General features: G+C 35.3%; 59 protein-coding genes and 2 other annotated features (2 of these 61 running past the window's edge). Of the genes, 42 read left to right on the forward strand and 17 right to left on the reverse strand.

All coding sequences use genetic code 11. The annotated features are described in order from the left end of the window. From ACVWNY_RS17575 to ACVWNY_RS17600, 6 genes are all read left to right on the forward strand, one after another. Nucleotides 1-599 carry the 3' end of a gluconate:proton symporter gene (locus ACVWNY_RS17575; protein WP_218325882.1) on the forward strand. It extends 673 nt beyond the left edge of the window, so only the last 599 of its 1272 coding nucleotides appear in the window; its start codon lies beyond the left edge, outside the window; the stop codon is at nt 597-599. A gap of 23 nt (nt 600-622) precedes the next feature. Continuing rightward, nucleotides 623-1576: a sugar kinase gene (locus ACVWNY_RS17580; protein WP_218325883.1), complete on the forward strand. Its 954-nt coding sequence runs from the start codon at nt 623-625 to the stop codon at nt 1574-1576. Nucleotides 1577-1588: 12 nt separating this feature from the next. After that, the gene (locus ACVWNY_RS17585) at nt 1589-2215 is read left to right on the forward strand and encodes an orotidine 5'-phosphate decarboxylase / HUMPS family protein (RefSeq protein WP_218325884.1); all 627 of its coding nucleotides are present in this window, start codon (nt 1589-1591) and stop codon (nt 2213-2215) included. Then, nucleotides 2212-2754: a 6-phospho-3-hexuloisomerase gene (gene hxlB, locus ACVWNY_RS17590; protein WP_218325885.1), complete on the forward strand. Its 543-nt coding sequence runs from the start codon at nt 2212-2214 to the stop codon at nt 2752-2754. The genes ACVWNY_RS17585 and hxlB overlap by 4 nt, the downstream gene beginning before the upstream one ends. 91 nt (nt 2755-2845) lie before the next feature. Continuing rightward, complete coding sequence (locus ACVWNY_RS17595; RefSeq protein ID WP_218325886.1) at nt 2846-3436, forward strand: ATP-dependent Clp protease proteolytic subunit; 591 nt, start codon at nt 2846-2848, stop codon at nt 3434-3436. A 92-nt stretch (nt 3437-3528) separates the two neighbouring features. Beyond that, nucleotides 3529-4383, forward strand: a complete 855-nt coding sequence (locus ACVWNY_RS17600) for an alpha/beta fold hydrolase (protein ID WP_218325887.1) — start codon at nt 3529-3531, stop codon at nt 4381-4383. Between the two features lie 22 nt (nt 4384-4405). Here the strand turns inward: ACVWNY_RS17600 and ACVWNY_RS17605 are convergent, their stop codons facing one another. From ACVWNY_RS17605 to ACVWNY_RS17620, 4 genes are all read right to left on the reverse strand, one after another. Then, nucleotides 4406-4909 carry a flavodoxin domain-containing protein gene (locus tag ACVWNY_RS17605; RefSeq protein ID WP_218325888.1) on the reverse strand — a complete coding sequence of 168 codons (504 nt, stop codon included), beginning with the start codon at nt 4907-4909 and terminating at the stop codon, nt 4406-4408. A gap of 12 nt (nt 4910-4921) precedes the next feature. Then, nucleotides 4922-5767 (reverse strand): sialate O-acetylesterase, encoded by an 846-nt coding sequence (locus ACVWNY_RS17610; RefSeq protein WP_218325889.1) that lies wholly within the window; start codon nt 5765-5767, stop codon nt 4922-4924. 126 nt (nt 5768-5893) lie between these two features. Then, entirely contained in the window at nt 5894-6457 is a 564-nt protein-coding gene (locus ACVWNY_RS17615) for a YdeI/OmpD-associated family protein (protein ID WP_218325890.1), read from the reverse strand. 15 nt (nt 6458-6472) lie between these two features. Next, entirely contained in the window at nt 6473-6835 is a 363-nt protein-coding gene (locus ACVWNY_RS17620) for a winged helix-turn-helix transcriptional regulator (protein ID WP_218325891.1), read from the reverse strand. A 75-nt stretch (nt 6836-6910) separates the two neighbouring features. On the opposite strand from ACVWNY_RS17620, the gene ACVWNY_RS17625 reads away from it, so the two are divergent. Next, nucleotides 6911-8089 carry a serine aminopeptidase domain-containing protein gene (locus tag ACVWNY_RS17625; protein ID WP_218325892.1) on the forward strand — a complete coding sequence of 393 codons (1179 nt, stop codon included), beginning with the start codon at nt 6911-6913 and terminating at the stop codon, nt 8087-8089. A gap of 20 nt (nt 8090-8109) precedes the next feature. On the opposite strand, the gene ACVWNY_RS17630 is transcribed toward ACVWNY_RS17625, so the two are convergent. From ACVWNY_RS17630 to ald, 3 genes are all read right to left on the reverse strand, one after another. Then, nucleotides 8110-8805 carry a TIGR00266 family protein gene (locus tag ACVWNY_RS17630; RefSeq protein WP_218325893.1) on the reverse strand — a complete coding sequence of 232 codons (696 nt, stop codon included), beginning with the start codon at nt 8803-8805 and terminating at the stop codon, nt 8110-8112. Between the two features lie 124 nt (nt 8806-8929). Then, nucleotides 8930-10627, reverse strand: coding sequence for a M3 family oligoendopeptidase (locus ACVWNY_RS17635; RefSeq protein WP_454072082.1), 1698 nt, complete (start codon nt 10625-10627; stop codon nt 8930-8932). 79 nt (nt 10628-10706) lie between these two features. After that, nucleotides 10707-11837 (reverse strand): alanine dehydrogenase, encoded by a 1131-nt coding sequence (gene ald, locus ACVWNY_RS17640; protein WP_454072083.1) that lies wholly within the window; start codon nt 11835-11837, stop codon nt 10707-10709. Between the two features lie 293 nt (nt 11838-12130). Here ald and ACVWNY_RS17645 point away from each other — a divergent pair, with 293 nt between their 5' ends. The 4 genes from ACVWNY_RS17645 to ACVWNY_RS17660 all read left to right on the forward strand — a co-directional run bounded on the left by ACVWNY_RS17645 (nt 12131) and on the right by ACVWNY_RS17660 (nt 15187). After that, nucleotides 12131-12553, forward strand: a complete 423-nt coding sequence (locus ACVWNY_RS17645) for a hypothetical protein (RefSeq protein WP_218325896.1) — start codon at nt 12131-12133, stop codon at nt 12551-12553. A 479-nt stretch (nt 12554-13032) separates the two neighbouring features. Further along, complete coding sequence (locus ACVWNY_RS17650; RefSeq protein ID WP_218325897.1) at nt 13033-13308, forward strand: HU family DNA-binding protein; 276 nt, start codon at nt 13033-13035, stop codon at nt 13306-13308. Nucleotides 13309-13440: 132 nt separating this feature from the next. Beyond that, nucleotides 13441-14340 (forward strand): permease, encoded by a 900-nt coding sequence (locus ACVWNY_RS17655; protein WP_218325898.1) that lies wholly within the window; start codon nt 13441-13443, stop codon nt 14338-14340. Between the two features lie 13 nt (nt 14341-14353). Beyond that, the gene (locus ACVWNY_RS17660; protein ID WP_218325899.1) at nt 14354-15187 is read left to right on the forward strand and encodes a TIGR03943 family putative permease subunit; all 834 of its coding nucleotides are present in this window, start codon (nt 14354-14356) and stop codon (nt 15185-15187) included. Between the two features lie 38 nt (nt 15188-15225). On the opposite strand, the gene ACVWNY_RS17665 is transcribed toward ACVWNY_RS17660, so the two are convergent. Continuing rightward, entirely contained in the window at nt 15226-16383 is a 1158-nt protein-coding gene (locus tag ACVWNY_RS17665) for a cation diffusion facilitator family transporter (protein ID WP_218325900.1), read from the reverse strand. A 215-nt stretch (nt 16384-16598) separates the two neighbouring features. On the opposite strand from ACVWNY_RS17665, the gene ACVWNY_RS17670 reads away from it, so the two are divergent. The 17 genes from ACVWNY_RS17670 to ACVWNY_RS17750 all read left to right on the forward strand — a co-directional run bounded on the left by ACVWNY_RS17670 (nt 16599) and on the right by ACVWNY_RS17750 (nt 36692). Further along, nucleotides 16599-16937, forward strand: a complete 339-nt coding sequence (locus ACVWNY_RS17670; protein WP_218325901.1) for a hypothetical protein — start codon at nt 16599-16601, stop codon at nt 16935-16937. Nucleotides 16938-17050: 113 nt separating this feature from the next. Beyond that, nucleotides 17051-18991: a C40 family peptidase gene (locus ACVWNY_RS17675; protein WP_454072084.1), complete on the forward strand. Its 1941-nt coding sequence runs from the start codon at nt 17051-17053 to the stop codon at nt 18989-18991. A gap of 99 nt (nt 18992-19090) precedes the next feature. Continuing rightward, complete coding sequence (gene yidA, locus ACVWNY_RS17680) at nt 19091-19912, forward strand: sugar-phosphatase (RefSeq protein WP_218325903.1); 822 nt, start codon at nt 19091-19093, stop codon at nt 19910-19912. Continuing rightward, complete coding sequence (locus ACVWNY_RS17685) at nt 19909-21012, forward strand: NADH-dependent flavin oxidoreductase (RefSeq protein ID WP_218326159.1); 1104 nt, start codon at nt 19909-19911, stop codon at nt 21010-21012. The genes yidA and ACVWNY_RS17685 overlap by 4 nt, the downstream gene beginning before the upstream one ends. 74 nt (nt 21013-21086) lie before the next feature. After that, nucleotides 21087-21316 (forward strand) — a binding site (T-box leader). A 34-nt stretch (nt 21317-21350) separates the two neighbouring features. Beyond that, nucleotides 21351-21581, forward strand: a binding site (T-box leader). Nucleotides 21582-21631: 50 nt separating this feature from the next. Further along, nucleotides 21632-22996 carry an anthranilate synthase component I gene (trpE, locus tag ACVWNY_RS17690; RefSeq protein ID WP_454072085.1) on the forward strand — a complete coding sequence of 455 codons (1365 nt, stop codon included), beginning with the start codon at nt 21632-21634 and terminating at the stop codon, nt 22994-22996. Beyond that, nucleotides 22993-23544, forward strand: a complete 552-nt coding sequence (locus ACVWNY_RS17695; RefSeq protein WP_218325905.1) for an anthranilate synthase component II — start codon at nt 22993-22995, stop codon at nt 23542-23544. The genes trpE and ACVWNY_RS17695 overlap by 4 nt, the downstream gene beginning before the upstream one ends. Further along, complete coding sequence (gene trpD, locus ACVWNY_RS17700; RefSeq protein WP_218325906.1) at nt 23528-24538, forward strand: anthranilate phosphoribosyltransferase; 1011 nt, start codon at nt 23528-23530, stop codon at nt 24536-24538. Before ACVWNY_RS17695 ends, trpD begins: the two co-directional genes overlap by 17 nt. Then, nucleotides 24538-25296 (forward strand): indole-3-glycerol phosphate synthase TrpC, encoded by a 759-nt coding sequence (gene trpC, locus ACVWNY_RS17705; RefSeq protein ID WP_218325907.1) that lies wholly within the window; start codon nt 24538-24540, stop codon nt 25294-25296. Before trpD ends, trpC begins: the two co-directional genes overlap by 1 nt. Next, nucleotides 25293-25886, forward strand: a complete 594-nt coding sequence (locus ACVWNY_RS17710; protein WP_218325908.1) for a phosphoribosylanthranilate isomerase — start codon at nt 25293-25295, stop codon at nt 25884-25886. Before trpC ends, ACVWNY_RS17710 begins: the two co-directional genes overlap by 4 nt. Before the next feature lies 1 nt (nt 25887). Beyond that, complete coding sequence (gene trpB, locus ACVWNY_RS17715; protein ID WP_218325909.1) at nt 25888-27081, forward strand: tryptophan synthase subunit beta; 1194 nt, start codon at nt 25888-25890, stop codon at nt 27079-27081. Beyond that, a complete protein-coding gene (trpA, locus tag ACVWNY_RS17720; protein ID WP_218325910.1) occupies nt 27078-27839 on the forward strand; it encodes a tryptophan synthase subunit alpha in 762 nt (253 codons plus the stop codon). The genes trpB and trpA overlap by 4 nt, the downstream gene beginning before the upstream one ends. 81 nt (nt 27840-27920) lie before the next feature. Further along, nucleotides 27921-29327: a C69 family dipeptidase gene (locus tag ACVWNY_RS17725; protein ID WP_218326160.1), complete on the forward strand. Its 1407-nt coding sequence runs from the start codon at nt 27921-27923 to the stop codon at nt 29325-29327. A gap of 247 nt (nt 29328-29574) precedes the next feature. Continuing rightward, nucleotides 29575-30990 carry a cytochrome ubiquinol oxidase subunit I gene (locus tag ACVWNY_RS17730; protein WP_218325911.1) on the forward strand — a complete coding sequence of 472 codons (1416 nt, stop codon included), beginning with the start codon at nt 29575-29577 and terminating at the stop codon, nt 30988-30990. Then, nucleotides 30983-32017, forward strand: coding sequence for a cytochrome d ubiquinol oxidase subunit II (gene cydB, locus ACVWNY_RS17735; protein WP_218325912.1), 1035 nt, complete (start codon nt 30983-30985; stop codon nt 32015-32017). The genes ACVWNY_RS17730 and cydB overlap by 8 nt, the downstream gene beginning before the upstream one ends. A 1-nt stretch (nt 32018) precedes the next feature. Continuing rightward, the gene (gene cydD / locus ACVWNY_RS17740) at nt 32019-33740 is read left to right on the forward strand and encodes a thiol reductant ABC exporter subunit CydD (protein WP_218325913.1); all 1722 of its coding nucleotides are present in this window, start codon (nt 32019-32021) and stop codon (nt 33738-33740) included. Continuing rightward, the gene (cydC, locus tag ACVWNY_RS17745) at nt 33733-35478 is read left to right on the forward strand and encodes a thiol reductant ABC exporter subunit CydC (protein WP_218325914.1); all 1746 of its coding nucleotides are present in this window, start codon (nt 33733-33735) and stop codon (nt 35476-35478) included. The genes cydD and cydC overlap by 8 nt, the downstream gene beginning before the upstream one ends. A 419-nt stretch (nt 35479-35897) precedes the next feature. Continuing rightward, nucleotides 35898-36692 carry a class F sortase gene (locus ACVWNY_RS17750; protein WP_218325915.1) on the forward strand — a complete coding sequence of 265 codons (795 nt, stop codon included), beginning with the start codon at nt 35898-35900 and terminating at the stop codon, nt 36690-36692. Between the two features lie 44 nt (nt 36693-36736). Here ACVWNY_RS17750 and ACVWNY_RS17755 read toward each other — a convergent pair whose 3' ends face one another. The 3 genes from ACVWNY_RS17755 to ACVWNY_RS17765 all read right to left on the reverse strand — a co-directional run bounded on the left by ACVWNY_RS17755 (nt 36737) and on the right by ACVWNY_RS17765 (nt 42296). Next, nucleotides 36737-38299, reverse strand: coding sequence for an AcpB/EbpR/MafR family transcriptional regulator (locus ACVWNY_RS17755; RefSeq protein ID WP_218325916.1), 1563 nt, complete (start codon nt 38297-38299; stop codon nt 36737-36739). A 903-nt stretch (nt 38300-39202) separates the two neighbouring features. After that, nucleotides 39203-40153: a zinc-binding dehydrogenase gene (locus tag ACVWNY_RS17760; protein ID WP_454072086.1), complete on the reverse strand. Its 951-nt coding sequence runs from the start codon at nt 40151-40153 to the stop codon at nt 39203-39205. Between the two features lie 640 nt (nt 40154-40793). Next, entirely contained in the window at nt 40794-42296 is a 1503-nt protein-coding gene (locus ACVWNY_RS17765; RefSeq protein WP_454072087.1) for a C40 family peptidase, read from the reverse strand. 210 nt (nt 42297-42506) lie between these two features. Here ACVWNY_RS17765 and ACVWNY_RS17770 point away from each other — a divergent pair, with 210 nt between their 5' ends. Continuing rightward, nucleotides 42507-43493: a GIY-YIG nuclease family protein gene (locus ACVWNY_RS17770; protein WP_454072088.1), complete on the forward strand. Its 987-nt coding sequence runs from the start codon at nt 42507-42509 to the stop codon at nt 43491-43493. 62 nt (nt 43494-43555) lie between these two features. Next, the gene (locus ACVWNY_RS17775; RefSeq protein WP_218325918.1) at nt 43556-44476 is read left to right on the forward strand and encodes a prenyltransferase; all 921 of its coding nucleotides are present in this window, start codon (nt 43556-43558) and stop codon (nt 44474-44476) included. 34 nt (nt 44477-44510) lie between these two features. Here ACVWNY_RS17775 and ACVWNY_RS17780 read toward each other — a convergent pair whose 3' ends face one another. Further along, on the reverse strand, nt 44511-45119 hold the full coding sequence (locus ACVWNY_RS17780; protein WP_454072089.1) for a histidine phosphatase family protein: 609 nt from the start codon (nt 45117-45119) through the stop codon (nt 44511-44513). Nucleotides 45120-45244: 125 nt separating this feature from the next. Here ACVWNY_RS17780 and ACVWNY_RS17785 point away from each other — a divergent pair, with 125 nt between their 5' ends. Next, nucleotides 45245-45934 (forward strand): YoaK family protein, encoded by a 690-nt coding sequence (locus ACVWNY_RS17785; protein WP_343214714.1) that lies wholly within the window; start codon nt 45245-45247, stop codon nt 45932-45934. 54 nt (nt 45935-45988) lie between these two features. Here the strand turns inward: ACVWNY_RS17785 and ACVWNY_RS17790 are convergent, their stop codons facing one another. Then, complete coding sequence (locus ACVWNY_RS17790; RefSeq protein WP_454072090.1) at nt 45989-46291, reverse strand: rhodanese-like domain-containing protein; 303 nt, start codon at nt 46289-46291, stop codon at nt 45989-45991. Nucleotides 46292-46361: 70 nt separating this feature from the next. Between ACVWNY_RS17790 and ACVWNY_RS17795 the strand changes: the two genes are divergently transcribed. Continuing rightward, a complete protein-coding gene (locus ACVWNY_RS17795) occupies nt 46362-47048 on the forward strand; it encodes a YdcF family protein (RefSeq protein WP_454072091.1) in 687 nt (228 codons plus the stop codon). A gap of 308 nt (nt 47049-47356) precedes the next feature. Then, nucleotides 47357-48730, forward strand: coding sequence for a cation:dicarboxylate symporter family transporter (locus ACVWNY_RS17800; protein WP_454072092.1), 1374 nt, complete (start codon nt 47357-47359; stop codon nt 48728-48730). A gap of 49 nt (nt 48731-48779) precedes the next feature. Here the strand turns inward: ACVWNY_RS17800 and ACVWNY_RS17805 are convergent, their stop codons facing one another. Next, a complete protein-coding gene (locus tag ACVWNY_RS17805) occupies nt 48780-49034 on the reverse strand; it encodes a hypothetical protein (protein WP_218325923.1) in 255 nt (84 codons plus the stop codon). 161 nt (nt 49035-49195) lie between these two features. Between ACVWNY_RS17805 and thiD the strand changes: the two genes are divergently transcribed. The 3 genes from thiD to ACVWNY_RS17820 all read left to right on the forward strand — a co-directional run bounded on the left by thiD (nt 49196) and on the right by ACVWNY_RS17820 (nt 50851). After that, a complete protein-coding gene (gene thiD, locus ACVWNY_RS17810; RefSeq protein WP_454072093.1) occupies nt 49196-50005 on the forward strand; it encodes a bifunctional hydroxymethylpyrimidine kinase/phosphomethylpyrimidine kinase in 810 nt (269 codons plus the stop codon). Continuing rightward, complete coding sequence (locus tag ACVWNY_RS17815; protein WP_438720525.1) at nt 49998-50546, forward strand: ECF transporter S component; 549 nt, start codon at nt 49998-50000, stop codon at nt 50544-50546. The genes thiD and ACVWNY_RS17815 overlap by 8 nt, the downstream gene beginning before the upstream one ends. Before the next feature lie 158 nt (nt 50547-50704). Further along, the gene (locus ACVWNY_RS17820) at nt 50705-50851 is read left to right on the forward strand and encodes a hypothetical protein (RefSeq protein ID WP_218325926.1); all 147 of its coding nucleotides are present in this window, start codon (nt 50705-50707) and stop codon (nt 50849-50851) included. A 266-nt stretch (nt 50852-51117) separates the two neighbouring features. Here ACVWNY_RS17820 and ACVWNY_RS17825 read toward each other — a convergent pair whose 3' ends face one another. Continuing rightward, nucleotides 51118-51336 carry an amphi-Trp domain-containing protein gene (locus tag ACVWNY_RS17825; protein ID WP_461211754.1) on the reverse strand — a complete coding sequence of 73 codons (219 nt, stop codon included), beginning with the start codon at nt 51334-51336 and terminating at the stop codon, nt 51118-51120. Between the two features lie 184 nt (nt 51337-51520). Between ACVWNY_RS17825 and ACVWNY_RS17830 the strand changes: the two genes are divergently transcribed. From ACVWNY_RS17830 to ACVWNY_RS17850, 5 genes are all read left to right on the forward strand, one after another. Beyond that, nucleotides 51521-53050 (forward strand): ABC-F family ATP-binding cassette domain-containing protein, encoded by a 1530-nt coding sequence (locus ACVWNY_RS17830; protein ID WP_218325927.1) that lies wholly within the window; start codon nt 51521-51523, stop codon nt 53048-53050. A gap of 12 nt (nt 53051-53062) precedes the next feature. Continuing rightward, a complete protein-coding gene (locus tag ACVWNY_RS17835; RefSeq protein ID WP_218325928.1) occupies nt 53063-53395 on the forward strand; it encodes a hypothetical protein in 333 nt (110 codons plus the stop codon). Between the two features lie 122 nt (nt 53396-53517). Continuing rightward, nucleotides 53518-55083, forward strand: coding sequence for an Nramp family divalent metal transporter (locus ACVWNY_RS17840; protein WP_218325929.1), 1566 nt, complete (start codon nt 53518-53520; stop codon nt 55081-55083). 100 nt (nt 55084-55183) lie between these two features. Beyond that, nucleotides 55184-55762, forward strand: coding sequence for a DUF1700 domain-containing protein (locus tag ACVWNY_RS17845; protein WP_218325930.1), 579 nt, complete (start codon nt 55184-55186; stop codon nt 55760-55762). After that, nucleotides 55759-55914, forward strand: a complete 156-nt coding sequence (locus tag ACVWNY_RS17850) for a hypothetical protein (RefSeq protein WP_218325931.1) — start codon at nt 55759-55761, stop codon at nt 55912-55914. The genes ACVWNY_RS17845 and ACVWNY_RS17850 overlap by 4 nt, the downstream gene beginning before the upstream one ends. A 55-nt stretch (nt 55915-55969) precedes the next feature. Here ACVWNY_RS17850 and ACVWNY_RS17855 read toward each other — a convergent pair whose 3' ends face one another. Together ACVWNY_RS17855 and ACVWNY_RS17860 are read right to left on the reverse strand one after the other, a co-directional pair. Continuing rightward, on the reverse strand, nt 55970-56755 hold the full coding sequence (locus ACVWNY_RS17855) for an alpha/beta hydrolase (RefSeq protein ID WP_218325932.1): 786 nt from the start codon (nt 56753-56755) through the stop codon (nt 55970-55972). Nucleotides 56756-56819: 64 nt separating this feature from the next. Then, the gene (locus ACVWNY_RS17860; RefSeq protein ID WP_438720522.1) at nt 56820-57245 is read right to left on the reverse strand and encodes a universal stress protein; all 426 of its coding nucleotides are present in this window, start codon (nt 57243-57245) and stop codon (nt 56820-56822) included. A gap of 182 nt (nt 57246-57427) precedes the next feature. On the opposite strand from ACVWNY_RS17860, the gene ACVWNY_RS17865 reads away from it, so the two are divergent. After that, nucleotides 57428-57671 carry the 5' end (the start) of a pentapeptide repeat-containing protein gene (locus ACVWNY_RS17865; RefSeq protein ID WP_454072095.1) on the forward strand. It continues 386 nt past the right edge of the window, so 244 of the gene's 630 nt are visible here — the first part of the coding sequence; it begins with the start codon at nt 57428-57430; its stop codon lies beyond the right edge, outside the window.

Here is a 57671-nt window from a genome sequence, read left to right on the forward strand (position 1 = left end):
CAGTTTGGACTTATATTTTACCAGTCTTACCAGTTGCATTAAGTATTTTTGCAAAATGGGATGCGGTTCCTGCCTTGTTGATTTCAATTATTATTGCTTTCCTTGCCACAGGAAATATGAAAACTTACAAAGGTTTTGTCAATATGATGAATGAAACAGCCAAACATGCGATTTCAGATATTGCTGGTTTATTAATCATGTTGTTTGTTTTAACTATGTTCCAATCAGCGGCTGTTCATGCAATGTCAGGCTTCACCTCAGTCTTCCAAAGTATCATTCCTGACAGCAAACTAGTTTTAGTCATTATTATTTTGATTATTGCACCACTAGCTTACTTCCGTGGACCATTGATGCTTTATGGTGCTGGTGCGGCAACTGCAGCAATTTTAGTTGGTACCGGGATGTTCAATCAATATTTCTTGTATGGTTTACTTGTAGTTCCTTCAATGATGGGTGTTTCAGCCGATATTACCCAATCTTGGAACTTGTGGGCGGTTCAATATTCAGAATTAGATACTAAGACATTTTTACTAACCGGATTGCCTTGGGCTTGGGTAGCTACGGCATTTAACTTAGTTGCAGCATATATTCTTTTATAAAAAATTTGAAAAGAGGTATTATTATGAGTGAGTTTTTAACGATTGGTGAACCAATTGCATTGTTTGGATCGACAGAGGTTGATAAAAGTTTGAAAGATGCCAGTAATTTCCAAAAATATTTGGCTGGCGCAGAAGTAAATGTGACTGTTGGTGTTTCCCGACTTGGTCATAGTACACAATACATTACTCGGCTTGGAAAAGATCCTTTTGGTGATTTTATTGTCGATCAGTTAGCAGAAAATAATATTGGCACAGATTATATTGATGAAACTGATGAATATTGGACGGCTTTCCAATTAAAAGACCGCGTCAGTGATGGCGATCCAAGTATTTTCTATTTTCGTAAAGGATCAGCGGCAGCGCATTTTGATAAAGCCGTTTTAGATACAATTGATTTTTCCGATGTGAAAATGGCCCATTTGTCCGGTATTTTTCCAGCAATTTCAGAAGAAGCCTTAGATGCTTTCCGCCATTTAATTACGCTATTAGAAAAAAATCATGTTCGGACTACCTTTGATCCAAATTTGCGTCCACAGCTTTGGTCAAGTCAAGAGCATATGGTGGAAACAATCAACGATTTAGCTAGTCATGCTGAAATTGTTTTACCTGGTATTAATGAAGGTGAAATTTTAGTTGGTTCAAGAGATCCTGAGACGATTGCTGATTTTTATTTGGCAAATGGTGAAGCGACTCAAACGGTGATTGTTAAATTAGGAACTGATGGCGCATATATCAAACAAAAGGATGGGACTAGTTTTACTGTGCCAGGTTTTAAAGTAGATCATGTGGTAGATACTGTGGGTGCCGGTGATGGTTTTGCGGCAGGATTAATTACGGCTTTAATTGAAGGAGAATCCTTGAAAGATGCTGTAATTCGTGCCAATGCTGTTGGTGCAATGGCTGTTCAAGCTCCTGGAGATAATGACGGTTATCCAACACCAGAAGAATTAGCAGATTTTTTAGCAAAAAATAAATAAGGTCGTGTAAGTATGAAATTACAAGCAGCAATCGATCGTGTCTCTTTAGAGGATGCGGTAGCTTTAGCGCTACAACTTGATGGAAAAACAGATATTGTGGAGATGGGTACTTCTTTAGTGAAAGATTACGGTATTGAAGCGATGACCCAATTGAGGGAAGCTTTACCTAATACAGAACTATTAGTGGATTTAAAAACCATTGATGAAGGTGCTTATGAGTTTCGTCAAGGTTTTAAATATGGTGGTGATATTTTAACAGTGATGGGTGCGGCGTCTTTAGATACTTTACGAGCAACTTATCAAGTCGCTGAAGAAACCGGTAAAACTATGATGATTGATTTATTAGAAGTCAGCGAGGAAAAAATTGCTGAAATTCTTGAATTTGAACATGCTATTTATGCGTTACATCATTCGGTAGATCGTGTGGATAAACAAGATGCAGTAGGAAATGTTGCTCATTTTCATGAGAAATTTCCAGAAATCAAACGCTTGGCAATTGCTGGGGGCATTGATTTGGCGCAAACAAAGGCTCTAGCGACACAAGGATTAATCGAAATTGTCATCGTTGGTTCTAAAATTAGTAAAGCCAGCGATCCTGCTGCAGCGGTTAAAGAATTTATGGAGGGGCTAAAAGCATGAGTACAATAAAAACAATTATGGATGAAATCAATGAAGTGATGGCGCTAGTTGATGAAAGCCAAATCGATGATGCATTAACATTATTTCAAAAAGACAAACGAATTTTTGTGATTGGTGCTGGTCGCAGTGGTTTCCAAGGAAAAGGTTTTGCGATGCGCTTGATGCACATTGGTTATACCGATTATGTAATGGGGGAAACAATTACACCTTCGATTCAAAAAGGGGATACTTGGGTGGCTATTTCTGGATCGGGTACGACGAAAAGTATCGTTGCCGATACAGAAGCTGCGAAAAAACTAGGCTTGGACATAGTTGTACTAACGTCTGAACCAGCCTCACCTTTGGCAAAATTAGCGGACAAAGTAATTATTGTTCCTGGAGCGACGAAAACTGGTTCCGGAGTGAAATCAGTCCAATTGTTGTCTTCATTATTCGATCAAACTGTCCATATTACGTTAGATGCGTTAACTTTGAAATTGGCTAAACGAGACGATACATCAAATGCTGATGCCTTGCATGAACATGTAAATGTAGAATAATTTTTTGATCACTACGGGATTCTTCGTAGTGATTTTTTTACATTTTTAAAACATTTGTTATACTTAAAGGAAAGAGAAAGAAGGTCCTAGTATGTTTTATTTAGCAGAAGAAGAAAATGAAGAAACAAAAACAGATATTTCCGAAATTTATAAAAAGAAAATGTTGGAACAACGAACAATCTTAATTTATGGAGAAATTACGCAAGACTTAGCCAAAGAAGTGACATCTCAATTACTTTTACTAAGTGCTTTAAGTGATGATCCAATTACGATTTATATTAATAGTCAAGGTGGTCATGTGGAATCTGGCGATACTATTCATGATATGATTAAATTTATCAAACCAGAAGTTAGAATGGTTGGTACTGGTTGGGTAGCCAGCGCAGGAATTACAATTTATTTAGGTGCTGAAAAGAAAAATCGTTTTAGTTTACCAAACACGCGTTACATGATTCATCAACCGATGGGCGGCGTACAAGGTCAACAGACTGAAATTGAAATTGAAGCCCGAGAAATCATCAGAACCCGTGAAAGAATCAATCATTTGATTGCTGAAGCAACTGGTCAAACTTATGAAAAAGTTGCCGAAGATACAGATCGTAATTTTTGGTTATCTGTAGATGAAGCAAAGAAATATGGGATTGTCAAAAAAGTGATTAAATCATCTGACCAAGTTAAATAAACCATCAAGTCGCGAAACTTTATTGTTTTGTGACTTTTTTTATCTTTGAATGTGATAAAATAATAAAAAAATGGAGGTTCTAATAAATACATATGACAAAGACAATTCATCCTGGGAAAATGGTTACCGTCAATCAACATCAAATGCATATCTTCACTGCAGGAGATGGAGACAAGACCTTTGTTTTTATGGCTGGTTCTGGCACGGCCGCGCCAACTATTGACTTTAAACCGCTGTGGCAAATACTAGCCAAAAAATATCGCATTGTCGTGATTGAAAAAGCTGGCTATGGTTGGAGTGAAGCGACAACTGTTTCGCGAGATTTAGCTACAATGTTAGAAGAAAGCCGCGAAGCTTTACATTTGGCAAATATTCAAGCACCATTTATTTTAGTGCCTCACTCGATGTCTGGATTGGAAGCATTGTATTGGGGACAGAAGTATCCAACGGAAGTACAAGCAATCATTGGTTTAGATCCAGCTGTTCCTGCTGCGTATGAGAAATTAAAAATTCCTTCTAAGACGAATTTAAAGATTTCAAAGACTTTAATCAATTTAGGTGTTCATCGACCTTTTATGAAATTAGTTGCGAAAAATGTCTGGAAAAAACGTGGTACTAGTTTATCGTCAGAAGATTTTCAGCGCTATGTAGATTGTTATAAGGAATCATTGTTCTCGTCAGATGTAATAAATGAAGTCTTGACAGTGAGAGAAAATGTGGCAATCTGTCAAAAAGGTGAGGTGCCAAAAGATATTCCAGTCTATTATTTTATTTCTGATGGTAAGGAGATAGGATTAAAAGAAGATTGGAGACCCACTTTAATCGCCTATTTGGCTCAGTTTGAAACAAGTAAATACTTACTGCTAGATTGTGGTCATTATGTGCATGGAGAACGGCCAGAGGAAATTGCAGAAGAAATTGAATCATTTATTACTGAGATAAGCTAAAGCTTACCTCAGTTTTTTTATTTTAAGTTAGCTGGTCTAAGCGAGAAAAATCAACAAAATCTAATGAACTTTTATAGACATCTCGTAATAGTTTAACTTCATCAGATACTTCACTTTTATTTTTACTGGTGGCATGAATTCCTTTGATAAAGGTTTTGTGTAGAAAACTTAACTGATCATAGGTTAAAGCTCCCGGTAGATGACCTAAAAAGACCAGCCGTTTACCGTTAGCATTTTGTTGAGCCAAGTTAAAAATTTCTTGGATTTTTTCTTGATTCTCTGGGTCAGTTAGTCCAACGGTTAAAATTTGAACTTCTTGTTGCGGATCGCTTACTTTTAATAAATCTTTTAAATGCATTAAACTACCAGCATATACAGCACTGATAAAAATAACTGTATGACCTTTTAATTGTGCCTCAGTAATTTCTTCAATAGAGAATAGTGGTAGATTAAGTCTTTCAGCTAAATAGTTTGCGTATTTTTTTGCAGTACCATATCTAGTTGCGTAAATAATGATTTTTTCCATTATTTTCCTCCTTTATTTCGGTAGATAAGGGGCAATTTCTTGTGAAAATGCAGGATAGTCTATCTGTCCAAGGGCAAATTTTTTACTGGCAAGGTAAATGGCTTCAGTGGCTGTTCGATCTTTTTGATAAAGAAGTGAAACTTTTTGGTCTTCATTTTCTAAAGGGATCAACTGGTCTTGTTGGTTAGCGAAAGCTTCATAATAACGCAAACCAAATTTTCTTTGAGACAAGGCATCAAGATGGATACCATCAGGATTTGCTGATAGTCCTTTGGCGGTAACAAAATAAAAATGCTCGTCCGTATAAGCGATTTTTCGCAAAATTTGATTGATTTCATGATATTCAATAGCCTGTTGGCCGAAGCCAGTTTTACCTAAAAAATTCGGTAATTCGCCGATAATTATTGGAACATCAGGTAAATCTAACACTTCACGGAAAGCAGCAAAAACCTCCCGTAGTTTTCCCTCATAACTTTTATAAAGCTGATTTAAGCTATCATTTTCCCCTTGATGCCATAAAATACCAATAATCTCACTGGTTTCTTGCGCAAATTTTGCTTCCTTGACAGCGTGACGAAACAAAACCCCTTCTGGTGACCATTCAGCTATACTACTACCACCTTCAGCGCAAGGGATTAAGCCGATAGTTTCATCGGGATGCGCAAAACTATAAGCTTGCGCAAAACTAGCCGCCAATCCAATCCCAGCTACTTCACGATCAGAATGAATCGGTTCTGCCATCATTTGAAAGCGTCCATTCCTTAGCATTTGAATTTTTTCATTATAGATAGGCGGTACGGTGTGAATAAATCCGCGTCCAGCCATATTTGATTGTCCAACTAATAAAAATGATTTCATCCTATTCTCCTTCATTCATTATCTTTTTTATTTTAGAAGACTTAATGATAAGCGTCAAACAATCGAAGATCTCACTAAGAAATTGAGAATAAATATTTTTATCATAGAGAAAGTAAAACAGTATTTTTACATCGGCTTCAAATTTTTTATTAAACGTTCAGTCATCCATTTTAAGCGACTGTCGCGTCCTTTATCGGTTTTGGCATCGAAATAAGCGCGAGTGTAAGTTTTTTGCACTGAGGGAGACATAGTTTGAAAGTTTTGATAGGCTAGGGCATTTTCTTTTAATAAATCAGCGACTGTTTCTATTTGTTCAGGAGTGATAGCAGAGGGTTTGACAGCTTGATCCCATTGTCCATTTGCTTTGGCTTCACTGATTTTTTGTAGCCCAAATTCAGTGACTAAATCTTGATCTATTAATTTTTGAACAATTTTTTTGTTCTTTTCCGACCAACGACTATTTTTGCGACGTGGAGCGAAATATTTCATATAGGAATGTTCGTCAATTTTTTTCATGACACCATCAATCCAGCCGTGACACAAGGCTTCCTCTAAAGCTTCACTAGCTTTTAAAGTTGTGAAGGTCGCATCTTTTGAAAAAAGTAGCCAAATGCCTGAATTAGTTTGGTGATTTTCTGTAAGCCATTGATGAAAATCACTTTTAGCTTCAAAGTGTACTGGTTGTGTCATAAAAATCTTCCTTTCTTAATGAGTTTTTTCAAATTGCTCTCGATTACTTATAATTGCCTCTTGATTTTGGCGTAGCCAGATTTTTACAGTTCTCAAAATAACTAAGCTACTTTCTCCTAAAGGTGTTAATTGATAGGTGACAGGAAAACCAGTAGCAGTTTCTCCGATTTTGCTGATTAGTCCAGAGGCTTGTAAATTGTTTAAATTTTCAGTCAAAACTTTGCGAGAAACACCGGTCATTGTTCGATGTAATTCAGAAAAATTATGGGCTCTCTGGGCCAATGACAATAAAATAAAGGGAACCCATTTTCCAATAAGTGGTAGGGCCAATTCTCTTAGAAGCATTTCGTCAGCTAAATTTTGGTTATCATTTTGCACCTTCAGGTAACCTCTTTCTAAAAAAAAATAGTTTTCTTATAATAGCTTAAAGTATAGCATAAAGTGAGGAAGCCAATGAAAAACCATTTTTTTAAAAATTTTGCCTTTGAATTTGAGACCACTCGATTGATGTGGTATATCCCAAATGGTGGTGCCGATTACGGCGAAGTAGCAACTGTAGCGGAAAAAATCAATCCTAGAAATAATGAATCTTGGTATCAGGAATGGTCTAATTTTGCAGAAAAATTACAGCAAAGAGGACAGCAATTTCATTCCACAGAAAGCTGCGGAAATGCGTATTTACGAGCGAGTCGCTATTACCAAGCGGCTGAATTTTTCTTGTCACCACAAGATCCTAGGAAATTGACAGCCTATCAACAATCGGTTTCTTTATTTTATCAAGCTTTGGATTTAAAAAAAATCTCTTATCAAAGATATCAAGTCGGAAAATTTAGAACAGTTTTTTTCCAAACAACGAAAGAATCACGTGGTACCTTTTATATTTGTGGTGGATTTGATGCCTTACTAGAAGAATTGTATTTCACAAATGTAGTTTCAACTTTGGCACAGGGGTTCGATGTGGTTCTTTATGAAGGGCCTGGTCAATCAAATGTCATTCGCGAGCATCAGCTGGTTTTTGATGAAAATTGGGATCAAGTAGCTGAAGTAGTCATAAATTTTTACGAAAAAGAGATAGGCTTGAAGGGATTGCGTATTGGTGTTGGAATTTCTTTAGGGGGACTCCTCTTGGCAAGAGCAGCCAGTTCAAATCAGAATTTATTTGATAAAGTTATTTTATATAATTATTTTCCTTCAATGTTAGCCAGCTTTCAGAAATCATTACCTAAATTTTTGCATAAGTATTTAGATACAGGCTTCCCACTGTTTTTAGAAAAAATTTGTAGCCAGTATATTGCTAGTAATAGCTTTTTAAATTGGCAGGTAACGCATGCTAAGTGGGTTTTTGGCGCAGACTCACTAAATGAATTATTAAAGGTGACTAGTCGGTTTAATGAAGAAATCGCTTATAAAAGATTAACAACGGATTGTCTTATTTTTCTAGCTAAAAACGAAAATTATTATGATTATCAATTAGGGAGGAATTTCTATCAGAAAATTCCCGCAAAAAATAAGCGCTTGATCTTGTTTGATAAACAGGATTTTTCGGCAGATTTGCATTGTCAAAATGGCGCTGCTTATGATAGCAATGATCAATTATTTCAATGGTTAGATGAAGAAACCCTAAAAAGCTAAACTTTTTAGGGTCGTTTTTATTATGAATTACTAGAAAATCCCGCCATTTGGGTCGCAAAGGCTTGAACATTTCGTGTCTGAATATAAATTGTGCCATTGCCGTGAAATTCGTTCACGATTCCTTCACCAGTTTTAAAACCAAACATACCTGAGGCCACTCGAATATTATAATCTAAAGAACTAGTCCAGGCGATAACATGCTGATTGTCAACAATCACTGGTGCGTCTGGAGTGACTTGAATTTTTTCTAGATCACCAAAAGCTGAAACTAAGATAACACCACTTCCAGCAGTTTCCATGACAAACAATCCACCCGTTCCTCCTAAAAGAGCGCCAGATAATTTTTGACGTTTCATATTGTAACTAACCGATTGTTCACTAGCTAAAAATGCACCAGTATTTAAACGCCAATGTTCTTGTCCAACATCTAAAGGAATAATTTTACCGGGCGTTCCAGGAGCGATTGCAATCGTAGAAGTTGCTGATATTCCCGTCGCAGTACTAATAAAGAAACTCTCACCACTAGATACAGAACGGCCAATTGCAGATAGAGCGCCACCTAACCCTTTTTTTCCATTGGCATTCATGGAGCCTTCCAATTCAATCTCACCAAGTTCGTAAACCATCGCCCCTGGTTCAATTCGAATTTGTTCATTTTGTGCTAATTCAATTTTTGCAATCGGGGCAAAAGCACTCTCGGAAATCTCATACTTCATAACAACACTCCTTTTTTCATTTATTGCTGTATTATACCATGATTTGGTGCGAATAAATAAGTTAAAAATATCGCAAAAGAGATAAATAATAAGAAATTCCCAGTCAACAACCGGGAATCTATTATTATTTCAAATCAGTTTCCGAAATATTTTCCAAATAAGTACTAACCGTTTCAATTACTTGATTTATAGCAACTTCATCAAACGGCGAATTTAAATGCCCAGTTTGAAGGATTTCTGTAAATGTCTGAGTACCACCAACATGACAGATAGATAGATAATCTTCCCATGTTTTTGGATCTTTTTCGATTATTTTTCTTTGCCAAAATTGAAAAGCACAGACTTGAGCTAAAGTATAATCAATATAATAAAAAGGGACTTCAAAAATATGGCCTTGCCGATACCAATAAATACCACGATCTAAGCCCTCTGAAAAGTGATAATTTTTCTCTGGACAATATTGTTTTTCTAGCTTTCTCCAGCAAACTTTGCGCTCTTCAGCAGTCCAAATAGGGTGTTCGTATACTTCTTCTTGAAAATGATCTACTAATGCTCCGTATGGTAAAAATTGCAATGCACTACTCAAATGAGCAAAACGATATTTTAATTGGTCTTCTTTAAAAAATTTCTCCATAAAGGGCCAAGTTAAAAACTCCATACTCATTGAATGAATCTCCGCGGCCTCAGAAGTAGGAAAAACTAATTCCGGCTCTTCAATCCAAGCTGAATGATAGCTTTGAAAGGCGTGTCCAGTTTCATGAGTTAATACGTCAACGTCATCAGAAGTGCCATTAAAATTGGCGAAGATAAAAGGCATTTCTATAGCATCAATAAATTCACAATAACCGCCACTTTGCTTACCAGAACGACTGGCTAAATCTAATAAGTCTTGTTGTTTCATCTTTTGGAAAAATGCACCCGTTTCTGGTGACAACCCTTGGTACATTTCGGTCGCTTTTTTAATTAATTCTGATTGATTTCCTTGAGGTTTTGGATTCCCTTCAGGAAAAATTAATGGTAAATCATAATGATAAAGGGTATCAACACCTAATCTTGTTTGTTGTCGTTGATATAATTGAGTGGTTAAGGGAACCACTTTTTCTAAAATAAACTGACGAAATTTTTTTAAGTCCTCTCGTGTATATCCCCAACGATTCATGGCAATATCACCATAAGTAACATAGGAGTCAAACCCTAATTTCATCGCAATTTGATGCCTTAGATTGACTAACTCAGAAAAAATCTGATCAAATTTTTCTTCATTTTCAGTGAAAAATTGCCAATAAGCCGTCTGTGCGCTTTCACGAATCGCAGTATCTGGATCAGAAAAATAAGCTGATATATCGGATAAATTACAAATTTTTCCGTTAAAATCGATTTCTGCTGAGGCAATTAATTGCGTATAGTCACTGATTCGTTCATTCTCCTGCTGTTTTAGATTGACTATTTTACTGCCAGTTAGCCGTTTTTGATCTTCTGCCAGTAAGAACAAGGTTTCAGGGAACTCTTTTTTTAAATCGCTAAGGAAAGGGGAGGTAAGTAAAGCAGAAAAAAAATCTCCATGAAGCTGATCAACGTGAGGCTGCTGTTGATCCCAATAAGTATTTTCTTCTAAATAAAAAACATCTTTTGTATCAATTGAATGACGGATATAAGCAACTTTTGCCATTGTAGTCACGTTTTTGCGTAAATGATTTAATTGTTTCAGCGCATTTTTTGCTGCAATGTATTCTGATGCATGCTTAAATTTATCTAGCTGTTTAGAAAATGAAGCTTGATAAGCTGTAAAATCTGGCCGTTGGTAAGTAAATGTAAATGACATGAGATCCCTCCGATATTCCAAGTATAACTGAAAACAATAAAAAAAGTCTGCCGAAAAATCGACAGACTAAGAAAGTATTTTACATTGCTGTTTCAGTTGTTAATGCTTCTTCAACTGGTGTGTAAGGTAAGTCTAAATCATTAGCAACTGGTTCAATTGTTAATTTACCGTCATAAGTATTTAGACCACGACGAAGTGCCAAGTTGTCATTTAATAAACTTACTAAATCATTATTAGCTAATAAATTAGCATAAGCCATTGTTGAGTTTGATAAAGCATAAGTTGCTGTTTGTGGTACAGCCCCAGGCATATTTGCTACGGCATAATGAACTACATCTTCTTTAATATAAGTTGGATCATCATGAGTCGTTACTTTGTCAGTTGTTGCAAAAATACCACCTTGGTCAATTGCCACATCGACAATTACTGAATGGAATGGCATGCCGGCAACCATTTCTTTAGTGACTAAAGTTGGTGCTTTGTGACCAGGAATTAATACCGCTCCAATAACTAAGTCAGCAGATTTAAGTGCTTCTTGAATATTGTAACGATTTGACATTAAAGTTTGTACGTTACCTTCAAAAATTTCATCCAATTGTTTCAAACGAGGAACGCTTACATCCATAATTGTTACATTGGCGCCAAGACCAGCAGCGATTTTTGCTGCGTTCATTCCTACAACACCACCACCGATAACAACTACGTTTCCGCGCATAACACCTGGTACACCTGAAAGTAAAATACCACGACCACCATTTACACGTTCTAAGAAGTTTGCACCGATTTGAGCAGCCATACGTCCAGCGATTTCACTCATTGGAGCAAGAAGTGGAAGAGAATTGTCAGCTGGTTGAACATTTTCATAAGCGATAGAATTTACACCTGATTTAATTAATGCTTCAGTTAATGGTTTGTTTGCAGCTAAATGCAGGTAAGTGAATAATAATAATCCTTTACGGAAATATTGATATTCTTCAGTTAGTGGTTCCTTTACTTTCATTACCATTTCTGTTGACCAAGCGCTCATTGCATCAGGGACGATAGTTGCCCCAGCTTCTCTATATTCATCGTCAGTAATTGCTGAACCTAATCCAGCTTCGGTTTCTACCAAAACTTTATGTCCGCGACTGGTTAAATCGAACACACCAGATGGTGGCAAAGCCACTCGATTTTCATTGTTTTTGATCTCTTTTGGAATACCAATAATCATTAGAAACACTCCTTTTGAAAATTTAGTTGTAAGCGATTACACATAGAATTTTACAAGATAAAATGCGCCTTTCCATTAAAACTTGTTAATAAAGTGCGAAAGTTTTCCTTATCAAAAAACGATTGTGATGTTTTTAACAAGAGGTTTTTTTTATATTTTCTATGAAATAATCCGTTCTTTTTTAATTTTTTTGAAAGAATTTTTAAAGAGTTTAACTTTTTATTTATACTAGAATAAAAACAATTGCCAAAAGAAAACAAACTAGCGATAATGAATGAAAGGGGGCAGTGTAGATGCCTAAGAAAAATCGAATTGATACTTTAAAAGAACAAATAAGTTTCATTGAAGCACGGATCACCCGTTATCAAGAATTAGGTAATGGAGGCATCTTCAAAAGAATTTTATTTGGTGGTGGAAAGCAAGCTAAGCTTGATTTTATTGGTCTTTTAGTTGGCTTTCTTTTATTAATATATAGCTTGATAAAAAGTCTGAACAATTGGCATTTTATTGTGATGATGGTGTTATCTATTGTTGTTTTGTTTTATGCTGGTATCCAACTCAATGTAATCCGAAAAAAAAATCCTGCCATAAAATATCAAAAAATGGTAGCTAGCTTAATAAAAGAAGAAGAATCTATGAATCAGGAGTTGGGTAGGTTACTATCAGAAGCGGCTGATGACAAAAAGTTAAAAAGCGTTAAGAAGCAAGCAAAATGATTGCTTCTTGTGATAATTTCACATGAAAATAATTAAGGAGAAAAAGATAAAGTTGACTATTTGAATCAATTTTATTTTTAATCCTTTTGATTTTTCTACACTTTCAATTAATTATTGTGTTTTATTTAAGAAAGGTCTGATCCAAATAAATGTATTTATGGAAATGAATTTAATTCTTCTTATTGTAATGTTTGGAATAGCTTTTCACTGATGATGGACTAGATTCTCTTAGGACAAAAAGTGGATGAATATATAAAACGCTATATAATAGTTTTTTCTTTTATTTAACAGGTTTATTGGAAATTTTCAACATACTGTCAATAATAATCTGAGATAATAAAAATATGAAATTTTATTTTTTTTAATAAAAAAAGATAAAAAAAGGTAGAATGAGAAAAATAAATAGTTGCCTTTAATCTAAAGAACCCATAGAATAGAGTTTGAAATACAACAAATAATTGATAGTGGGGGAAACACACATGATTAACAAGCAAAGTTTAGTAGAACAAGTTGCAGAAAAAACAGGGTTAACTAAGAAAGATGCGTTGTCTGCTGTAGATGCATTATTTGATGGCATTCAGTCTTCTTTAAAAGCAGGCGAAAAAGTTCAAGTTATCGGGTTTGGTAATTTTGAAGTAAGAGAACGTGCTTCACGCAAGGGACGTAACCCACAAACTGGAGAAGAAATCACAATTCCAGCAAGTAAATCTCCTGCATTTAAAGCTGGTAAACAATTAAAAGATGCAGTAAAATAAGTTTCAATATCTCTAACTCTCGCTTAGGCGAGAGTTTTTTTGTTTTTTAAGGAGAGATTAATTTTTTTAAATATATTTTGTACTTCTTCTTTTTTTGGCTTATAGTTATTTTCGCGAGAAAGGAAGCGAGTTATGTTTAATTTTTTACCTCACTCAGTCCTACAGTTAAGCACAATTTTCTTATCTATTGTCATTGAAGCCATTCCATTTGTGCTGTTAGGCTGTGTTATATCTGGAATTTTACAAGTCTATTTGACACCGGAAAGAGTCAAAAGATTATTGCCTAAAAATAAATTTCTTTCTATCATAGTTGGTTCGTTGATTGGCTTTTTCTTTCCATCATGTGAATGTGGGATAGTTCCGATTATTAATCAGTTTTTGAAAAAAGGTGTGCCCGACTATACTGCCTTTGCCTTTATGGTCACCGCACCAATTATTAATCCTATTGTTTTATTTTCTACTTTTATAGCTTTTGGCAACAATTTTCATTTCGCTTTTTTACGAGCTTTAGGCAGTCTGATTGTGGCGATTATTGTTGGAAGTTGGCTGGCTTATGTTCATAAAGGTCCAGTGCTGACAGCTGATGAACAGGCCACAGTATCAGACCATGTTCATCATCACGAAGATAACCTATCTTTTTTTGGAAAAATATGGCAGGTTTTAGTTCATGCAATTGATGAATTTTTTGATACGGGTCGCTATTTGATTATTGGTGGATTATTGGCTTCGGCGATGCAAGTTTATTTACCAACCCAATTGATGATGACTTTGACTAGTAATAAATTCATCTCCATTTTAGTAATGTTGGTGTTAGCTTTTACCATGTCTCTTTGTTCAGAAGCCGATGCATTTGTCGGTTCTTCTCTATTAAGTTTATTTGGCACCAATGCTGTGGTAGCTTTTTTAGTTTTTGGTCCAATGGTGGATATCAAAAATTTGATGATGATGAAACGGCATTTCGAAACAAAATTTATTTTGCAATTGATAGCTTTGATCAGCATCATCGTGACAATCTATGCTTATGTGGTGTAAAGGAGGATAGCCAATGATTCGTTTTTTAATATTGTCAGGTTATTTTGAATTAATGATGTATTTGCAAGTTTCAGGCAATTTAGACAAGTATATTAATGTTCACTATCGTTATTTGGCTTTCATTACGATGGGGTTGTCTTTACTATTAGCCTTAGTCCAATTGAAAATTTGGGTTTCAGGAAACAAAGAACAAGCAGATCATGGGCATCACGATCATGGATTGACTAAACCTTATCAAAAAGCAATTGCTTATTTTTTATTGTCCGTACCACTGATTATCGGCTTTTTATTCCCAACAATTAGTTTGGATGCTTCAATTGTTGAAAATAAAGGCTTTAGTTTTCCTATTAGTAAAGAATCTACAGGTGATCCTCAAATGAGTACTCAATATCTAAAACCAGATACAAGTATTTATTATAATTCAGCTGACTATGATCAGCAGATGGATCAGTTAATGAAAAAATATCAAGATTTAGATGAGTTAAAAATTACCGATGAAAACTATTTAGAAATGATGGAATTAATCTATAATTATCCTAGTACATTTGCAGGCAAGCCGATTTCTTTTGAAGGATTTGCTTATGAGACAACCAAGGAAAACCAAACTTATGATTTCTTGTTTCGTTTTGGTGTGATTCACTGTATTGCCGATTCGGGAGTTTTTGGTTTGCTAGCTGATTTACCAGAAGGATCAAGTCTAGAAAATAATCAATGGTATCATTTAGAAGGTACAATAACGATTGATTATTTTGAACCCTATCAACGACAGTTGCCAGCAATTACTGTAACAAATGTAGTCCAAATATCTCCACCAAAAGATCAGTACGTTTATCGTGCATTCGAATAAAAAAGGTAAACCTCAAAAAAATGAGGTTTACCTTTTTTCTATAGTAGATAGGTTCGATCAAAAGTGATATTTAGCGTAGCTGGTTCATAGCGAGAAATATAAATTTGGCTGATGTATTCTGATAATTCTAGGTCAGACAACTTGATATTTTCAGGAACAACTAAATCAAAATGAAACGTTTCTGGCGTTGTCGTAGTATCAATTCTTAAATCATGCATCCGCAAATTTGAATCAATATCTCTTAAAACTTTTCGCATTTTAGGGGCAACCCGTTTGAAATCAGGATCATCAATCGGGTAAGGATCCAAGTGACAAACCAAATCAACATTCATACGTTCTTTGACCGTCTGTTCGATATCATCAATTACCTCGTGAGCATGTGGCAAACTCCAATCTTCATTTACTTCAATATGAACAGAAGCAAAAACACTGCTAGGTCCATAGCTATGAATCAATAAATCATGATAACCAATAATATTAGGATATTCATCTAATAGTTTTTTGATCTGACTAATCTCTTCTTGCGGGGCGCGGACGCCCATCAGTTCATCAATAAATTCTTTGATCATCTTTATACCTGTATAAATAATATACAGAGCAATCAAAAATCCAATATACCCATCTATTTGCCAGCCAGTTAACCATTCGATTAAAGCTGAAAGTAAGACTGCAATCGTTGTATAAACATCGTTAATACTATCTTGAGCAGTTGCTTTTAAAGTATTGGAATCGATTTTTTTTGCTAAGCGACGATACATTAAATTCTGCCAAAACTTCATTAAAATCGATAAAATCAATACAACAAAAATAATAGGTGATAATTTGACTGAACTAGGATCCAAAATCTTATCAAAAGAGCTATCTAAAAAACGAACACCAACATAGGTAACTAAAAAAGAAACAACAAACCCACTAATGTATTCAAAGCGTTCGTGACCATAAGGATGCTCTTCATCTGCTGGTTTTCCAGCAACTTTAAAGCCGGCAAGTGTAATGATGGAAGAAGCCGTATCTGACAAATTATTCATTGCATCTGCCATAATCGAGACACTTCCAGAAATTTGACCAATCAATAGTTTTGCTACAAAGAGTATTAAATTAGAAAACAAGCCGAGAACACCGGCTAAGATACCTACAGCTTCACGTGTGTTTCCTTTTAATTTTTTTGTAAATTGCTTGATTAAGAAAGTTAACATGCGGGACCTTCCTTTTTTAAAATAATATTCCTAGTATACTAAAATCACTCTCTGAATAAAAGAATTTTATGCTAAAAAAAATCATGAACAACAAATGAGAGATTTATTGCTTGGTATCACTGGCTTTTTAATGAACTTTTCTGCCCTTCACATTTTAATAAAGCTAAATTCTCGTATAATAATTATTGACAATAATTATTCATAGGAGGCCCACCATGGAAAATACAGTAGATATTAAATTATGGAATATTGATACCGGAGTCGTCGTCAACGCGCTAGAAGATTTCATTGAAGACTGGAAAATTTCACGCAATTCTGATTTACAAGAATACTTAAAGAGTTATTCACCTTACTTCCAAAGTGATGATGATACAAGAGAAGCAATGGAATTAATTTTAGGATATGCCAAGGAATTAATGGATGGGCAAAGAGATGAAGTTGATTTCTATGAAAATAAAATATGGGAAACACGTGATGGCGAAAGTGTCAGGACAACTCATTTTCACGAAAGAAAAATATCAAATATGTTAAACAAAATATTAATATTAAAATAATTAACCAATTAAACAGTTAAAATAAAAAGTATCTCAAAATTTCTTTTAGACAAGAAAAAAGAAACATGCTAGAATTATTCTTGAATACTATGTTTAGGAATGAGGGACTTTGGTTGAAACAAAATAAGTTAAAAACTTTATTAACGATTGGGGTATTGGTTAGCCCAATGGTATTATCTAGTTATCAAGCGTTGGCTGCTGAAACAGCAACAACTTCAGAAAGTGCGACACAGTCTTCAGCAACTGCTACCAGTCAGACAGAAACCGCTGAAACACAGCCACAATCAGAAGCAGAACCTGCGGTGGATACAGAAACAAGTACTACACAAACAACGACGCCGGAAGCAACACCTGAACCGGTTAAAACTTATAATATTTTTCTCAATGGTGTCGCTTTATCTAAAGAAGAAAATGCCAATGCTTTTTCTCACACTGATGCCGCAGGAAATACTATTCGATTTACTTATAACAATGAAGAAGGTTTAACTGCTGGTACAGAAGTGACTTATGCAATCACATTAAAAGAAAAGCAAAAGTTAGATAATATTTTAATCTATCAAACAATTGCTAGTGTTAATTTAATTAATAATGCTGAGTTGACTGGAAAATTTGTGATGCCATCAATTGATGTTGCTTTTAGCATGAAAACTTCCGAAGTAACTGAGCAACCTAGTCAACCTGAAGAAAATAATAATAATTCAAATTCTAATAATAATACTAGCAATAATAATGAAGGTCAGCCAACGAATAATCCAGATCAATCGACAAATGAAACTGGAGCAACTACCACCGATGAAGGGCGCCAACCAAATCAAAATGGTGCAGAGGATGTTTATTCACCATCTAATGTAAATATTCCAACCTATAGTAATGCTGTACAAAACGCAATTGTCCAAGCGGCATATGCGCAATTAGGAAAGCCTTACGTATGGGGTGCTAAAGGACCAAATGCATTTGACTGTTCTGGTTTAGCTTATTATGTTTATCAACAAGCAACTGGTCATTTTATTGGTTCTTGGACAGGTGATCAACAGTATTCCGGGACACAGATTCCAGTCAGCGATGCACAACCAGGAGATTTATTATTTTGGGGTGCCCCAACTAGTGTAACAAGTCACGTTGCTATTTATATTGGAAATGGTCAATATATTCAAGCACCACAACCTGGAGATGTTGTGAGGGTTACTAATTTGGCAGACTATATGCCAACCTTTGCTGTTCGAGTTAATTTAGCTGGGTTGCCAGCTGCTAATTCATCCTTACAAAATGCATTTGGATCAGCTTATATCTTTGATCGAAATCAAACGACAGATGGATTTATTGAAAAAATCGGTGAGATTTCACGGACAATCGGCCAAGAACATGATATTTACGCCTCAGTCATGATTGCTCAAGCAATTTTGGAAAGCGGCTCAGGAAATAGTTCTTTGGCTGCGGAACCAAACTTTAATTTATTTGGAATTAAAGGATCTTATGAAGGTCAAGGTGTTTCTTTCAGTACACTAGAACAAGATACTGCCGGAAGTAGTTTTTCAATCACTGCCCAGTTTAGAAAATATCCTTCTTATAAGGAATCCTTAGAAGATTACGCTGATTTAATTAAAAATGGAATCGCTGGAAATTCAGATTTTTACAAATCAACTTGGAAGTCAGAAACGAGCTCATTTAAAGATGCTACAAATTATCTACAAGGTCGTTATGCAACAGATAAGCAATATGCTCAAAAATTAGAAGCAATTATTGATGCATATGATTTAACTAGCTTTGATGAAGCTAGTAATGAAGTAATTGGTCCGAAGATGTCTGATTTATCTACCAAATTTTCATTAAGTAAAAGAAATATATTGATGACTAATGTTGCTTATGGTCCGCAATTACCAGAATTCTTTACTAAAGATTATTTTGTAGATTTATTTAGAGGCGACAGTATCATTGCTTTAGCTGCTAGTGCTGTTAAATCAAAAGAAGAAATCGCAACTACTACTAATACCACTTCAACTGTTTATTTAGCTTTAAGCAGAGGATTGATCGCTGTTTTACCACCAGTTAAATAGTATTTTTCTAACCGGCTCTGATAAAGAGTCGGTTTTTTAGATTGACCTGAAGAGAAATAAAACTTACTATTTAGAAGAACGAAAATCTAGGAGGTTTTTATGAGTATTAAATTAGTAGCAATCGATATTGATGGAACATTGTTAAATCCCCAAAGAGAAATTACACCAGGTGTAGAAGCAGCCTTGAAAAAAGCTCGAGCAGCAGGTGTTTATATTGTTTTAGCAAGTGGACGCCCATTAGTTGGTGTCCAAAATCAACTTGAAACATTAGGTTTGTTGACCGAAGAGGATTATGCAATTACTTATAATGGTGGATTGGTAGTCAATAATCACACAGGAGCGGTAGTTTCTGAATATGGCTTGACTAGAGATCAGTTTTTAGAGATTGATACTTTGGCTCGAAAATTAAATGTCCATTTGCATACAGAAGATAAAGAAGCGATTTATACTTCTAATCGTGATATTAGTCCTTATACAGTTCATGAATCTTTCTTAGTGGATATGCAAATTCGTTTTAGAATGCCTGACGAAATTGCAAATCAAGTTGTGCCTACAAAAATGATGATGATTGATGAGCCGGAGATCTTAACTGAGGCAATTCAAAAAATCCCTGCCGATTTTTATGACCGCTATACCCTTGTACAAAGTACGCCATTCTTTTTAGAAGTCTTGAATAAAGAAGTTAGTAAAGGATTGGCTCTGGAAAAGTTAACAGAGCATCTAGGTTTACAACAATCCGAAGTAATGGCGATTGGCGATCAAGAAAATGACTTAGCAATGATCCAATACGCTGGAACAGGAATTGCCATGGGAAATGGTACAGCTTCAGCAAAGGAATTGGCTGATTTTGTGGTAGCCAGTAATGCAGAAGATGGCGTTAAAGAAGCGATTGACCGTTTTGTTTTCTTGGAGAAAAAATAATGAAAATGACCGAACCTATTACTTTTAGAAGAGGACTAACTTTAAAAAATAGAATTGTAATGGCACCAATGACTGTCAAAATGAGTTTTTATGATGGGATCGTAACTGATGATGAGATTGCGTATTATCAAATGCGGGCTGGAGCAATTGGTGCAATTATTACAGGTGCCGCTAATGTTCAGCCCAATGGCAAAGGTTGGGAAGGAGAGCTTGGTGTCGATGACGATAAACAAATTCCACGCTTAGCCAAATTAGCTTCTGCGATTCAAACAAATGGGACTAAAGCTATTTTACAAATATTTCATGCCGGACGTATGACTGATTCTTCTGTTTTAAGAGGTAAAACACCAGTATCTGCCAGTGCAGTACCGACTCATAAGGAATGGGGGGAAGTGCCCCGAGAAATGAGTCATGAAGAAATTTTGGCAGTCATTGACAATTATGCCAAAGCGACAAGGCGAGCGATTCAAGCGGGCTTTGATGGTGTCGAATTACATGGAGCAAATTTATATTTGATTCAACAATTTTTCTCTCCTCATTCTAATATCCGTGAAGATATGTGGGGCGGCAGTTTGGAAAAACGCTACACTTTTATCGACCAAGTGGTCTCTGCCGTGACGAAAGTAGTAGACGATTCTGAAGTAGAAAATTTTATTGTCGGTTTCCGTTTTTCTCCTGAAGAATTTACTGAACCAGGTATTCGTTTTACTGATGCATTGTATTTAGTTGATCAGTTAGCTGACACAAGTTTGGATTATTTACATGTTTCTTTGAGGGATTATCAAAAGAAACCAGAGCTTCCAGCCTATCAAGAAAAAACGATTGTCGAATATTTAGCTGAAAAAATTGCTGGTCGAATCCCTTTAATCGGAGTAGGAGAAGTGACTACTCAAGAAGATGCTGAAAAATTATTAACGACAGCTGATATTGCGGCTTTAGGAAAAATTTTACTCAGTGAACCTAATTGGTATAATAAAGTGATTCATCAACAAGAAGATTTAATTCGTCATAAAATTTCTAGCTATGATCGAGAAGAACTGCATATTAGCAATGGTGCTTGGGGCTTCCTAATCGATCGAATGGCCGATCGCATTGACTAAATGAAAATAAAATGAAAATTTGTTTAAAAAATAGCTTGACGAATCTTATTTAGAGGATTATGATAGTTTTCAATATAACAGTTAAACAAAAGAGAAGTAGCCTAAGATAATTTTTTCAGAGAGCTGATGGGACTGCGAATCAGTAAAATTACTTTTGTGAATGGCCTTTTGGACCGAAGATTTGAACACTTGTTTAGTAGGATTTTCCGGGTACTCCCGTTACAGAGAAAAGTTATTGATAGATAACTGATAGAGGTCTTTTTAGACATTTTTGAGGTGGCACCGTGGATTATCCGCCCTCGAACTAACATACGTTGGTTCGGGGGCTTTTTTATATTTCAAAATAGATAACAAGAGAAGTAATCAAGAATTGAAAGATTTACAGCAAGCTTTAGTTGATGAGAAGAAAGCAATCTTTCCTTGATGAATGGACTTGGGTAAGCATCCTTGAATAAAAGTAGGGGATGACGGGCTCGCCCGTTATAGCGAAAGTTGTTGTTAGACAACTGTTTAAGCTGCTATTATTTAGCAGAATTATTGAGGTGGTACCGTGCGATTGCGCCCTCAAGTCAGAATACTGGCTTGAGGGCTTTTTTTATATTAAAAGGAGGAAAAACAGATGCGAAAAATAAAAGTAATTAATGGTGATTGTTTCACACCCATCAGTTTATATTATCGGTTGAAAAGTCAACAAAAGGCTTTACTGGAAAGTATTCCTCGAGAGCAGGAAGCCAGCCGCTATTCGGTGATTGCTTTTGATCCAGTTCATCATTTGAGTTATTTAGAAGGGCAATTCAAAATTGATGGACAAGCTTATCCTGTTTGTGATCCTTTGAAAGAATTAGAAAGATATGTATTGAAAAATGAAGTCTTGCATGAAAATTTACCTTTTCAAGGAGGAGCTATTGGCTACGTGGGTTATGATATTGCCGCTTGCTATGAAGATATCGGTCCAATTCCGATAGATCAACTAAAAATCCCTGATATGCAATTTTATCTATATGAAAACTTCTTAATCTATGATCATAAAGAACAGACGGTGACAATCGTAATTGGTAATACTTACTCTCAGGTTAGTGAAGAAAAACTAGATCAAAAATTATCACAAGTAGAAAAACAGTTGGCTATTTTAAATATACAAGAAAATCAATTGCCTCCAGCAGTGAAATTATCTTTTACTAGTAATTTTCCGCAAGCAGTTTATGAGGCAACCGTCAAAAAAGTGAAAGCCAAAATTAAAGCCGGCGATTTATTTCAAGTGGTTCCTTCACAACGTTTAGTCGCAGATTTTAAAATGGATGGCTTTGATTATTATCGCCATTTGAGAAATACCAACCCTTCTGCTTATTTGTATTATTTGCCCTTTCCAGATTGTCAGGTAATTGGCTCTTCACCAGAAAGTTTAGTCAGGGTCAAAGGTAAGGAAGTGACAACTAATCCGATAGCTGGGACCCGAAAACGGGGTCTAACAATTAAAGAGGATAATCAATTGGCAGAAGATTTGGCAACCGATGAGAAAGAATTAGCTGAGCATAAAATGTTGGTGGATTTAGGTAGAAATGATTTAGGAAAAATTGCTGAGATTGGTTCAGTAAGAGTCCCAATTTATTTAACTGTTGAACGTTATCGTTTTGTGATGCATCTTGTTTCAGTCGTTTCAGCTCAGTTAAAACCAGAATATCAGGCAATGGATGCATTAAAAGCAACTTTACCAGCAGGAACTGTCAGCGGCGCTCCAAAAATTCGTGCTATGACAAGAATTTATCAATGGGAGCCCGTAAAACGGTCGGTTTATGCAGGAGCGGTCGGCTATTTATCTCAAGACAATCAAGCTGATTTTGCGATTGCTATTCGTACCATGGTAGTGAAAGATCAGAAAGCCTATGTTCAAGCTGGGGCTGGAGTAGTTTATGATTCTGATCCAACCTCAGAATATTTTGAAACGTTGCAAAAAGCCAAAGCTTTATTGGAGGTAGGCAGATGATTTTATTAGTCGATAATTACGATTCCTTTACTTATAACTTGCTTCAATTATTTCCTAAGGAGATTGAGATTCAAGTCGTCCGTAACGATGCTCCTGAATTAATTGAAATAGCTGAAAAGGCCCAAGGAATTGTTCTCTCGCCTGGACCTGGGCGTCCCAATGAAGCTGGATTGATGGAAATTTTGATCAAAAAATTTTATCAACGAAAACCAATCTTAGGGATTTGTTTAGGTCATCAAGGCATTGCAGAAGTTTTTGGAGGGAGAATTGTTGCATCACCGCAAGTCGTTCATGGCAAACAAAGTTCTTTAAAAAATACCAAGCAAAAAGTAATGCGGTATCACTCGCTAATCGTTGAAAAGGTTAGTCTACCAAAAGAATTAATTGTGACTGAGGAAGCAGATGATTTAGTTATGGCCTTGCGTCATCGAGATTATCCTATTTACGGCTTACAATTTCATCCCGAATCAATCGGCACCGAGAATGGTCAACAATATTTACAAGAATTTTTACAGGAAGTGAGGAATTCCGATGCAAGCATTATTTGAAAAAGTTTATCAACAGAAAAATCTTAGCAATCAAGAAATGACACTGCTAGCTACAGCCATTTTTAAGCAACAATTAAATGATAATCAAATCAGCGCCCTATTGATTGCTTTAAAATTAAAAGGAGTGACCGCTGATGAATTGACAGGCTTAGCTCATGTGATGCAAAGTCGTGCCATCGCCGTTCATCAAGCACCGCAAGGAGTTATGGATAATTGTGGTACAGGTGGAGATCACTCCAATAGTTTTAATATTTCGACGACGGCTGCTTTTGTCTTAGCGGCTGGTGGGATTCCTATGGCCAAACACGGCAATCGTAGTGTTTCCAGTCGTTCTGGCTCTGCTGATGTATTAGAAAGTTTAGGTGTAGATCTATCTGCCTCAGCTGAAAAAATCGATTTTTTATTAAAAGAAGCCGGGATTGCTTTCTTATTCGCACCAGCAATGCATCCAGCGATGAAAAAAGTCATGCAAATTAGAAAAGATTTGGCGACACCGACTATTTTTAACTTAATTGGCCCAATTATTAATCCCTATCCTTTAGAGTATCAGCTATTAGGAACCTTTGCAGGAGATTCATTAGTAGAAACAGCAACAACTTTAGGTGCGTTAGGTAGAAAACAAGCAATTGTTCTACAGGGAGCCTCTGGAATGGATGAAGCGAATTTAGCTGGTGTTACTCGTTATGCTTTTTATCAAAATAATCAAGTGGTAGAAAAAGAATTATTTCCTGAAGCATTTGGTTTACAAGCAGCACCTTTGTCGGCAATTGTTGGCGGAGATGCTTTGAAAAATAAGGAAATCTTGCTATCTGTCTTACAAGGAGAAGCAAGTCCTTATCTTGATACTGTGATTTTAAATGCTGGGATAGGCTTTTTAGCTGGCGCGAAAGTTAACGATGTTGCTAGTGGTATCCAATTGGCGCAAGACATTATTAAGTCTGGGGCAGCATTTGATTGTTTACAGTATTTTATTACTTTACAGGAGGTAGCTTAATGGACTTTCTAGAAACAATCTTGACTGCAAAAAAAGCTGAAATTGAAAATTTGGCTCCTGTTCATCAGACGATTAATAAAAAAAGACCATCTTTTTATCAATACGTTAAAGGCCATCCTGAAAAAATTCAGATCATTGCTGAAATTAAGCGTGCTTCGCCATCAAAAGGAGCGATTAATTTGGCTGTTGATCCCTTAGAACAAGCAAAAAATTATGAGAATGCTGGCGTAGCTGCGATCTCTGTTTTGACGGATCCAGTTTTTTTTAAAGGAACCATTCAAGATTTAGCTGACGTCGCTGCTGTAGTTGATTTACCGCTTTTATGTAAAGATTTTATTATCAGTAAACAACAAATTGATCGCGCGAAAATAGCTGGTGCGAGTCTCATTTTGTTAATTGTCGCAGCGTTGGAACCAGCAAAACTAAAAGAGCTCCATGAGTATGCTGAAAGTTTGAATCTAGAAATTTTAGTAGAAACTCATAATGCTGAAGAATTAGCACTAGCTAAAAGCCTCCCTGCAAAAGTTATTGGCGTAAATAACCGCGATTTAAAAACATTTGAAGTGACATTAGAAACTAGTTTGAATTTAGCACAAACGGATGACGAAACGATTTATATTAGCGAATCAGGTTTTAAAACAACTGAAGATGTTGCACAAGTAAAAGAAAATTATCAAGCAGTCTTAGTTGGAGAAACATTAATGAAAGCTGGCAACATTCTTGAAAAAATTCAAGCATTGCAGGTGATTCGCCAATGACCAAAGTGAAAATTTGTGGATTAACTACTAAGGCCGCTGTGGATACCGCTGTAAAATACGGTGCAGATTATTTAGGCTTTGTTTTTGCAAGAAGCCATCGTCAGATTTTACCGGCAAAAGTTAAACGTCTAACTGACCAGCTACCTAAAAAGATAAAAAAAGTCGGTGTCTTTGTTTCTCCAAGTCTGCAAGAACTTGAAGCAGTGATTAAAATTGCTGATTTAGATTTAGTTCAAATTCATGGAACACCACTGCAGGAAAAAGCAAGTGTCCCGATGATTCAAGCATTACCAGGAAAAAGCAATCAGCATTACCAGGTAACCGCACCCTATCAATATTTGCTTTTAGATGCACCGCCAAAAAAATACATGGGTGGAAGTGGCGAAACATTTGATTGGCACGCAGTCAAAAAGGCTGATTTGCCAAAGGATAATTTATGGATTGCCGGAGGTTTAGACATTCAAAATGTCAGAGCTGCGATTGACTATTTTTCACCAGAAACAGTCGATGTCTCTAGTGGCGTCGAAACGCAACAAAAAAAAGATTTAGATAAAATCATGCATTTCATTCAAATTGTAAAGGGGAAATAATATGTATAAACAACCAAACACAGCCGGATTTTACGGTGAATACGGCGGACAATTCGTCCCAGAAACTTTAATGTACGCAGTCAAGGAACTTACCGAAACTTATGAAGCATCAAAAACTGATGAAGCTTTTCAAAAGGAATTTGACTATTATTTAAAACAATACGTTGGTAGAGAAAATCCGTTGTACTTTGCCGAACAGATGACCAAAGATTTAGGCGGTGCCAAAATTTATCTAAAACGGGAAGATTTAAATCATACCGGTGCCCACAAAATTAATAATGCATTAGGCCAAGTTTTATTAGCCAAAAAAATGGGGAAAAACAAAATTGTCGCAGAAACTGGAGCAGGTCAACATGGTGTAGCAACTGCTACCGCTGCCGCATTATTTGGCATGGAGTGCGTCGTTTTCATGGGAGAAATCGATGTGAAACGTCAAGCTTTAAATGTTTTTCGAATGGAATTATTAGGAACAAAGGTGGTCAGTGTGACTTCTGGCTCAAAAACGTTGAAGGATGCTGTGAATGAGGCATTACGCTACTGGGTAGAACACGTAGAAGACACGCACTATGTGATGGGTTCAGTTTTAGGTCCCCATCCATTTCCGGAAATTGTTCGAGACTATCAAAGCGTGATTGGAACTGAAGCCCGACGTCAAATATTAGACCAAGAAGATCGTTTGCCTGATATTGCGATTGCTTGTGTCGGTGGTGGTAGTAACTCAATGGGTTTATTCTATCCATTTGTAGAAGATTCCGAAGTGCAATTAATTGGCGTGGAAGCTTCTGGCCACGGAGTAGATACCACTGAACACGCAGCAACTATTACAAAAGGTGAGATTGGTATTTTGCACGGTGCAAAGATGCATTTGTTACAAGATGAAGATGGTCAAGTTTTGGAAGCTTATTCGATTTCTGCTGGCTTGGATTATCCTGGAGTTGGGCCAGAACACTCTTATTTATATAGTAGTAAACGAGCAACTTATGCCACAATTACTGACGATGAGGCTGTTGAAGCCTTTCATTACTTATCGCGCAAAGAAGGGATCATTCCAGCACTGGAAAGTTCTCATGCCTTAGCCCATGTTATGAAAATTGCACCAGAAATGACAGCGGATCAAATTATTCTTGTTTGTCTTTCTGGTCGGGGAGATAAAGATGTGGAACAAGTCAAAGCTTTAATGGAGGAAAATAAATGAAAAAATTGACGAATTATTTATTACAGAAAAAAGAAGTAGGAAAATTATTTGTTCCTTACATCATGGCGGGAGCCAATGGGTTAGACAACTTAACTAAGGAAATCGAGATGCTGGCGGAAAACGGGGCAACTGCAATTGAATTAGGTGTGCCTTTCTCAGATCCAGTTGCTGATGGACCGATCATCCAAGCAGCCGGATTAGACGCGCTAGCAAATAAAGTAACTTTAAAAAAAATTGTTCAGGTTTTACAAAATTTTCAATCACCAGTACCACTGATTTTAATGGGCTACTATAATTCTTTTTTCCATTATGGATTAGCGGAATTAATTACTGATTTAGCCAGCACAGATGTGGCCGGTTTTATCATTCCTGACTTACCTTATGAACATCAAAATTTAGTCTTACCATTACTGAATGACAGTGAAATCGCACTACTACAGCTAGTTACTTTAACCAGTCATGAAGACCGAATCAAAGAATTAGTTCAAAATGCTGAAGGATTTGTTTATGCGGTAACGATTAATGGCACAACAGGAACTGGAAAAAATTATCGTGATGATTTAGACCAACATTTGGAAAAAATTGTTGAATTGGCAGATATTCCAGTTCTAGCTGGTTTTGGTGTTTCTAATCCTGAACAAGTTGCACGATTTTCAGAAGTTTGTGACGGTGTGGTTGTCGGATCAAAAATCGTGCAAAGTTTAAAAAATGATGGATTAACAAAAACTGGTCAATTAGTTTATGCATTCACTCATTAAAAAATAAAAAAAACACGTTTTATCTTCTCATATTTTCAGAATTCAAGCGTATACTGAAAGTGTAAAAAAAGGAGCGTGTTCATATTGAAAAGAATCAAAGGTTCATGTACAACTGTATTGGTAGGTAAGAAAGCGTCAATTGATGGTTCTACAATGATTTCTAGAAATGATGACGGCCACGAAGCTTTAGATCCCCAACGATTTGTTGTTGTATCACCAGAAGAGCAACCCTGCCACTACAAAGCAGTGATTAGTGGTGTAGAAATTGATTTGCCAGATAATCCAATGTCTTACACATCAATCCCAAATGCCCTTTTAGATAATGGTATTTGGCCTGCAGCCGGAATTAATAGTGAAAATATTGCTATGTCTGCTACTGAAACGATTACGACGAATCCTAGAATTCAAGGCTTAGATCCTTATGTTGAAGGCGGTATTGGTGAAGAAGATTTAGTAACTTTAGTTTTACCTTATATCCATTCTGCTAAAGAAGGGGTCGAACGTCTTGGAAAATTATTGGAAGAATTTGGTACCTATGAACCAAACGGTATTGGTTTTTCTGATGAAAATGATGTTTGGTGGTTGGAAACAATTGGTGGTCATCATTGGGCGGCTGTCAGAATTCCAGATGATGCTTATGTAGTTGCGCCAAACCGGATGAATATTGATACATTTAATTTTGACTCACCAGATACTATGTGTTCAGCTGATTTGAAAGCTTTGATTGATGATAATCATTTGAATCCTGATTTTGAAGGCTACAATTTACGCCATATTTTTGGTTCTAGTTCAATCAAAGACACAGTTTACAACAATCCAAGAGCTTGGTATGGTCAACTTTATTTAACACCAGATATGGATCAAGATCCAATGGAACAAGATTTACCATTTATTTGTAAGGCAAACCGAAAAATCACGATTGAAGATGTCAAATTTATTCAAAGCTCACACTTTGAAAACACCATTTTTGATCCATATGGTGACGGCGATGAAAGTGATAAGACTTTGTTCCGTCCAATCGGAATTAATCGTAACCACAATGTGCATATTTTACAAATTAGAAATGGCGTTCCAAAAGAAATTGCCGGTGTTCATTGGTTAGCTTATGGTGCCAATACGTTTAATACTGTCGTACCATTCTACTCAAATGTGAAAGATACTCCAGCTAGCTACAAAAATGCTGACGGAACATTTGATTTAAATAATATGTACTGGTTAAGTTGCACGACCGCTTTATTAGGTGATACTGATTATGATTTTTATGTAGATATGCGTAACAGTTTCGAACTTGCAGCCATGAGCAGTTATCACTTTATTCAAAATGAAACTGATGCAGGTCTAAAAGAGGCAACTGATGTACAAGCTTACCTTGAAACTGCTAACGAAAAATTAGCTCAAGATTCATTGAAACGCCAAACAGAGTTGTTAGGAGAAATGGTTACTTCTGGATCAAATCGGATGAAACTACGCTACAATTTGAACGATTAAAATTTTAGAATCAGTCCATTAAAATTTGATGGGCTGATTTTTTGTTTTCTTATAAAGTGACAAAACGTAACTACATTAAGCTTTTTTGTAAATTTAGTTAATAATATAGTTATTTAATGTTATTTAAGCCTGGAATTTTTATTTTTCTTAACCGGATTGGTTGGCTTTTCAGTTAATAAAGATTACAATTAAGATGTGAAATTACGCGTAACGTGTTGTTATTCACGCAATAAAGGAGGAGAAAAAAATGGATATAGTTACCTTGGCGCGGTTTCAGTTTGCAATGACAACTGTCTTTCACTTTTTCTTTGTACCGTTTTCTATCGGAACTGCTTTTGCAGTAGCCATTATGGAAACCAAATATGTACGGACAAAAAATGTGAAATACCGCCAAATGGCTAAATTCTGGGGAAATATTTTCCTATTAAGTTTTGCAGTAGGGGTCGTAACAGGTATTATTCAAGAGTTTCAGTTCGGTATGAACTGGTCAGATTATTCCCGTTTTGTGGGAGATATTTTTGGAGCCCCACTTGCTGTTGAAGCTTTATTGGCATTCTTTTTAGAATCAACTTTCCTAGGATTATGGATGTTTACTTGGGACAAAGTTAGCCCAAAACTCCATGTAGTCTTTATTTGGCTTGTGACTATCGCTTCAATTTTGTCAGCATTCTGGATTTTAACTGCCAATAGCTTCATGCAACATCCAGTTGGCTACACTTTAAACAATGGTCGTGCAGAAATGACTGACTTTGGTGCTTTACTTGCCAATCCACAAGTTTGGTATGAATTCACCCACGTAGTATTTGGTGCCATTACCTTAGGTGGAATGGTTGTAGCTGGTATTTCTGGGTTCCAACTATTGAAGAAAAAATTCAAAGGCAACGAAATTTTCAAGAAATCGATGCGTATCGGTTTAGTGATCACATTAGTCGGCTCAATTTTGACTTTGGGTGCTGGTGATGCACAAATGAAAGCTTTATTAGATGATCAACCAATGAAGTTTTCAGCAATGGAAGGAAATTACGAGGATACAAGTGATCCTGCAGGCTGGACTTTAGTCGGCTGGGCCAATGAAGCCGAACATAAACAAGTTTTCGGTATTGAAATTCCTTATGTTTTAAGTATTTTAGCTTACAACAAACCTTCTGGCTCAATCGAAGGAATGAACAATATTAACAAAGCTTTGGAACATCAATATGGGGACGATAAAAATTATTATCCACCAGTGAACACGTTGTTCTATAGTTTCCGAGTGATGGCTGCTTTTGCTATGTTAATGTTGTTAGTATCAATTGTGGGTCTATTCTTTACACGTAAGAAAAAACCAATCTTATATGAAAAGCGCTGGATGCTTTGGATAGTAGGATTATCAACCTTTGTGCCATTCTTGGCCAATACAGCGGGCTGGTTAATTGCTGAATTAGGGCGTTATCCTTGGACCGTTTATGGTTTATTTACAATTGAAGATAGTGTGTCACCAAATGTTAGTGTGACTTCGCTATTAATTTCAAATACGATTTACTTCTTATTGTTTGCTAGTTTAGCAGTGACGATGATCTATCTTGTTCGTCGTGAAATGAAAAAAGGGCCTGAAGTAGAAGAAATCGAAAATGATGATTCTTCAAATGATCCTTTTGATAAGGAGGCGTTTATCCATGAGTAGTTTACAATTATTATGGTTCGTTTTAATTGGCGTATTATTTGCGGGTTTCTTCTTTTTAGAAGGTTTTGACTTTGGGGTAGGGATGTCTGTTCAAACATTAACTCACAACGAAGCTGAAAAAGATCAAATTGTAGAAACCATTGGACCTGTTTGGGACGGTAACGAGGTTTGGTTAATTACTGCCGGTGGCGCGATGTTTGCTTCTTATCCTTACTGGTATGCTTCATTATTTAGTGGATATTATCTGATTTTATTTATTATCTTAATTGGCTTAATCATTCGCGGAGTTTCTTTTGAATTTAGACATCGGATGCCATTAGAAAAGAAAAATTTATGGAACTGGACTTTAAGTATTGGTAGTTTCTTAGTGCCATTCTTCTTTGGTGTTTTATTCATCAGTATGATTCAAGGTATGCCATTAGATGCAAATGGCGACATGGTTGCTCATTTCACTGATTATATCAATATCTTTTCAATTGTCGGTGGCGTAGCCGTTACTTTACTTTCTTACTTACATGGCTTAAATTATATTGCCTTAAAAACAGATGGACCAATTAGAGAACGAGCAAAAAATTACGCGAAATTCTTATACTGGGTTCTTTATGTAGGTGAAGTTGCTTTTGCTGTTTTACTATTTTTCTTCACAGACTTTTTTGAATTACATTTAACAACAACGTTAATTTTCTTAGTCTTAATCGTAGCCTTAACAGTATTTGCTAATATTTCTGTCATTAAAGACAAAGAGTTGCCAGCTTTCTTAGCTAGTGGTTTAACTTTTGTCGCTCTAGTGGCCCTTTTATTTACCGGATTATTCCCACGGGTAATGATCAGTTCTATTACACCAGCAAATGATTTATTGATTGTGAATGCTTCATCTTCACCTTACACTCTAAAAATTATGAGCATTGTTGCGGTAACGATTTTGCCATTTGTATTAGCTTATACAGCATGGAGTTATTACATTTTTAGAAAACGAATTAAACATACCGACCACATCAATCATCAAACCGAATCATTGGAGGCTTAAAATGATCGACAAGAAATTGTTAGGTCTTCCAGGTATGAAAAAAATCCTTGGCATGCTTGCGGGGTCTAGTATCCTGCAAGCTATCTTTATTGTTGGACAAGCTTTTGGCTTATCAAGGACAATAACGAATTTATGGCAAGGAGAAAAATTATCCCATCAGCTTTCGTGGATGGGAGTTTTTTTTATCAGTTATTTTGGAAGACATCTTATGACTTATCTACGAGAGAAAAAATTGGAAGACTATGCTTATCAACAAGCAAGCGTTTTACGCTCTAATTTATTAGCGAAAATTTTCCGGTTAGGCCCCACAGTAGTTCAGGCAAAAGGGACTGGTAGTACAGTTACAACTACTTTAGATGGGATAAATCAAGTAGAAGAATATCTTCATTTGATTTTACCGAAAATTTTAAATATGAGTATTATTCCTTGGATTATTTTGCTGGCAGTCTTTTTCTTAGACTGGGAATCAGGGATTGTTTTATTAATTGTTTTTCCATTGATTATTATTTTTATGATTATTTTAGGCTATGCTGCTCAAGGAAAAGCCGACAAACAATATAAAACTTTTCAAATCCTCTCTAATCATTTTATTGATTCCTTAAGAGGCATTGATACCTTGAAATTTTTTGGCATCAGTAAAGCTTATAGCCGTAGTATTTTCCAAACTTCTGAACGGTTTCGTAAAGCAACTATGAGCACCTTAAAAGTGGCTATTCTATCGACTTTTGCATTAGATTTTTTTACAACTTTATCTGTAGCTGTAGTAGCTGTTTTACTTGGATTACGTTTAATAAACGAAACGATTTTTCTATTTCCAGCTCTAACTACTTTGATTTTAGCACCGGAATATTTCTTACCAATCCGTGATTTTGCCAGTGACTATCATGCAACTTTAGATGGAAAGAATGCCATGGATGATGTGCAACAAATCCTTGATATTCCAGAAATTACTGTCCCACAAGTAGATTTATCTGCATGGCGCGAAGATTCAGAACTTACTGTATCTCAGTTGAATTTTCAATATAATCAACAAGCTACATTAACTGAATTGTCTTTTTCGGTTAAAGGCTATAAGAAGATTGGAATCATCGGACGCAGCGGTTCTGGTAAATCGACTTTGATTAATCTATTAAGTGGTTTTTTGACACCACAGTCGAGTAATATAGCTATTAATCAGCAAATCATAACAAGCTTCGCTCAAAAAAATTGGCAAGATCAAATTAGTTATATCCCCCAGATACCTTACATATTTCAAAAAAGTGTCCGCGAAAATGTCGCTTTTTATTATCCTGAAGCAAATGACGAAGAAATTTGGACAGCTTTAAAGGTGACTGGTTTAGCTGGTGTAATTGCTGAAATGCCTGAAGGAATCGATACTGTGTTAGGAGAAGGGGCAAGAACTTTAAGTGGGGGACAAGCACAACGAATTGCTTTAGCTCGTAGTTTTCTGGATAAAAGCCGAAGAATTATGCTGTTTGATGAACCAACAGCCCATTTAGATATTGAAACAGAAGTTGACTTGAAAAAAGAAATGCTGCCGCTAATGATGGATCATCTAGTATTTTTTGCAACGCATCGACTACATTGGATGCAAGAGATGGACTACATCTTAGTCATGGATCAAGGAAAAATTGTGGAACAAGGTACTTTATCTGAATTAGAAGCTAAAAATGGTGCTTATGTTGCCTTACGTCAAGCCATGAGAGGGGACGACTATGAATAAAATTGGCTTATTCCAAGCGTTAAAAAACGATCAATGGGTCAAACCTTTCTTTAAGCAATATAAAAAATCGTTATTGTTAGCTATTTTGTTAGGCTTTATTACGTTTTTCTGTGCCGGTGCATTGATGTTTAACTCAGGCTACTTGATTAGTCGAGCAGCTTCATTGCCAGAAAATATTTTAATGATCTATATTCCGATCGTATTAACTAGAGCATTTGGGATCGGCCGACCAGTTTTTCGTTATGTAGAAAGGTTGGTCAGCCATAATTGGGTGTTGAAAATGACTTCAAACTTACGAGTTAAGTTGTATGACACTCTGGAAAAGGATGCTGTCTTTTTTAAACAACAGTATAAAACCGGCGATATCTTAGGATTATTATCTGAGGATATCAATCATATTCAAAATTTATATTTGAGAACCATTTTCCCAACAATTATTGCTTGGTTATTATATGCCTTTATCATCATTGGTTTAGGGTTCTTTTCACTGTTCTTTGCTTTAGCAATGTTATTAATGCTAGCGGTAGTTGTCTTCTTATTACCGTTAATTTCTGTGTTGGTCAATGGCAAACGACAAGAACAGCAAAAACAAATGAAAAATAGCTTATATAATGATTTAACTGATAATATTTTAGGGGTATCAGATTGGATCTTTGCCCAACGTAATGATGAATACGTTGCAAGTCACGAGACCTCAGAGAAGGCCTTAAGAGAAGTTAATCAAGCGCTACAAGATCATCAGCGCAAGCGTAACTTTTTATTGCAAATGTTTTTTGCTGTCATCACTATTGTATTATTGGTGTGGACTAGCCGCCATTTCCCTGGACACTTTGGCGGGGCAGCTAACTGGATTGCTGCTTTTGTTTTATCTGTTTTCCCTTTAATTGATGCCTTTGCACCGCTACCAGCAGCAGCGCAAGAAACCAATATTTATCAGGATTCAATTGTAAACTTAAATGCTTTACCACAATCAGAAACAACACCAGATTATACGGCTGAACTAAATGGCCCATTTCAATTGGACATTAACCATGTTTCCTTTAAATATCCTGATGGTCATCAACAGGTTTTAGCTGATATCAATTTCCAGTTACAACCAAAGGAAAAAATAGCCATTTTAGGACGAAGTGGTTCTGGAAAAAGCACTTTGGCCAGTTTAATTAGAGGTGATCTAACTCCTGAAAATGGTGAAATCACATTAAATCAGGTTCAAACTTCTCAATTAGGTGATCAAATTAGCCGCTATATCGGAGTTATTCATCAAAACCCATACTTGTTTCATACTACAATTATTAACAATATCCGAATCGGTCGCGAATCAGCAACAGAAGCAGAGGTTTGGCAAGTCATTGAGAAGGTTGGCTTATTGGAGCTAGTAAAAAATCTACCAGATGGTTTAGATACTTTAGTTGATGAAGCTGGCCTACGTTTTTCTGGTGGCGAACGACAACGTTTCGCATTAGCCCGAATATTATTACACGAAGTTCCGATTATTTTGTTAGATGAGCCAACAGTGGGGCTGGATCCCATTACTGAACAATCTCTACTAAACACTTTTTTCGAAGTATTGTCTGACAAAACAATCATTTGGATTACTCATCACTTGCAAGGTATTGATCTAATGGATCAAGTCATTTTTATAGAAGATGGGAAATTAACCATGCAAGGTAGTCCCGAAAATTTAGCGCAAAACAATCAGCACTATCAAGAGTTACAAAGAATAGATCGCGGCTTATAAAATAAATTAGACCCTCCGGTTAGATCTTATTTAGATGAGATTTAACCGGATTTTTTTATCAAGTCAGAATATTACCTAAAAAATAATCATTGTACTACTATATTTTATGTATCTAGTGTTTTTATATGAGATATAAGATAAAAAAATTCTCTATCAAAAAGTTCTATTTTATGGAAATTTTTGATAGAGGTTTTTTTCTAATAAATGGCATAGCAATAGTTTTGCTCAATCACTTTTTTACATTGATAGGTAATTTATGAAAAAGATTTTCAATCCTATAACAGTAGCCTTAATATCATTTCGATGTTATGTATACTGTTATTTTAAAAGAAAATAAATATCAAAAACTAGTTTCTAGTTGTAATTTAATTATAGAAACAGAGATAAATTAGCTTTTTAAAGGAAATGAGGTCTTTATAATGATTAAAAAAACAGGATTTAAAAAATTACTAATTGGTTTAACAATGATTAGCGCAACAGCCGTGGCAGTTCCCGTGGTTTTTCCTGATGTTGCCGCAAAAACGCTTGATACAGTAACAAGTACATTTAATTCTTCTGATGAAACAGAAAATACATCTCAAGAAAAAGCAGATAAAAAGCAAACATCCGCGTCTTCAAAAGAAAATAAACAAGTAAAAGAAAGTTCTGAAGCTGCTACATCAGCTACTAGTGAAACAAATCAAAGTCAAGAAGCAACAGTTGCTCCAGAAGAAGCCGATACAGTAGCTGCTGTTGAAACACCAGTTGTTGAAGAAACCATACCGCAGGAGGTGGAGCCCACTCCGATAGCAACACAACCAACTTTACAAGCCAATCAATTAAATATCAATGGCACCTTTATCAGTTATGCTAATGCAGGCCAGGGTAGTGGACAAGCAGTTATTGATGGAAATTCAAATATGGCAGCAACTTGGGGTGGAGCAGCCGTTCAATCTGGCTCCGATGGTTTAAACACTCACTTTATCGGTCATAATCCAGGTATCTTTAATGTGTTATTCAGTTTAACTGGTGGTTCAGTTATCCAAGTATCAGATAGCAATAACCAGGTAACAAATTACACAGTCACTGGCATTACACAAGTAGACGATTACGCAGTAAGTGCTGATGGTACAGATTACTACGATCAAATGATTGGTACCGGGGGTGGTGAAAGAATTACATTACAAACTTGTATAAATGATAGTACAAACTTAATTGTTTTTGCCCAAGCATAACAAACCTTGAAGCAGTCAAATAAATGATTGCTTCAAGGCTTTTTTTATTTAGTTGTAAAAACGAAACGAGGTGAGAGGCTAGAAAAAAGGTGGATAATTTCCTTATTTAGATCCATTTTTTTAATAGTTTCAATTGCATGACGATTTTGCATTTTTAAAATACCAGCAAAAATATTGTAACGATCATTTGTGGATATGAAGTTATCAACAATTATGAGGTTTCCATTTTGATAGTCTGACAGTGGATTGTTACTAATTACGAGGTCATAATTTTGAAAGGATGAGACGTCTATTCGCTCACTAAAAATAACTGAACCTTTAAAAATGGTAGATTGCACCTGGTTACCGTATTCAAGTTGTAATAGACTTTCTAACATCTCTGCATGCTTCGTTCCTAGGTCACTTACGATTAAAATAGATATTTTTGTCCGCAAATGATTCAAAATAACCGGTAATCGCGACCATTCTTTCATCAGTAAGCTAAAAATCCGATAATAATGAATCTTGGCCCAATCAGTAGTTTCTTTCTTATCAAATTCTTTCAAATAATTTGCGACTAAGCTGGCAAAAACCGGGTAAACCCGCTGACTTTCCCGTGAAAAACGTTTAAATTTATCAAATAAAATAATTCGGTCGAAAGGATAATATAAGTAGACAACATACCAATAAAGTAATTCTTGTAAAATTTTTTGATGATCTATTAAAGATATCTCTGCATCAATAAAGGTACTGATTGCTTGAAGAAAGTCTTCAAATTTTTCGGTTGTTTTGTTCATTTGTTCTAAATTATCCCAATGATAAAAAGCAGATAGTGCAGTATGGCTCACTTCTTTATACCAAGAAGATGTGATTTTAATTCCACTACCTTTAAAAATTTCTTTCAGTGGAATAAATTCATCATTTATAATACTTTCGTACAGATCATCATCAGACAAAAGTTCTTCATCCGAAATAGTAAAGTTTTGTTGAGCTCTTAATAAGCTAATCACAATTAAATAGGCATTATCTTGTTTTTCCATATCATTCAACCGAAACCCTAAAGAATTCGCAATCTTTGTGATAATTTTTGATAATGCGACTTGGTTTAGATCAAAAGGCCAGTGGAGATATCCATAAGCTTCGCTAAAATATTCCTGATAAAAGAACCGAACCCACTGCTCTTTTTTTGCTGTCACGTAAAATGGATTACGATGAAGTCGTAGCCCGTAATTCTTTAAAAAAATATCAATTTTGGCTACCATTCGATAGAAACTTGCTTCACTCAAGAAAAAGTATTTACACCAAAAACTAGCATCTTCATTTGGCTGATACAAGAGCTGTTCAATCATTTGAAATTCCTTGCTTTCAGCAAAAATTATGTTATAAATGTTTGCCATCTTATTCGTTGAAACATTACTCAACCTTAAACCTAGTGTTTTCGAGAAATCAATTTTGACATATGTACCCCAAAAATCATTGATATAGTCGATATCTGACATCAATGTTTTGGTAGAGCAACTAACAACAACTCTAGCTTCTTTAACAGATAGCCAATCATCTAGACGATCTAAAATTTCTACCAAGCGCATCCGACGATAATTTGAACTCCCAATTAACTCTCTTTTCATAAAAAATCCTCCTATTAAGAGAAACTTCCCCTTTTAATCATATAACGGAGGTTTATAAATGACCAAAATTGTTGCTCATTTTTTTGATATGTAATAAAAAAATTATTAATTGTAATTTTAAAAAAATATAACGGTAATATTTGAAGTGAAGGGTTATAAAAATAGGCGAAGACAAATACTATCAAGTCAACATTTAGATTAAACGCAGCGATCATGTAAAATCTATTACTTTTGATCGTAGCAGAGAATTCGTAAACGAGAGATTCATTAGTCGTTTACTAGGCTAAAGTTTATTTTTCACATGCATACGCACCACAAGAATGTGGTACAAATGAAAATACTAATAGATTCATTCGAGTTTATTTGCCTAAGAAACAGACTTTTGAGAAGCAAACTCAAGAAGATATGCTTTTTATTGCTGAGGAATTAAACACTAGACCTAAAAAAATTCATAGCTTTGCTTTAGAACTTGTAAAGAGTTATATGAACAAGAGAAATGTCTTTCTGGTTAAAATGTATGATTGTCCACGAAGGTGATTAAAATTTAGTTCAGTTGTTGCACTTTATAAAAAGATATTCGCTTTTTTACTACTTAGTTTACATAACATGTATTATACAAAGCTACATTAAATTGGCGAATGTTAGGAGTAAGTGCAACATCTGGTTGCTATTGCATAACTATCCTTCATAATTAGCTCTTAATATCTTTTTATTTTGAAAAGAAGTTTAAATAAAAAAATAATTTATCATCTACGCGCAGCTAGCGTATTATAATTTAGCATCTATTATTGAATTATGACTTAGAAAATCCACTAGTCTAAATATTTTTTTCATTAATCGTGATAAAGATATCTGACAATGATTTCCATCAAATATCTTTATACAAAAATCTAAGGCATCATTCTATGGCTCTAAAAGAATTTTACCGACACTTTTTCCTGATTCCAAAAATTCATGGGCTTCTTTACCATTAGATAAAGAAAAAATAGTTGGTTCACTAATATTTATCGTACCCTCTCTAAAATACTTGAAAAGTCTATCACTTCTTTCACTGCGTTCCTGATAGCTAGTCAAATAATCCCAAAGATCTCCGGTTAATATGCTTTTTGATTGAGAAAGTAATTCAACAAAATCAATTTTAGGAGGATTGCCTCCAGCCATTCCAAAGAAAACTACTTTTCCTCTATGTTTAACTAAGTCAATACTATCCAGTAGTGTAATCCCAACTCCATCATATACGGTATCAAAATACGATAAGTAATCTTCTTGCCAATCTGAATTTCTTAAAAAAACCCTTTTTGCACCTTGTCTTAAAGCCATCTGTTGTTTTTCTTTTGAAGAAGTAATCCCATATACATTAAGACCATCGGCTGTTAACATTTGAGCTAAAATTTGCCCCACCCCACCACTTATCCCATGCACAAAAACATTACTACTTTCAAGTCCATTCCCTAAATCATGAGCTAAAAAATCAGCAGTCAAGCCCTGTAAGCCAATACTTGCTACTAACTTTGAATCCATGTCACTAGGTAGTTTTATGGCATTTTCTTTTGGAACAGCTACTAATTCGGCGTTTGAAAAAGGAACATCCACAAAAAAGACTTTATCACCAATATTATACTCACTAACGGCAGAGCCAATATCAATGACTGTCCCAACACCTTCGTACCCATTTATATATGGGGAACGTTCCTCTATGTGATATTCTCCTTTTCTTCTATAAATGTCCGCATAATTCAAACCAATATATTCCATTCGTAATAGTAATTCACTCTTAGAAACAACCGGGTCTGGTAATTCATCATATGTTAAAACATCAGAATTACCGAAATGATCGAAATATAAAGCTTTCATAATTAGTTAATCTCCTGTCATTTATATAATAAGTACTGAGATACTATCTGATTAAATTCTAATACATAGCATGGATTGTCACAAACAGATGTATAGCATTTATCTCCTATTTAAGTACTTGAATCATATACATTTTATAATATAAAATTTAGAATGTTTAGGAACATTATTTCAAACAGAATCATATCATTTTTTAAAAGTTTTTTCCTCTTTTTTTTATTTTTCATTTTTAGATCACGTTTATGTTCATTATAAAAAAACATCTAAACTGATAAATCATTAAATCAAAGATATAATTTTAAAATTCATTCTCAAATAATTTCAAGGATAAGAAACTATCCAATTATTATTAATCCCTTTCTAAATTATTATGTAAACTAAAATTAGGAGTTAAAAAGCTTTAATGCAAGCTGCCATTAGACTAAAAGTCTTTTAGAAGTCTTTTAGTCTAATGGTTATTTCTCTTAATCATCTAACCATTCTGGCTAATCTTCTTGAAATATAAAAAAATAACTTTATCTGTACTGAGGTTTTTGAAAAATTAAATAACGCCTATTTAAAAGACTTTTAAATAGGCTCCAGGTAGACAAAAAAACTCTCAAAAGATGTATGCTTTCGAGAGTTTCACTTTATTTAATTTCTAATAAACTCGTACACCAAAATCAGGTGTATACCATTGTGTATCACCATATTTAACTTCTTGTCCTGGTTGTGGCGCATGGATATATCCTGTATCTCCCGTAGAAATAGCTACGTGTGTGGTAGCACCTGGTTGTCCCCAGAAAAGTAAATCGCCTGCTTGTGCATCTGAAACTGCAATTTGAGTCCCTGATGATTCTTGAGCGACAGTCCAACTACCAATATCTTCACCAGTAACTTGTTGGTAAACATATTGTGTTAATCCTGAGCAATCAAATCCTTGTTCAGGTGTTCTACCGCCCCAAACATAATCTGTTCCAAGATATTTTTCTGCTTCAGCAACAACCGCTTCACCTCGAGCATTATCCGTTGTAGCTTGACCATTATCCGTTGGAGTAGTGGCTTCTGGTGTTGTAGTGTTTACTTGTTCATCAGCTACCGTGTTGTTGTTTTCTACTGGTGTATTCTCCTCAACAGGAGCCGTTTCAACTGGTGCAGTAACTGTAGGTGATTCAACGACTGGCGTATCAACAACAGGTACCTCAACATTAGTATTATTGTCAACTACTGGTGTCGTTGGCGCTGGTGTCGTAACCTCAGGTGTAGCAACTGGTGTATTTGTTGTAGCAGAAGCTGCACTATCTTCACCATTTCCCACGACAACGGTTTGTCCTGTGTAGATATCATTATCTTGTAAATTATTCCAAGAAACAAAATCATTCGTACTAATGTTATGCTGATTAGTAATAGACCAAACAGAATCACCAGACTGAACAGTATAGGTTTCTGGTGCGACTACTGCTTCATTAGTTGGTGCCGGTGTTGTAATTTCTTTAGCTGGTGTATCATAGTTAGTTAAATTATTTTCTTCAATAATTTGAATTAATTCTTGCGCATAAGTGCTACTTTCACTGAAACGATCTTGTAAGGCTTGAGCTGCTGCTTGGTAATTATCAGCAAAGTGTTTCCAAGTACCGCTGAAGTATTGGTCGTCGCCATTTTCTTCAGTCGTCTTCATTACTTGAACATAATCAGCAACTGCATCTTCATAAGAATCGTAATCTTTCAATTCCTTTTGTTCTGTTAAGCCAGTTGCTAAGTTTGTTTTTGGTAGGATAGCAGAATTACCTTCATACTGTCCTTCCAAACCAAAGACGTTAAAATAAGGTCCTTTGGCGAACTCGTTTTGTCCCCAGTTGCTTTCTAAAATTGCTTGTGCTAGCATAACCGATGCATATAAATCATTTTTTTCAGCTTCTGGCTCGATCATTCCAGCCAAACTGCTGATATATGATTGTTTATCAACGCTAGAATTTGCTGTCGATGCATCACTATTAGTTTCCGCATCTGCTTGACTCGCATTCATTAATGGTGCAACAACAGAAGCAGCAACTAGTGCCGTTCCTAATAATGCAGTACTTTTTTTCAAATATAAATAATTATTGGTTTGACGACGTCTTTGTTGACGTAGTTGACTTCTACTTACCCTTGTATCCATATCCATATTTTCACTCCAATCTATTTTTACAAAAACTGACAATCCGCACTCACAAGAAATATTTTAACGATCTTTAAAAATAATAAAATTCGTTATATTAATTCTCGCAAATTTTTATTAGTATTGCAACCATTTCGGTACGTTAAAAATGACTAATTAGTTTTTTAAAAGTGCGATTGTGGCTTTAAAAGTAAAAATCAATATAAGGAGCATAGCATGACTAAATCATTGATATTAAAAGAAAAAGTTAGTCTTTTACCTGAGTCTCCAGGTGTATATTTCATGAAAGACAATGAAGGTCAAACAATCTACGTTGGAAAGGCTAAAAATCTGAAAAGACGAGTGGCTTCCTATTTCAGGAACAATAAACAGCATTCAAAAAAAGTTATTCGAATGGTTGGCCAAATTGATGATTTTGATTTTCAACTAGTTGATACTGAATTTGATGCCTTAATTCTAGAGTGTCAAAAAATCCATCAAATACGCCCTCATTTTAATCAAAGAATGAACCGCTACGAGAATTATGGTTTTTTTCAATTTTTAGATGAAGAGCCTTATCTGAAAGTATTAAATCATTGGTCAAATCAAGGACAAATAATTGGCCCTTTTTTCAAGCAAGCAAAAATGATCGAAATAAAAAAAATACTAATGAGTTTATATCGCCTGACAGGTCCACTTAGATTTGCCAAAGATATTGTGAACATTTCGTCTGAGCTAACACCTGAAGAAGAGTTTACTGGAAGGTTAACAGAAATTAGCGATGCTTTTAAAGGCCGCCCCGAAAAAGTTTTACAACGCATCGAAGATAAAATTCAGCGGGCTAACCACCGTCAAGATTTTGAAACTGCAGCTATTTGGTGGCAGAATTATTTAATAATTGAACGTTTTTTAAGACGAAATAAACAATTAATTTTAACTTTACAAGGTAGATTTTTTATTGGTTTACTAGCTGAAAACAACCAATATTATTGCTATCTCTATAGTAAAGGAATGATTTTAAATCGTATTGTTTATAAACGGCGCCCAACTTTTGAACAAATGCAAAAAAAATTGCTCCATTCAATTCCAAAAGAAAATCGCAAAAATTGGCTATCAAAAGAACATTTGGATAAGGAAGATGCCGATCTATTCCCTATTTTTTTTAATTATTTGAATGCCCATGGAACTGCTCAGGCTATTTTTGTCGAAGAGCAACCCTTTTAGTAGACAAACTTCTTTCGATTGCGTTTAATAAATAAGCAAGTATCTATGAAAGAAGGATGTTAATGGAAAATAAATTTACTTTCCGACAATTTTGGGAGTTATCAGAAATTTATACGGCCCCGTTGAATTTGTTTTTAATTTTAATGGGGGTTTCGATTGCGATGGATCAATTTGACTGGGGAATCAGTTTAGATTTATTCCTTTATGGATTAATTTTAATTATTTTCCATGTAACTGCGAATATTTTTAATCATTACATGGATTATAAAAATGCTTCTGACCAACATTATCGTGAAGTAACGAATGTCATTGGTCGAGAGAAATTGAGTTTAAAGTTTGTTAGAAATCTTTATCTTATTTGTTTGTTTATCGCCTTTTTACTTGGTGTTTGGTTAGTTTTGAGGACCAATATTATTGTTGGAATTTTGGGCTTAATTGGCTTTTATATTGGTCTTTTCTATTCTTACGGTAAGCACCCGTTGAACTCACTTCCGATTGCTGAAGTTTTAACTGGTACGACCAGTGGCTTTTTTATTCCAGTCATTGGTTTTTATTTAGCAATTGATGGCAAAATCGAAGTGACTCCTTTCATGATTTTTGAAGTTTTTATTTTGTGTTTGCCGCTTAGCATGATGATGTTTAATAATTTATTGGCTAATAATACGTCTGATTTAGAAGAAGATGTTAAAAATGGTCGTAAAACTCTGGTTTATTATCTAGGCAAAAAAACAGCAGTTTCAGTATTGCTGATCGTTTTTGCAATTAGTTATTTACTATTACCTATTTTTGTCTTTTTGGGAATTGCTCCCTGGCCCATTTTAATTTTGTTTTTATTCTTACCAAAAAGTATCCAAGGGTTAAAAATCTATCAGCAAAAACAGGACAAAGCTACCACCTTTCCAATTGTTTTAAAGACAATGTCCTTGGTAATGATTGGTTATCCATTGCTTTACTTTATTGGCAGTTTGATCCATCAATTATAAAAAAAGACCATTCTCATTTTGAGATTGGTCTTTTTTAAAATGTTTTTCCCCAAGTAACAAACTCTGCTTTTTCTCCATCTGTTTTCAGAATTGTGAGACTAGAATTTGGTACAATTGGACTTTTCCTAAGTTGGCTCAAAGGATCCTGTTTTAAATTGGAAAAAACAGTCATCAAAAACAAGCCATGTGTGACTACTAAGATTTGCTGGTTTTGATTTTTTTGATTAATCTCAGAAATAAGATCTTTTCCTCGATTTATCAATTGTTCATAGGATTCGGCATGTATTTTTTCTGAGTTAAATTTATCTGGTTGATGAAAATAATTGTAGGCTTCAGGATGATTTTTCACTTCATCGATCACTTTGCCATCCCAATCTCCTAGTTTTAATTCTCTTAATCGTTCATCAATCTGAATTGTTGGCGCAGCATGATTTTGACTTAAAATGATTTGTGCTGTAGTTTGCGCCCGCATTTGGGGTGAGCTATAAGCTTGATCAAAAGTAGTTGCTGCTAATTCTGTTGCCATTCGATTTGTTTCATCGATCCCTTCAGCCACTAATGGTGTATCAACCGTTCCACCGTTAAATCGTCTCTCAATATTGTTTTGAGTCAAGCCATGGCGAATAAAATAAAATGTTGTCATCAAACCTCTCCTTTTTTTCAGTGTACTGCAATAAAAATAAATTGAAAAGCTTTTGGAAAAACATTCTTTTTGTTTTTTTTTAGAATTAGCGCAATAATAACCAAGAATTTTAGGAGGCGGTATTTGTGGAGGAACTTGAAAAGATAAAAAAAGAAATACCGATTCATGAAACATTATTAGTTGGCTCACTTTTAGCTATGGCAGCAGGTAGTCTTGATGCGTATACTTATTTACTACATGGTGAAGTATTTGCAGGTTTACAAACTGGTAATTTAATTTTATTTGGTATTCACCTTATTCATCCAGATAATGTCGGTGTGAGTCGGTATTTGATTGCTATTTTGGCATTTATGTTAGGAACTATTTTAATTCGTCTATTTCAAGAAAAATTTGATCACAGTAGACGACCAGGTATTCGTCAATCGTTTGTGATTGGTTGGGAAATTATTTGTATGCTAATTGTTGCTCTTTTTGCGTCAGTTTTATCTGACCGAGCTGCCAGTGCTTTATTGTCAATTGCTGCAGCTGCTCAATTGCAAGAATTTAATCGTTTAAAAGGTGCTCCTTTTACTTCTTTAATGATGACAGGAAATATTCGGACATTTGCAGCAAGTATTTTGGAAGGATTAATGTTAAAAGATCATAAAGCGATTAATAAATGTCGTGATATCGCTACAATTATTGGCAGTTTTATTGTTGGAGCAGCGCTAGTTTCATTATTATCAGGTGTTCTCGGAGATCAGACTATCTTTGTGTCGATTGTTTTTTTGTTATTTGCTTTAATCTGTATATTAATCAAAACAAAAAAGAATTAAACTTTCTCATTAAAAAAGGTTCTAAGCTCAAATTGTTGAGCTTGGAACCTTTTTTTAAACAATCTCACCAAACCATTGATGCATTCCGCCGGTCATATTAAAAGTTTGATAGCCTTTTGCTTGTAATATTTCAGCAGCCTGCTCACTTTTATTACCAGTTCGGCAGACTAAATAAATTGGTTTGTCCTTTGATCCTTGATAATTAGCTATGTTAGCTAAAGGAAAATTAAGCGCTTCTTTAATGTGGCCTGATTGATATTGTTCAACGACTCGAACGTCTAATAACGTGATCGCGTCTTTTTTTAGGAGTTCTTCTAATTCATCTGGAGAAATCTCTTGGGCTTCATGAAGTGACATCTATTCAACCTCCTAGTTATGTTAAAATAACTATAGAGAGTTTTGTTTTTTCAGTCAAGGAGTGAAGCTTATGTTAGAAACGTTAGTTAATTTTTTAATTCAACAAGAAGATGAAAAAAATTTTTCTGCTGATACGTTAGTTTTAGCCGGAAATAGTTTACCGAATTTGATTAGCTATACTGCAAAATTTGTTAAAGAGAAAAAAATTAAAACAGTCATGTTTTGCGGCGGGATTGGACATGGTACACAATTCTTAATTGATAACTATAAAAAAATGATGCCTGAACTACACATGGAAAATTTTTCTCAATTACCTGAAGCAACTATTATGCTAGAAATATTTAAACAGGCTTATGGCGATATTTCTCAGTTAAACATTATAAAGGAGGAACAATCAACAAATACTGGTGAAAATGCTCGTTTTTCCTTAGCAGCTTTTGACAATCCCCCTGAAAAAATTTGGTTGGTTCAAGATCCACTGTTGAAAAAAAGGAGCTTATTAACTTTTCAGAAAAATTGGCCCATACCCACTAAAGATATTGCTTTAATGCCCTATCCTACTTTTGATGAAAATTGGTGGCCAAAAGAGTATTATTTGTCTTTAGTCATCGGAGAGATCCGACGTCTGCATGATGATGAGCAAGGCTACGGTCCCAAAGGTGCAAATTACATTCCCCATGTTGATATTCCTGACAATGTTTGGCAAGCCTATCTAGCTGTAAAAGATTTACTAATAAGAGATGTTCGAAAAAATTAAGGACCAGTGAGAAGTCAGGCTCATTGGTCTTATTTACAAAAAAATTTATTGTTTTCGACATTTTTTTTTGCTACGCTGACTGTAAGGGTTTTTATAGTGGTGATTGGGGGGAGCATAATGAATAAACGTCTTTGACTATGAGTAAAGAAGAATCTTAGAGTTTCTAAGCTAATCGTTATGTCTCTTCATCTATGGAGTCGTCTTTAAGATCAATCGAATATCATTTTTACTATATAAATAAACTCTTTTGCCTTCATAAGTGAATGATTGCACATGACGATGATTAATTCAAATTGGAGTGTGTAAAAATGTTAATTGCTATATCTTTTATTATTGTTGCCGCGATTATTTATGGCTTACTTTATTTAAAAAGCCGAAAAGTTGCCTTTTCTAAGCGAGTGGTCCTAGCCCTTGTTTTAGGGATTATTTTAGGACTTATCTTAAACCAATTCTTTTCTGCCTCTGAACGGATGCTTTTTTCTGATTGGGTAGGTATTTTAGGTGGTATTTATGTCAAACTATTGCAAATGATTGCAATGCCATTGGTTTTTGTCTGTGTCGTTTTAGCCTTTACAAAAGTTGAAATAAAAACCAACGTAGCCAAACTAGGTGCGACCATCATTGGAACTTTGATTGGGTTTGCAGGATTTGCAGGAATTATCGGGATAATTACCGGTTATTTTGCTAATATTGATGGTAGCGGCTTTACTATCTCTAAAACAGCCTTAAGTACTGCCAATGAATTAAGAGACAGTTATGTTGCTGGTGGCGAAAATGCTTTGAGTTTGCCTCAAAAAATTATTGCTATCTTCCCTTCAAATCCCTTTTATGATTTAACTGGTCAGAGACCTAGTGCAACCTTGGGTGTAGTTATTTTTGCCCTGTTTTTAGGAGTTGCCTTTTTAAAAATTAAAGATAGAAAACCAGAAGCTGCTGGATTTTTCAAACAAATGATGGATAGCATTTATGAAATCATTATGTCAGTTGTTCGTTTATTCTTATCATTTGCTCCTTACGCAGTCTTTACCATCATGACTACTACTGTAGTAAATAATGATTTTTCAGCTGTCTGGAAACTGGCAAAATTCTTTGTCGCTTGTTATGTTGCGATGGCAATTGTTTTTGCCATTCAAATTTTGATTATTGCTCTTTGTGGTATTTCACCAGCACGTTATATTAAACGGGCATTCTCAGTTCTTTCCTTTGCTTTTATTACAGCGTCAAGTGCCGGCTCAATGGCTATGAATCTTGAGATGCAAGAAGATTTAAATATTCCAAAAGGTATTTCCAGTTTGAGTGCTTCTTTTGCAACATCGATGGGTATGTGTGGCTGTGCTGGTCTTTATCCAGGAATTATTATCGCGATTGTTGCGCAAACACAAGGAATTAATCCATTATCACCTCAATTTTTACTTTATGCTGGATTTATTATTGCGATGACTTCATTTGGGATTGCTGGAACTGGCGGTGGTGGTTCTGTTGCTACGATTATTTCACTTTCTGCTTTAGGCTTACCTGTAGGTCTTGTAGGAGTATTTATTGCAATTGAACCACTTGTTGACATGGGTAGAACTGTAGTTAATTTAAACGGCGGAGTTGTTGCTAGCGCAGTGACTTGTAAAGTCAGCGGAATCGATTTAAGTGAAAAAAATTCTGAATCAATCGCAACTGAAAATAACTAATTAAAAAGTCTATGAATGAGTAAATTAATTACTCATTCATAGACTTATTTTAATTTATAATTGTGTGAAATAAATTGCTAATCATACCCCATAAACTTGTAAAGAACTGCGAAATAGTTCCTAATAAGCCACCAAAGTCAGGATTTGCTACAAAGGATTCCATTTGAGCAAATGCTTGATCTTTGTATGCATAAATCAAGAATATAATGAGTAAAACCCCTAGTACCCGCCAAATTACTGAACTCAAGCGAACCACCAAATAAATAATAAAAGCTAAAACAACTAATGCAAGAATTTGTTCCACGGTTCTCCCTCCTCTTTACCTTATTATGCCTCAAAAATCTTTCTATGACATCAGACTTGCGCCGGATGACAAAATAAAAATTGGCCCACCCAATTAAAAGCCAATTGGCTGTTTTTAATTCCTAAAAGAAGACTATACTAAATTTTTGTAAGGAGGTTTTTATGAAAAAAGTAGTGACTATAGCCGGTTCTGATGCAACTGGTGGCGGCGGGATTGAAGCGGATTTAAAAACTTTTCAAGAATATGGAGTTTTTGGTTTTGCGGCAATTACTAGTATTGTCACCATGTTCCCTGAAAGTGGCAAACACCAATTAACGTCTTTAGACTTAAATTTAATCGACAAACAAATAGATTCGGCTTTGGCAGGTCCAATCGATGCTATTAAGACTGGTCTGCTACCCTCCCGTAAAATTATCGAATTGACGAGTCAAAAATTATTTGATTTTTCTGGACCAATCGTTGTGGATCCGGTAATTGCAGGAAAAGGAACCACTGATTTTTTAAATGCAGACAATGTAACTGCCATGCGAGAAGTTTTATTACCTATGGCGTATATAACAACGCCTAATTTAAGGGAAGCGGGCATTCTTTCTGGTTTAGGCGAATTAAAAGAAAAATCACAAATCGAAAAGGCGGCAAAAATTATTTATTCCTTTGGTGCAAAAAATGTTGTCATTAAAGGTGGCGGCGCTGGGTTGCCCTTTGATTTGTACTATAATGGCGAAATATTTCATTATTTCCCACACCCAATTATAGAAACAACCTTTAATCATGGTGCTGGCTGTACTTTTGCGGCTAGCATAACCGCTGCTTTAGCAAAAGATTACGAACTATTTTCAGCTATTAAAACAAGTATTAATTTTGTTCAAGCAGCTATTAAAGCTGGAATAGCAATTAATCCCTATGTCGGCCACGTTTGGCACGGAGCATACAATCAGGCTGAGAAGAGGATGGAGGAAAATCATGACTAATCACAAAAAAATCCAAACAATTGTTTTCGTAGCATTATTTGCGGCGCTAACCTTTTGCGGTACTATGATTAAAATTCCTTTACCAACTGGAATGTTTATTCATTTTGGCAATACAGTGGTTTTATTAGCGGTGCTATTACTAGGTTATTGGCGTGGCGCTTTGGCTGGAGGCATTGGTTTTGCACTCTTTGATATTTTAAATGGCTATGCCAGTGAGGCACCAATTTATTTTGTTGAATGTTTTGTTGTGGGGGCTGCTGCCTACTTTGGCTTTTGGCTGTTTAAAAAGGATCCGACAAAAATTTATCAAATTATCACGATTGCCTTCTTTGCAGGGATTGCCAAATTTATCGCCTCAGTCATAGAGGCAACAATGATGTCAATGATTGCTGGAGCAGACTTAAAGCCTGCTTTTATGGCTGCTATCATCAGTATGCCTGCGACTGTCATCAACATTGTTTCGACCATTATTATCACAAGCTTACTTTACTTCCCTTTAAAGTCTGCTATGAAAGGCATATTACACAAACAAACTATTTAATATGCTATAATAAAATTCCTTGGCAGGGGCACAGCTGATGCATGTTATATTTCTTAACATGTATCAGCTTTTTTCTTGTTTTTATAAACGACCCATGCTATAATTTTATTCAAAGATAAGTGTTTTCATGAATTTTTCAAGAAAGGATGTGAAGTATAATGACATTCTCTACTCAAGATTTGACTTATCGGGTAACTTTAGACACTGAAAACAATTTATTCATTGTTTATATCCCAAATAGCGATCATCGCGCAAGTGGCGTCACGATTGAAGAAGCAATTTCAAAACTTAAAAAAACTGCATAAGGAGCGTCACAAGAAATGGACGATTGTCTAAATTAAAAAGCATCTGCTGGCTATGAGCGGATGCTTTTTTTGTGTCTTACAATTCTGTTCGTTGAATGATAGACAAATCTATTTTTATATTGTGTAACTTCTTCTATCATAATAGAAAAAATAGAGGTGAATAGTTATGATTCAATTTTTTGATGGAATTTTTCAGATAGTCTTCAATTTCCTTGCAGTATCTCTAGATGTCATTCATAATTTGATAAATTTTTTGTTCTCGGCGATTATTTAATTGTAAATTTTTCATTTGATTGACCTTCTAACCATTCGAATTCAATTTCAAACTGGTGTTTATCGCCTTTTTTTTCATATTTCAATTCAACTTCTAAAAGTTCGTCAGGTGCAATGATCGTTGTTTTCTTTCCCTCAACTAAACTGAATTGTCCGTTTTCCTTTAGTCTCGTAGCAATCATCAGGAAAAAATCACTAAACTCTGCTAAAATTTTGTTTTTCCCTCAATCAACAAGGACCTCTGTTAATGGCTTATTTACAGTCATTTCTCTCACACCCTTTCCTTTATTATTGCAGTTTTCAAAGTTTTCTTTCAAATTTCAACTTAGTGACTTGACGAACGCTGTAATTTCTAAGATGATAAAGGGATGGATTTTTAAGAAAGTTGGTATATCAGTGAGTTTATTAGAGTTAAAAGAAATTAGTCAGCAATTTGGTGACAAGATTTTATATGAAGATTTGTCTCTACAAGTTAATCGTGGGGAACATTTAGGATTAATCGGTCAAAATGGAGCCGGTAAAAGTACCTTAATCAAAATTATAACGGGCGAAATTTTACCAGATGATGGCACAGTTTCATGGCAAAAAAACATTCATTACGGTTATCTAGATCAGTATGTTGAAGTTGATCCTGAATTGACCATTCGTGATTTTTTAAAGACGGCCTTTATGGCGGAATTTGAGAAAGAAGCCAAAATTGGGAAACTGTATGAAGAATACAGTGAAAATTATGATGATAAATTGTTAGAACAAGCCGGAAAGCTGCAAACTGAGTTGGATCAAGGCGATTTTTATCAAATTGATACCTTAGTTGATGAAATGAGCAGTGGCCTTGGCTTAGCTATTTTAGGTATGGAGTCTCAGTTAAAAAATCTCAGTGGCGGGCAGCGTTCCAAATTAATTTTAGCAAAATTACTACTGGAAAAACCTGATGTTTTGATTTTAGATGAGCCGACTAACCATTTAGATGACGAACATGTCGCTTGGTTGAGTCAATTTTTAAAGGATTTTGCGGGAACCTTTGTAGTTATTTCCCATGACCAAAGTTTTCTAAATCAAATTACTACTCATATTGCTGACATTGAGTTTGGTAAGTTAACTAAATATACAGGGAATTTAGAAAAAGCCTTAAAACAAAAAGAACAATTTCAAGAAACCTATTTGCGTCAGTATGCCGCTCAGAAAAAACAAATTGAAAAAACGGAAGCCTATATTCGTAAATATAAAGCCGGTAGTCGTTCAACTATGGCAAAATCTCGACAAAAACAATTGGATAAGGTGGAAAGATTAACCCCGCCTAATTCCAATGCGAAAGCCCACTATGATTTTCCTTATCACCCGATTGTCACAACCTTGGCTTTGGAGACAACTGATTTAACAATTGGTTACCAAAAACCTTTGTTACCGCCAATCAATCTAACAGTACGTTATGGTGAAAAAATTGCTATCCGCGGCTTTAATGGTATTGGTAAATCAACTCTTTTGAAAACTTTAATCGGTGAAATTCGTAAAATTGACGGAGATTTTCATTTTCCTGCTAATACAAAAATTAATTATTTTGAACAGGATTTGCATTGGGAAAATGGTTATCAAACCCCTTTGCAATATTTAAGCGATATTTATCCAAAGGAAACAGTCAAAGAATTACGTAAACACCTTTCTCGAGCAGGACTTCCTAGTGAATTAGCCCAAGAACCACTTAGAACCCTAAGCGGTGGTGAACAAACCAAAGTAAAATTAGCCCAAATGACAATGGAAAAAGGCAATTTGTTAATTTTAGATGAGCCCACCAATCATATCGACCAAAGTACTAAAATAAGTTTACAAGAAAGTTTACAAAATTTTGCTGGTACCGTTATTGTCGTATCCCATGAAGAAGATTTTTATAGTGCGTGGGTGGACCGTGTCGTTGATATTCAACAATAGGAGCTGAAAAAAATGTATCCCTTAGTCCCCACCAATATTTTAGAAGTCGCGCAAGTAATGGCTTGGCGAAAACAGCAAGGTGAAACGGCTGACGAAGATCAAATTATTATTGAAGCCATCAAAGAAAATGCCCAAAACTTAATTGATGAAGCACTAGAAGGTCCTTATTGGACAATTAAATGGGAAAATGAAGACCATTTATTAGCAGTCTTTGATGTGATGGGAGAAAAAATCGGCGAACTTTCCCCTGCTGATTCTTCTTTCTCTGCTGAATTTCGTAAAAATGGGCATGAATTACTTTTACATTTAGGAAAACAATTAAGGCCAATTATCGGTAGCCACTAGTCAGAGAAAATTCTCTGGCTTTTTTTTATTTTAAAGAAATTTTAGGTTTGCCGAAAATAATTATTTGCTTTGTCTACATTTAGGTGTATGATGTGTTTGTAAAAGATAAACGGGGTGAAGAAATGCGTGAAAAAAATAAACAACATTTGATAACTCATGCCAACGGTGCATCTTTAGCCGAAATTAATGGAACTGTCAAAGTTCCTGAAGGCAAAAGTTTTTTTAGAACATTATTAGCTTATTCTGGTCCGGGTGCATTAGTCGCAGTTGGTTATATGGATCCCGGCAATTGGTCCACTTCGATTACTGGCGGACAAAATTTTCAATATTTATTAATGTCAGTCATTTTAATGTCTAGTTTAATCGCTATGTTATTACAATACATGGCAGCAAAATTAGGTATTGTTACTCAGATGGATTTAGCCCAAGCCATTCGTGCGCGAACATCTAAAGCTTTGGGAATTGTTTTATGGATTTTGACTGAGTTAGCCATTATGGCTACCGATATTGCTGAGGTCATTGGTGCGGCGATTGCACTCTATTTACTTTTTAGTATTCCATTAGGTTTAGCTGTTGTGATTACTGTTTTTGACGTTTTATTATTATTACTACTAACAAAAGTCGGTTTTAGAAAAATTGAAGCGATTGTCGTTTGTCTAATTTTTGTCATATTATTTGTTTTTGTTTATCAAGTTGCCTTATCAAATCCTGATTGGTCAGCACTAGTGAAAGGTTTCGTTCCTTCCAGTCAAACATTTGCCGAAAGTCCCAAAATTGGTGGTCAAACACCTTTAACTGGTGCTTTAGGAATTATCGGAGCCACTGTCATGCCCCATAATTTATATCTTCATTCTGCAATTTCGCAAACAAGAGCGATAGATCATAGTGATGAAAAACAAGTAGCTAAAGCTGTTCGTTTTACAACTTGGGACTCCAACATTCAATTAACCTTAGCGATGTTAGTTAATGCTTTATTATTAATTATGGGCGTAGCAGTTTTTAAATCAGGTGCGGTTAAAGATCCATCTTTCTTTGGCCTTTATGAAGCTCTGTCTAATCCCGCAACCTTAAGCAATGGTTTGTTAGCAAATGTTGCCCGATCAGGTGTCTTATCGACATTATTTGCGGTAGCATTATTAGCATCCGGCCAAAATTCTACCATTACTGGAACTTTAACTGGACAGGTTATCATGGAAGGCTTCATTGAAATGCGAATGCCAATCTGGTTGCGACGATTAGTTACACGATTATTGTCCGTTGTGCCCGTTTTAATTTGTGTATTGCTTACTCGTGGTCAAAGTACCGTTGCAGAACATGAAGCTTTAAATGATTTAATGAATAACTCGCAAGTTTTTCTGGCTTTTGCCTTACCTTTTTCAATTATTCCCTTGTTAATGATGACTGATAGCGCTGCTGAAATGGGGCACCGTTTCAAAAATAATTTAGTAGTAAAAGTTTTAGGTTGGATTTCAGTCGTCGCGTTAACTTATTTAAATCTACGAGGATTACCTAATCAAATTGAAAGTTTTTTTGGAAGCAATTTATCTGCTGATCAGCTTTTTCTAGCACATGCAATTGCTGACAGTTTGATCGTGATCGTTCTAGTATTATTGGCTTGGACCATTTTTGAATTGTATCGAGGCGATAAAAAACAAGCCCTTCTCATGGAAGAAGAATCCGCAAATTAGCGGATTCTTTTTTTAGGTCTAAAGTCCGATTGTTCAAAATCATAAAAAAAGATATGCTAAATGTATCAAATAAAACCGATTAGAAAGCGGGTTGAAAAATATGCGTCAAGAATATTTATCTCAATTAACGGAATTGTTGAGCTATCGAGTTTCTCCTAGTGTAGTTCAAAGCACCGTTGAATATTACGATCAAACAATTATTGAATTAATGGAATCCGGCTATTCAGAAGCCGATGCTGTGGCTGAATTACCTAATCCCAAAGCAGTTTTGGCTAGTTTAGTCGACGAACCATTTCCATCAACAAAAAGAAAGCTCCCCTTGTTCGTCATTATTTTATTAGTTATCAGTTCACCTTTATGGGGAAGTTTGGCAATTGCTGCTGCAGCGATTCTTTTTAGCATATATATTGTCGCTTGGTGCATACCTTTTACTGGCTTTTCAATTGCTGGAGGATTTATTTTTGGTGGTGTCGTGGCGATGGTTACTAGTCCATGGGCCTTCTTTGATGCTATGTTTATGGGGGTTTCACAATTTGGTGTTGGCTTAACTATTTTAGGCTTAGGTATTATTGCTTTATGGTTGACCAGTCATCTGACAAAAGCTTATTTAAAAGTACATCAAATTCTCTGGAACAAGATTAGTCGCTCTTGGCAAAATAAAAAGGTGGTATACGCATGAAAAGAGTCAATCAATTAGCAAAATGGTCTTTAGGATTAGTTATTACTGGCGCAATCATCACATTTTTAGGTTTTGCATTATCAGGTTTTTCATTCGAACGGTATGCTGAAAATAGTGATCATTGGTACAATACAGTTCACCTTTATAAATAAAAAAACTGTAGATATCGCCCAAAATTTGGACTTTATATACAGTCTCCAACAAGGCTTAGGCCTTGTTTTTTTTGATATATTGTTTTAAAAATGCCAATGATGATGTCCAGGCTGCCTCAAGATATCCTTCCGCATGTCTAGTTCCTTCAATCAGTTTAACTTCATTCGGCACATTATTATCAGCTAAAGCTTTTTGCAATTGATAAATTCCAGAAAGTGGTACAAACTCTCTCAATGAATTAGCTAAATAAAGCGGACCACTCTTAGTTGAAACTCTTTGGAGTGGTGTTGCATCTGCCAATTTTTGATCATCTGGTGCGTAGTTAGTAATAAACCATTTATAAAATGGATCATTAGCACCGTCTTGATCAATTAAAGCTGAGGCCTGCTGGTCAAAATTAGGTTTTTGCGTATTTTCAGCCACCACATCGGCATGTTGATGTACCCACTTGGCAATATCAATAATTCCCGACCAAGAAACTGCTGGAATTCCTCGCTGTAAAGCCAACTCAATCGATAAATTTCCGCCTGCAGAAGAGCCAAAAGCCCCCCAGTTGCCTTTTAATTCGGGATATTGTTCGTATGCCCAATCAAAACTAGCTAAAGTATCCTCTAAAGCCGCTGGAAATAAGTTTTCTGGAGCTAAACGATAATCTGGCACTACTACTAAAAAACCTGCTTCAGCAAATTTTTCAGCAATCGCCCCCTCTTTTTCTTTACTACCTCGAAACCATCCACCACCGTGAAGATCAATCAATCCTCTTTCAAATGTTTCTGGTTGATAAATATCAGCCTTTAAATTTAAATCTTTATGATAAACGACATTTTTCATAACTTTCATAATATCCCTCTTTTCAAAAATAAATATAAGCCTATCTTCAAAAAAAGAAAAAGATTTTGAATTGTTATTTTACCACCATTACATTACACGGTGCATTATTAACAACAAAGGCAGTCGTTGAGCCGATCAAGGCTCGCTCGATACGCCCTTTACCAGTGGCACCTATCATAATTAAATCAATATCATTGTCTTCAGCATACTTAACAATCGCTGTTTTAGGATTATCTTCCAATTTTACGGTTTCGTAGTCAAATCCTTCTGGTAATTCTAATTCTGCTTGTAAAATAATACTGTTTAAATAATTTTTCGAGGTTTCAGCGATATAGTTCGAGGCATGGGCATCCGCCAGCATCGGAGCAGTATCTACCGTAGTTAAAATAACCAAATGTCCATCATTTCTTTTGGTGGTCTCTACAGCCTCTTTTAAGGCATTTTCCGCTTGTTCAGAACCATCTACAGCAACCAATATATTTTTATAGACTTTGCGCAAAGTAAACTCCTCCTTTATTTAACAACTAGGGTAACAAATCATCCTTCTTACTATCTATTATAAAAAAGAAAGCATAAAAAAACAAACGCTTTCTTGAAAGTAACAATTCTGAATTATTTTTTGTTTTTATTAAGGATTTTACTTTTTAAAATGATACAATATTGTTAAAAAGGGGGGATTTCATGGCTGAACTTGAAAATTTAGATTACCGCTATCGTCAATTAAGCCAAACAAATTTTTCTCATTTAAGTTTTGAAAAGGTTGATTTTACTGGGGCTAATTTAACCGGTACAACTTTTGAAAATAGTTTGTTGCGGCAATGTGATTTTACAGATGCAAATTTGACCGATGTCAATTTTATAGGAACGGATTTACGAACTTGTCGTTTATCTGGTGCGGATATTTCTGGTGCTAATTTTTATTTCG

The sequence above is a fragment of the Enterococcus sp. JNUCC 77 genome (genome assembly GCF_054819945.1).

Bases quoted from the DNA above. Each gene is read 5' to 3' on its own strand.
- ACVWNY_RS17580 (WP_218325883.1), top strand. From the start codon at position 623: ATGAGTGAGTTTTTAACGATTGGTGAACCAATTGCATTGTTTGGATCG.
- ACVWNY_RS17585 (WP_218325884.1), top strand. From the start codon at position 1,589: ATGAAATTACAAGCAGCAATCGATCGTGTCTCTTTAGAGGATGCGGTA.
- hxlB (WP_218325885.1), top strand. From the start codon at position 2,212: ATGAGTACAATAAAAACAATTATGGATGAAATCAATGAAGTGATGGCG.
- ACVWNY_RS17595 (WP_218325886.1), top strand. From the start codon at position 2,846: ATGTTTTATTTAGCAGAAGAAGAAAATGAAGAAACAAAAACAGATATT.
- ACVWNY_RS17600 (WP_218325887.1), top strand. From the start codon at position 3,529: ATGACAAAGACAATTCATCCTGGGAAAATGGTTACCGTCAATCAACAT.
- ACVWNY_RS17605 (WP_218325888.1), bottom strand. From the start codon at position 4,909: ATGGAAAAAATCATTATTTACGCAACTAGATATGGTACTGCAAAAAAA.
- ACVWNY_RS17610 (WP_218325889.1), bottom strand. From the start codon at position 5,767: ATGAAATCATTTTTATTAGTTGGACAATCAAATATGGCTGGACGCGGA.
- ACVWNY_RS17615 (WP_218325890.1), bottom strand. From the start codon at position 6,457: ATGACACAACCAGTACACTTTGAAGCTAAAAGTGATTTTCATCAATGG.
- ACVWNY_RS17625 (WP_218325892.1), top strand. From the start codon at position 6,911: ATGAAAAACCATTTTTTTAAAAATTTTGCCTTTGAATTTGAGACCACT.
- ACVWNY_RS17630 (WP_218325893.1), bottom strand. From the start codon at position 8,805: ATGAAGTATGAGATTTCCGAGAGTGCTTTTGCCCCGATTGCAAAAATT.
- ACVWNY_RS17635 (WP_454072082.1), bottom strand. From the start codon at position 10,627: ATGTCATTTACATTTACTTACCAACGGCCAGATTTTACAGCTTATCAA.
- ald (WP_454072083.1), bottom strand. From the start codon at position 11,837: ATGATTATTGGTATTCCAAAAGAGATCAAAAACAATGAAAATCGAGTG.
- ACVWNY_RS17645 (WP_218325896.1), top strand. From the start codon at position 12,131: ATGCCTAAGAAAAATCGAATTGATACTTTAAAAGAACAAATAAGTTTC.
- ACVWNY_RS17650 (WP_218325897.1), top strand. From the start codon at position 13,033: ATGATTAACAAGCAAAGTTTAGTAGAACAAGTTGCAGAAAAAACAGGG.
- ACVWNY_RS17655 (WP_218325898.1), top strand. From the start codon at position 13,441: ATGTTTAATTTTTTACCTCACTCAGTCCTACAGTTAAGCACAATTTTC.
- ACVWNY_RS17660 (WP_218325899.1), top strand. From the start codon at position 14,354: ATGATTCGTTTTTTAATATTGTCAGGTTATTTTGAATTAATGATGTAT.
- ACVWNY_RS17665 (WP_218325900.1), bottom strand. From the start codon at position 16,383: ATGTTAACTTTCTTAATCAAGCAATTTACAAAAAAATTAAAAGGAAAC.
- ACVWNY_RS17670 (WP_218325901.1), top strand. From the start codon at position 16,599: ATGGAAAATACAGTAGATATTAAATTATGGAATATTGATACCGGAGTC.
- yidA (WP_218325903.1), top strand. From the start codon at position 19,091: ATGAGTATTAAATTAGTAGCAATCGATATTGATGGAACATTGTTAAAT.
- trpE (WP_454072085.1), top strand. From the start codon at position 21,632: ATGCGAAAAATAAAAGTAATTAATGGTGATTGTTTCACACCCATCAGT.
- ACVWNY_RS17695 (WP_218325905.1), top strand. From the start codon at position 22,993: ATGATTTTATTAGTCGATAATTACGATTCCTTTACTTATAACTTGCTT.
- trpD (WP_218325906.1), top strand. From the start codon at position 23,528: ATGCAAGCATTATTTGAAAAAGTTTATCAACAGAAAAATCTTAGCAAT.
- trpC (WP_218325907.1), top strand. From the start codon at position 24,538: ATGGACTTTCTAGAAACAATCTTGACTGCAAAAAAAGCTGAAATTGAA.
- ACVWNY_RS17710 (WP_218325908.1), top strand. From the start codon at position 25,293: ATGACCAAAGTGAAAATTTGTGGATTAACTACTAAGGCCGCTGTGGAT.
- trpB (WP_218325909.1), top strand. From the start codon at position 25,888: ATGTATAAACAACCAAACACAGCCGGATTTTACGGTGAATACGGCGGA.
- trpA (WP_218325910.1), top strand. From the start codon at position 27,078: ATGAAAAAATTGACGAATTATTTATTACAGAAAAAAGAAGTAGGAAAA.
- ACVWNY_RS17730 (WP_218325911.1), top strand. From the start codon at position 29,575: ATGGATATAGTTACCTTGGCGCGGTTTCAGTTTGCAATGACAACTGTC.
- cydB (WP_218325912.1), top strand. From the start codon at position 30,983: ATGAGTAGTTTACAATTATTATGGTTCGTTTTAATTGGCGTATTATTT.
- cydD (WP_218325913.1), top strand. From the start codon at position 32,019: ATGATCGACAAGAAATTGTTAGGTCTTCCAGGTATGAAAAAAATCCTT.
- cydC (WP_218325914.1), top strand. From the start codon at position 33,733: ATGAATAAAATTGGCTTATTCCAAGCGTTAAAAAACGATCAATGGGTC.
- ACVWNY_RS17750 (WP_218325915.1), top strand. From the start codon at position 35,898: ATGATTAAAAAAACAGGATTTAAAAAATTACTAATTGGTTTAACAATG.
- ACVWNY_RS17755 (WP_218325916.1), bottom strand. From the start codon at position 38,299: ATGAAAAGAGAGTTAATTGGGAGTTCAAATTATCGTCGGATGCGCTTG.
- ACVWNY_RS17760 (WP_454072086.1), bottom strand. From the start codon at position 40,153: ATGAAAGCTTTATATTTCGATCATTTCGGTAATTCTGATGTTTTAACA.
- ACVWNY_RS17765 (WP_454072087.1), bottom strand. From the start codon at position 42,296: ATGGATATGGATACAAGGGTAAGTAGAAGTCAACTACGTCAACAAAGA.
- ACVWNY_RS17770 (WP_454072088.1), top strand. From the start codon at position 42,507: ATGACTAAATCATTGATATTAAAAGAAAAAGTTAGTCTTTTACCTGAG.
- ACVWNY_RS17775 (WP_218325918.1), top strand. From the start codon at position 43,556: ATGGAAAATAAATTTACTTTCCGACAATTTTGGGAGTTATCAGAAATT.
- ACVWNY_RS17780 (WP_454072089.1), bottom strand. From the start codon at position 45,119: ATGACAACATTTTATTTTATTCGCCATGGCTTGACTCAAAACAATATT.
- ACVWNY_RS17790 (WP_454072090.1), bottom strand. From the start codon at position 46,291: ATGTCACTTCATGAAGCCCAAGAGATTTCTCCAGATGAATTAGAAGAA.
- ACVWNY_RS17795 (WP_454072091.1), top strand. From the start codon at position 46,362: ATGTTAGAAACGTTAGTTAATTTTTTAATTCAACAAGAAGATGAAAAA.
- ACVWNY_RS17800 (WP_454072092.1), top strand. From the start codon at position 47,357: ATGTTAATTGCTATATCTTTTATTATTGTTGCCGCGATTATTTATGGC.
- thiD (WP_454072093.1), top strand. From the start codon at position 49,196: ATGAAAAAAGTAGTGACTATAGCCGGTTCTGATGCAACTGGTGGCGGC.
- ACVWNY_RS17815 (WP_438720525.1), top strand. From the start codon at position 49,998: ATGACTAATCACAAAAAAATCCAAACAATTGTTTTCGTAGCATTATTT.
- ACVWNY_RS17820 (WP_218325926.1), top strand. From the start codon at position 50,705: ATGACATTCTCTACTCAAGATTTGACTTATCGGGTAACTTTAGACACT.
- ACVWNY_RS17835 (WP_218325928.1), top strand. From the start codon at position 53,063: ATGTATCCCTTAGTCCCCACCAATATTTTAGAAGTCGCGCAAGTAATG.
- ACVWNY_RS17840 (WP_218325929.1), top strand. From the start codon at position 53,518: ATGCGTGAAAAAAATAAACAACATTTGATAACTCATGCCAACGGTGCA.
- ACVWNY_RS17845 (WP_218325930.1), top strand. From the start codon at position 55,184: ATGCGTCAAGAATATTTATCTCAATTAACGGAATTGTTGAGCTATCGA.
- ACVWNY_RS17850 (WP_218325931.1), top strand. From the start codon at position 55,759: ATGAAAAGAGTCAATCAATTAGCAAAATGGTCTTTAGGATTAGTTATT.
- ACVWNY_RS17855 (WP_218325932.1), bottom strand. From the start codon at position 56,755: ATGAAAGTTATGAAAAATGTCGTTTATCATAAAGATTTAAATTTAAAG.